The sequence below is a fragment of the Motilimonas cestriensis genome, assembly GCF_021295315.1.
Taxonomy (GTDB): domain Bacteria; phylum Pseudomonadota; class Gammaproteobacteria; order Enterobacterales; family CBDFNC01; genus Motilimonas; species Motilimonas cestriensis.
Genome location: NZ_JAIMJA010000007.1, coordinates 1 through 57,671 on the forward strand (window position 1 = coordinate 1; position 57,671 = coordinate 57,671).

53 protein-coding genes, 3 tRNA genes and 3 pseudogenes are annotated in these 57,671 nt (G+C 42.8%); 31 read left to right on the forward strand and 28 right to left on the reverse strand.

The features are described 5' to 3' along the window. Both K6Y31_RS08215 and K6Y31_RS08220 read left to right on the forward strand, forming a co-directional pair. Positions 1-206: hypothetical protein (locus tag K6Y31_RS08215; protein ID WP_233052484.1), on the forward strand; the 206-nt coding region annotated here is incomplete at its 5' end. A gap of 306 nt (positions 207-512) precedes the next feature. Further along, positions 513-839: pseudogene (locus tag K6Y31_RS08220) on the forward strand (transposase); the annotation flags it as partial. A gap of 15 nt (positions 840-854) precedes the next feature. On the opposite strand, the gene K6Y31_RS08225 reads toward K6Y31_RS08220, so the two are convergent. Both K6Y31_RS08225 and K6Y31_RS08230 read right to left on the reverse strand, forming a co-directional pair. Further along, a complete protein-coding gene (locus K6Y31_RS08225; RefSeq protein ID WP_233052318.1) occupies positions 855-1,481 on the reverse strand; it encodes a LysE family translocator in 627 nt (208 codons plus the stop codon). Between the two features lie 6 nt (positions 1,482-1,487). Then, positions 1,488-2,246, reverse strand: coding sequence for a 2OG-Fe dioxygenase family protein (locus K6Y31_RS08230; protein ID WP_233052319.1), 759 nt, complete (start codon positions 2,244-2,246; stop codon positions 1,488-1,490). A gap of 242 nt (positions 2,247-2,488) precedes the next feature. On the opposite strand from K6Y31_RS08230, the pseudogene K6Y31_RS08235 reads away from it, so the two are divergent. Next, positions 2,489-3,586 (forward strand): annotated as a pseudogene (locus K6Y31_RS08235) (ISAs1 family transposase). Next, on the forward strand, positions 3,580-4,377 hold the full coding sequence (locus tag K6Y31_RS08240; RefSeq protein ID WP_233052320.1) for a DUF4113 domain-containing protein: 798 nt from the start codon (positions 3,580-3,582) through the stop codon (positions 4,375-4,377). Before K6Y31_RS08235 ends, K6Y31_RS08240 begins: the two are co-directional and overlap by 7 nt. Here the strand turns inward: K6Y31_RS08240 and K6Y31_RS08245 are convergent. Beyond that, entirely contained in the window at positions 4,374-5,243 is an 870-nt protein-coding gene (locus tag K6Y31_RS08245) for a LysR family transcriptional regulator (RefSeq protein ID WP_233052321.1), read from the reverse strand. The two genes, K6Y31_RS08240 and K6Y31_RS08245, sit on opposite strands and share 4 nt — an antisense overlap. 141 nt (positions 5,244-5,384) lie before the next feature. On the opposite strand from K6Y31_RS08245, the gene K6Y31_RS08250 reads away from it, so the two are divergent. The 3 genes from K6Y31_RS08250 to K6Y31_RS08260 all read left to right on the forward strand — a co-directional run bounded on the left by K6Y31_RS08250 (position 5,385) and on the right by K6Y31_RS08260 (position 7,785). Then, complete coding sequence (locus K6Y31_RS08250) at positions 5,385-6,383, forward strand: glutathione S-transferase family protein (RefSeq protein ID WP_233052322.1); 999 nt, start codon at positions 5,385-5,387, stop codon at positions 6,381-6,383. Then, complete coding sequence (locus K6Y31_RS08255) at positions 6,373-7,146, forward strand: DODA-type extradiol aromatic ring-opening family dioxygenase (protein WP_233052323.1); 774 nt, start codon at positions 6,373-6,375, stop codon at positions 7,144-7,146. The genes K6Y31_RS08250 and K6Y31_RS08255 overlap by 11 nt, the downstream gene beginning before the upstream one ends. A gap of 84 nt (positions 7,147-7,230) precedes the next feature. Next, a complete protein-coding gene (locus K6Y31_RS08260; protein ID WP_233052324.1) occupies positions 7,231-7,785 on the forward strand; it encodes a DUF2058 domain-containing protein in 555 nt (184 codons plus the stop codon). A 55-nt stretch (positions 7,786-7,840) separates the two neighbouring features. On the opposite strand, the gene K6Y31_RS08265 is transcribed toward K6Y31_RS08260, so the two are convergent. Both K6Y31_RS08265 and K6Y31_RS08270 read right to left on the reverse strand, forming a co-directional pair. Then, positions 7,841-9,007, reverse strand: coding sequence for a PilT/PilU family type 4a pilus ATPase (locus tag K6Y31_RS08265; RefSeq protein ID WP_233052325.1), 1,167 nt, complete (start codon positions 9,005-9,007; stop codon positions 7,841-7,843). A 51-nt stretch (positions 9,008-9,058) separates the two neighbouring features. After that, on the reverse strand, positions 9,059-9,946 hold the full coding sequence (locus K6Y31_RS08270; protein WP_233052326.1) for a hypothetical protein: 888 nt from the start codon (positions 9,944-9,946) through the stop codon (positions 9,059-9,061). Positions 9,947-10,184: 238 nt separating this feature from the next. Here K6Y31_RS08270 and pdsR point away from each other — a divergent pair, with 238 nt between their 5' ends. The 4 genes from pdsR to K6Y31_RS08290 all read left to right on the forward strand — a co-directional run bounded on the left by pdsR (position 10,185) and on the right by K6Y31_RS08290 (position 15,177). Next, positions 10,185-10,883 carry a proteobacterial dedicated sortase system response regulator gene (gene pdsR, locus K6Y31_RS08275; RefSeq protein WP_233052327.1) on the forward strand — a complete coding sequence of 233 codons (699 nt, stop codon included), beginning with the start codon at positions 10,185-10,187 and terminating at the stop codon, positions 10,881-10,883. Further along, a complete protein-coding gene (locus K6Y31_RS22420) occupies positions 10,880-12,889 on the forward strand; it encodes an ATP-binding protein (RefSeq protein ID WP_233052328.1) in 2,010 nt (669 codons plus the stop codon). The genes pdsR and K6Y31_RS22420 overlap by 4 nt, the downstream gene beginning before the upstream one ends. 7 nt (positions 12,890-12,896) lie before the next feature. Beyond that, positions 12,897-13,541, forward strand: a complete 645-nt coding sequence (locus K6Y31_RS08285) for a DUF2982 domain-containing protein (protein ID WP_233052329.1) — start codon at positions 12,897-12,899, stop codon at positions 13,539-13,541. Positions 13,542-13,686: 145 nt separating this feature from the next. Then, positions 13,687-15,177, forward strand: a complete 1,491-nt coding sequence (locus K6Y31_RS08290; protein ID WP_233052330.1) for a sensor domain-containing diguanylate cyclase — start codon at positions 13,687-13,689, stop codon at positions 15,175-15,177. Here K6Y31_RS08290 and yjjG read toward each other — a convergent pair. The 5 genes from yjjG to K6Y31_RS08315 form a co-directional block, all read right to left on the reverse strand. Beyond that, positions 15,167-15,865, reverse strand: coding sequence for a pyrimidine 5'-nucleotidase (gene yjjG / locus K6Y31_RS08295; RefSeq protein ID WP_345790245.1), 699 nt, complete (start codon positions 15,863-15,865; stop codon positions 15,167-15,169). The two genes, K6Y31_RS08290 and yjjG, sit on opposite strands and share 11 nt — an antisense overlap. A 2-nt stretch (positions 15,866-15,867) precedes the next feature. Next, a complete protein-coding gene (gene yjjX / locus K6Y31_RS08300; RefSeq protein ID WP_232799532.1) occupies positions 15,868-16,410 on the reverse strand; it encodes an inosine/xanthosine triphosphatase in 543 nt (180 codons plus the stop codon). 130 nt (positions 16,411-16,540) lie between these two features. Continuing rightward, a complete protein-coding gene (sstT, locus tag K6Y31_RS08305; RefSeq protein ID WP_233052331.1) occupies positions 16,541-17,761 on the reverse strand; it encodes a serine/threonine transporter SstT in 1,221 nt (406 codons plus the stop codon). Positions 17,762-18,087: 326 nt separating this feature from the next. After that, the gene (locus K6Y31_RS08310) at positions 18,088-18,918 is read right to left on the reverse strand and encodes a DUF2797 domain-containing protein (protein WP_233052483.1); all 831 of its coding nucleotides are present in this window, start codon (positions 18,916-18,918) and stop codon (positions 18,088-18,090) included. Between the two features lie 148 nt (positions 18,919-19,066). After that, positions 19,067-20,656: an ABC-F family ATPase gene (locus tag K6Y31_RS08315; RefSeq protein WP_233052332.1), complete on the reverse strand. Its 1,590-nt coding sequence runs from the start codon at positions 20,654-20,656 to the stop codon at positions 19,067-19,069. Between the two features lie 263 nt (positions 20,657-20,919). Here K6Y31_RS08315 and K6Y31_RS08320 point away from each other — a divergent pair, with 263 nt between their 5' ends. From K6Y31_RS08320 to K6Y31_RS08330, 3 genes and pseudogenes are all read left to right on the forward strand, one after another. Next, positions 20,920-21,135: a TIGR02450 family Trp-rich protein gene (locus tag K6Y31_RS08320; protein WP_232799535.1), complete on the forward strand. Its 216-nt coding sequence runs from the start codon at positions 20,920-20,922 to the stop codon at positions 21,133-21,135. 57 nt (positions 21,136-21,192) lie between these two features. After that, positions 21,193-21,825, forward strand: coding sequence for a glutathione S-transferase (locus K6Y31_RS08325; protein WP_233052333.1), 633 nt, complete (start codon positions 21,193-21,195; stop codon positions 21,823-21,825). A 92-nt stretch (positions 21,826-21,917) separates the two neighbouring features. After that, a pseudogene (locus K6Y31_RS08330) lies at positions 21,918-22,115 on the forward strand (VF530 family protein); the annotation flags it as partial. Positions 22,116-22,332: 217 nt separating this feature from the next. Here K6Y31_RS08330 and K6Y31_RS08335 read toward each other — a convergent pair. The 3 genes from K6Y31_RS08335 to K6Y31_RS08345 all read right to left on the reverse strand — a co-directional run bounded on the left by K6Y31_RS08335 (position 22,333) and on the right by K6Y31_RS08345 (position 24,045). Continuing rightward, positions 22,333-23,088: a carbon-nitrogen hydrolase family protein gene (locus K6Y31_RS08335; RefSeq protein ID WP_232799537.1), complete on the reverse strand. Its 756-nt coding sequence runs from the start codon at positions 23,086-23,088 to the stop codon at positions 22,333-22,335. Between the two features lie 181 nt (positions 23,089-23,269). Next, entirely contained in the window at positions 23,270-23,467 is a 198-nt protein-coding gene (locus K6Y31_RS08340; protein WP_232799758.1) for a cysteine-rich CWC family protein, read from the reverse strand. A 191-nt stretch (positions 23,468-23,658) separates the two neighbouring features. Next, positions 23,659-24,045 carry a cupin domain-containing protein gene (locus K6Y31_RS08345; protein ID WP_233052334.1) on the reverse strand — a complete coding sequence of 129 codons (387 nt, stop codon included), beginning with the start codon at positions 24,043-24,045 and terminating at the stop codon, positions 23,659-23,661. A 413-nt stretch (positions 24,046-24,458) separates the two neighbouring features. On the opposite strand from K6Y31_RS08345, the gene K6Y31_RS08350 reads away from it, so the two are divergent. The 3 genes from K6Y31_RS08350 to K6Y31_RS08360 all read left to right on the forward strand — a co-directional run bounded on the left by K6Y31_RS08350 (position 24,459) and on the right by K6Y31_RS08360 (position 25,742). Further along, positions 24,459-24,824 carry a glutaredoxin family protein gene (locus K6Y31_RS08350; protein WP_233052335.1) on the forward strand — a complete coding sequence of 122 codons (366 nt, stop codon included), beginning with the start codon at positions 24,459-24,461 and terminating at the stop codon, positions 24,822-24,824. A gap of 107 nt (positions 24,825-24,931) precedes the next feature. Then, the gene (locus K6Y31_RS08355) at positions 24,932-25,327 is read left to right on the forward strand and encodes a DUF2750 domain-containing protein (RefSeq protein WP_233052336.1); all 396 of its coding nucleotides are present in this window, start codon (positions 24,932-24,934) and stop codon (positions 25,325-25,327) included. A gap of 58 nt (positions 25,328-25,385) precedes the next feature. Continuing rightward, positions 25,386-25,742, forward strand: a complete 357-nt coding sequence (locus tag K6Y31_RS08360) for a YibL family ribosome-associated protein (RefSeq protein WP_233052337.1) — start codon at positions 25,386-25,388, stop codon at positions 25,740-25,742. Between the two features lie 76 nt (positions 25,743-25,818). Here K6Y31_RS08360 and K6Y31_RS08365 read toward each other — a convergent pair whose 3' ends face one another. Continuing rightward, positions 25,819-26,979, reverse strand: a complete 1,161-nt coding sequence (locus K6Y31_RS08365; protein ID WP_233052338.1) for a benzoate/H(+) symporter BenE family transporter — start codon at positions 26,977-26,979, stop codon at positions 25,819-25,821. A gap of 88 nt (positions 26,980-27,067) precedes the next feature. Here K6Y31_RS08365 and K6Y31_RS08370 point away from each other — a divergent pair, with 88 nt between their 5' ends. Continuing rightward, entirely contained in the window at positions 27,068-27,631 is a 564-nt protein-coding gene (locus tag K6Y31_RS08370) for a helix-turn-helix domain-containing protein (protein ID WP_233052339.1), read from the forward strand. A gap of 37 nt (positions 27,632-27,668) precedes the next feature. Here the strand turns inward: K6Y31_RS08370 and K6Y31_RS08375 are convergent, their stop codons facing one another. The 5 genes from K6Y31_RS08375 to K6Y31_RS08395 form a co-directional block, all read right to left on the reverse strand. Next, positions 27,669-27,992 (reverse strand): DUF2834 domain-containing protein, encoded by a 324-nt coding sequence (locus tag K6Y31_RS08375; RefSeq protein ID WP_233052340.1) that lies wholly within the window; start codon positions 27,990-27,992, stop codon positions 27,669-27,671. A gap of 26 nt (positions 27,993-28,018) precedes the next feature. Beyond that, positions 28,019-28,255 carry a helix-hairpin-helix domain-containing protein gene (locus K6Y31_RS08380; protein WP_232799544.1) on the reverse strand — a complete coding sequence of 79 codons (237 nt, stop codon included), beginning with the start codon at positions 28,253-28,255 and terminating at the stop codon, positions 28,019-28,021. 272 nt (positions 28,256-28,527) lie between these two features. Continuing rightward, positions 28,528-30,420, reverse strand: a complete 1,893-nt coding sequence (locus K6Y31_RS08385) for a methyl-accepting chemotaxis protein (RefSeq protein WP_233052341.1) — start codon at positions 30,418-30,420, stop codon at positions 28,528-28,530. Positions 30,421-30,640: 220 nt separating this feature from the next. Further along, on the reverse strand, positions 30,641-31,729 hold the full coding sequence (locus K6Y31_RS08390) for an ABC transporter substrate-binding protein (RefSeq protein WP_233052342.1): 1,089 nt from the start codon (positions 31,727-31,729) through the stop codon (positions 30,641-30,643). Positions 31,730-31,953: 224 nt separating this feature from the next. Continuing rightward, positions 31,954-33,396, reverse strand: a complete 1,443-nt coding sequence (locus K6Y31_RS08395) for a DUF2867 domain-containing protein (RefSeq protein ID WP_233052343.1) — start codon at positions 33,394-33,396, stop codon at positions 31,954-31,956. A gap of 71 nt (positions 33,397-33,467) precedes the next feature. Between K6Y31_RS08395 and K6Y31_RS08400 the strand changes: the two genes are divergently transcribed. The 3 genes from K6Y31_RS08400 to K6Y31_RS08410 all read left to right on the forward strand — a co-directional run bounded on the left by K6Y31_RS08400 (position 33,468) and on the right by K6Y31_RS08410 (position 34,926). Further along, positions 33,468-33,647, forward strand: coding sequence for a DUF2986 domain-containing protein (locus tag K6Y31_RS08400; protein ID WP_233052344.1), 180 nt, complete (start codon positions 33,468-33,470; stop codon positions 33,645-33,647). A 240-nt stretch (positions 33,648-33,887) separates the two neighbouring features. After that, complete coding sequence (locus tag K6Y31_RS08405) at positions 33,888-34,364, forward strand: hypothetical protein (RefSeq protein ID WP_233052345.1); 477 nt, start codon at positions 33,888-33,890, stop codon at positions 34,362-34,364. Between the two features lie 100 nt (positions 34,365-34,464). After that, positions 34,465-34,926: a copper chaperone PCu(A)C gene (locus tag K6Y31_RS08410; RefSeq protein WP_233052346.1), complete on the forward strand. Its 462-nt coding sequence runs from the start codon at positions 34,465-34,467 to the stop codon at positions 34,924-34,926. Between the two features lie 77 nt (positions 34,927-35,003). On the opposite strand, the gene K6Y31_RS08415 is transcribed toward K6Y31_RS08410, so the two are convergent. Beyond that, positions 35,004-36,239 (reverse strand): outer membrane protein transport protein, encoded by a 1,236-nt coding sequence (locus K6Y31_RS08415; RefSeq protein ID WP_233052347.1) that lies wholly within the window; start codon positions 36,237-36,239, stop codon positions 35,004-35,006. Between the two features lie 569 nt (positions 36,240-36,808). Between K6Y31_RS08415 and K6Y31_RS08420 the strand changes: the two genes are divergently transcribed. Then, complete coding sequence (locus tag K6Y31_RS08420) at positions 36,809-39,034, forward strand: NADP-dependent isocitrate dehydrogenase (RefSeq protein ID WP_233052348.1); 2,226 nt, start codon at positions 36,809-36,811, stop codon at positions 39,032-39,034. Between the two features lie 143 nt (positions 39,035-39,177). Here the strand turns inward: K6Y31_RS08420 and K6Y31_RS08425 are convergent, their stop codons facing one another. Continuing rightward, the gene (locus tag K6Y31_RS08425; RefSeq protein WP_233052349.1) at positions 39,178-39,915 is read right to left on the reverse strand and encodes a substrate-binding periplasmic protein; all 738 of its coding nucleotides are present in this window, start codon (positions 39,913-39,915) and stop codon (positions 39,178-39,180) included. A 283-nt stretch (positions 39,916-40,198) separates the two neighbouring features. Between K6Y31_RS08425 and K6Y31_RS08430 the strand changes: the two genes are divergently transcribed. The 5 genes from K6Y31_RS08430 (at position 40,199) to K6Y31_RS08450 (ending at position 43,544) form a co-directional block, all read left to right on the forward strand. After that, a tRNA-Val gene (locus K6Y31_RS08430) sits at positions 40,199-40,274 on the forward strand. An 18-nt stretch (positions 40,275-40,292) separates the two neighbouring features. After that, positions 40,293-40,368 (forward strand) — tRNA-Val (locus K6Y31_RS08435). Positions 40,369-40,710: 342 nt separating this feature from the next. Continuing rightward, entirely contained in the window at positions 40,711-42,645 is a 1,935-nt protein-coding gene (locus tag K6Y31_RS08440; RefSeq protein WP_233052350.1) for a S8 family serine peptidase, read from the forward strand. 59 nt (positions 42,646-42,704) lie between these two features. After that, entirely contained in the window at positions 42,705-43,025 is a 321-nt protein-coding gene (locus K6Y31_RS08445) for a hypothetical protein (RefSeq protein WP_233052351.1), read from the forward strand. 78 nt (positions 43,026-43,103) lie between these two features. Continuing rightward, positions 43,104-43,544 (forward strand): dCMP deaminase family protein, encoded by a 441-nt coding sequence (locus tag K6Y31_RS08450; RefSeq protein ID WP_233052352.1) that lies wholly within the window; start codon positions 43,104-43,106, stop codon positions 43,542-43,544. On the opposite strand, the gene K6Y31_RS08455 is transcribed toward K6Y31_RS08450, so the two are convergent. The 4 genes from K6Y31_RS08455 to K6Y31_RS08470 all read right to left on the reverse strand — a co-directional run bounded on the left by K6Y31_RS08455 (position 43,545) and on the right by K6Y31_RS08470 (position 47,061). Then, a complete protein-coding gene (locus K6Y31_RS08455; protein WP_233052353.1) occupies positions 43,545-44,777 on the reverse strand; it encodes a DEAD/DEAH box helicase in 1,233 nt (410 codons plus the stop codon). Between the two features lie 150 nt (positions 44,778-44,927). Further along, positions 44,928-45,641 carry a pseudouridine synthase gene (locus K6Y31_RS08460; RefSeq protein WP_233052354.1) on the reverse strand — a complete coding sequence of 238 codons (714 nt, stop codon included), beginning with the start codon at positions 45,639-45,641 and terminating at the stop codon, positions 44,928-44,930. Between the two features lie 242 nt (positions 45,642-45,883). Continuing rightward, a tRNA-Ser gene (locus tag K6Y31_RS08465) sits at positions 45,884-45,973 on the reverse strand. Between the two features lie 125 nt (positions 45,974-46,098). Next, positions 46,099-47,061, reverse strand: coding sequence for a glucokinase (locus K6Y31_RS08470; protein WP_233052355.1), 963 nt, complete (start codon positions 47,059-47,061; stop codon positions 46,099-46,101). 289 nt (positions 47,062-47,350) lie between these two features. Between K6Y31_RS08470 and K6Y31_RS08475 the strand changes: the two genes are divergently transcribed. The 3 genes from K6Y31_RS08475 (at position 47,351) to K6Y31_RS08485 (ending at position 50,981) form a co-directional block, all read left to right on the forward strand. Beyond that, positions 47,351-48,289 carry a polyprenyl-phosphate transporter gene (locus tag K6Y31_RS08475; protein ID WP_233052356.1) on the forward strand — a complete coding sequence of 313 codons (939 nt, stop codon included), beginning with the start codon at positions 47,351-47,353 and terminating at the stop codon, positions 48,287-48,289. A 181-nt stretch (positions 48,290-48,470) separates the two neighbouring features. Next, positions 48,471-49,193 (forward strand): riboflavin synthase subunit alpha, encoded by a 723-nt coding sequence (locus tag K6Y31_RS08480; protein WP_233052357.1) that lies wholly within the window; start codon positions 48,471-48,473, stop codon positions 49,191-49,193. A 417-nt stretch (positions 49,194-49,610) separates the two neighbouring features. Next, positions 49,611-50,981: an MATE family efflux transporter gene (locus K6Y31_RS08485; RefSeq protein ID WP_233052358.1), complete on the forward strand. Its 1,371-nt coding sequence runs from the start codon at positions 49,611-49,613 to the stop codon at positions 50,979-50,981. A 67-nt stretch (positions 50,982-51,048) separates the two neighbouring features. On the opposite strand, the gene mltA is transcribed toward K6Y31_RS08485, so the two are convergent. Next, complete coding sequence (gene mltA / locus K6Y31_RS08490; protein WP_233052359.1) at positions 51,049-52,134, reverse strand: murein transglycosylase A; 1,086 nt, start codon at positions 52,132-52,134, stop codon at positions 51,049-51,051. A 222-nt stretch (positions 52,135-52,356) separates the two neighbouring features. Between mltA and K6Y31_RS08495 the strand changes: the two genes are divergently transcribed. Continuing rightward, on the forward strand, positions 52,357-53,319 hold the full coding sequence (locus K6Y31_RS08495; protein ID WP_233052360.1) for a substrate-binding domain-containing protein: 963 nt from the start codon (positions 52,357-52,359) through the stop codon (positions 53,317-53,319). Positions 53,320-53,344: 25 nt separating this feature from the next. On the opposite strand, the gene K6Y31_RS08500 is transcribed toward K6Y31_RS08495, so the two are convergent. Next, on the reverse strand, positions 53,345-53,809 hold the full coding sequence (locus K6Y31_RS08500; protein ID WP_233052361.1) for an RNA-binding S4 domain-containing protein: 465 nt from the start codon (positions 53,807-53,809) through the stop codon (positions 53,345-53,347). A 204-nt stretch (positions 53,810-54,013) separates the two neighbouring features. Then, positions 54,014-57,343, reverse strand: coding sequence for an ATP-binding protein (locus K6Y31_RS08505; protein WP_233052362.1), 3,330 nt, complete (start codon positions 57,341-57,343; stop codon positions 54,014-54,016). Between the last annotated feature and the right edge of the window lie 328 nt (positions 57,344-57,671).

The window sequence follows — 57,671 nt, forward strand, 5'->3', positions numbered from 1 at the left end:
TTAAGCAATTGAATAAATTGATGAGTAAGCCATTTGCTTGTGAGGAAGATGCCAATCTGGCCGTTGATGAATTCAAAAAGCAGTCTGAGTTGCTTGGTTTTGAACAAACCAGCATTAGCAAAGCGCCGAGATGTACGAATTATTTTATTCCTAAATTGGCTGCGGAATGTCGGTTAAATGACACATGTTGGAATTTTTCAAGGTAAATAAATTAGACGAAGATAAGAAAAATAGTTTCAGTTTTACTGTTGGTCAGGATATCTTGAAAAAGTAGATAGATGAATGCCCCCTCTGGCAGGATAGATAAGTTAACTTGTATATAGTTAGTTAATGGAGTCAGTTATGAAAAATACTATTGTGGACGTATCCTTTCGTTCATTGAAACCTGCAAAAACGCGGGATGGCATGCTACTCGACACTGAGACAGATAATCGATGCCGTGATCCGGAAACAGCCTCACCCTGATGTATTCGACCTAATGGATGAACGTCAATACTTCGCTGGTGAATAGTTACATTTCCGATGGTTTAGCCTACTTTCGGGGAGTAGAAAAAGCAGACGTTTTTCATCAAGCGATTGTCACGGGTGGTGGTGCAGATTGCGTCGAGCTACCTTACTTTCAATGGGTTAATACAGTGATTAGTAATGTAAAAAACTCAATGCATGGCACTTATCATGCCATCAACAGAAAACACTTACCGCGCTACCGTGGTGAGTTTTGTTTTAAGTTCAATAGGCGCTTTAACCTTGAGAAAATGCTCGAACAGCTTATTTTCTCAAGTATTCAAACAGCACCGATGCCAGCTAGGTTGCTCAAGCTAGCTGAGGTTCGGTGGTAATAAAATTTATCTATATCAACTCATGATTATTTTAGCCGCTAGTAAGCAAAGTATTGTTCCCATCACTCGTTCGATCCACACTTTAAACGTTTCTATCCGAGAAGTGATCGCTTGGGATGATAAAACAACAGCAACAATTATAAACCAGATTAAATGGGCAATACTTATAATGGCACCAAAAATTACTTGCATATAAATTGGTGTTTCAGGCGTTACTACTTGCGTAAAAATACTTAAAAAAAACAAGGTTGTTTTTGGGTTTAAGGCATTAGAAATAAAACCTGCTTTAAATGCTCTAGAATCAGATAGGGTTGCTTTAGATTCTTGATGGTCATTATTTTTTCCATTGCCTTTTTTATGCAACAATCCCTTAATACCTAAATATGCTAAATAGAATGCCCCAGCATATTTGATCAATGAATAAAGAAATTCGCTTTGGGATATGATTAATGCAATACCTGCTAATGAGTACATTACATGTAACCAAATAGCTACACTAATCCCAAAAGATCCAATAATCCCTGCTCTTCTTGAGTAAATTAAAGAATTTCTCGTAATCATAGCGAAGTCTTGGCCGGGACTTATAACCATTACAATAGCAATTGATGTGACAGTTATTATCGCTCCTAAATATTCATGCATTAATATTTACTCCATTTTTTTAAATGTTAAAACTAACATGTCTCGAATTCCATTTCGGTCATCTGTCACTGGAAATATTCCTGAAACACCATGGAACATTTTTGTATCATCAACGTAAGTAGCATCACCTACCTTCATCTCAAATTGGCATAGTTCTTTTTGGTGGTTATCATAAATGGTTGAAATTCCGCCTTTAATATTATCTTTGTGGATAGGCATCATGAATATATAAGAAACACCATCTTTATTAATTCCTTCTGGGGTAGGCTCTCCATGAAATTCATTATTTGCGATAATTCTAAATTGATGTGCTTCGATATACCAAGAAGACCAGTTTTCATCTAAGTTATTAATCTCACATAAATTGAAAACTTTTAGTGCATGTTCGATAATTTTACCGAAAGAATTGGAGCTGATTACATTATCGTCAATACATTTGTACCATCGCTCTATGTCCCCATTTAATGAGTTATAATCATAGCTTTGATAATGTGGGGTGTTGTGAATCTGGACAATATGATTTGTATATTTATCACTCTTTAAAACAGCATGTTTTCTATATCTATACTTACCACCATCCATCATGTATGTATCAAGTTCTAATTCATTCCATGATTCGGCGAATTTAAACCAATCACTTTCAATTGTATTGAATACGCTGTTATTCTTTGCACCCACAAAAAAACAGCCATTATTAACTATTTCATCAGTAATCTGATTGCAGCTAAATTTTATAACTTCGTTAGTTTCTACTTTTCCTTCCATTATACCTTCACGTTAACAAAATAAAACATTTAGAAAAAGTTTATAAATAATTGTGCAACGTCTATTTATTTCAGTCAAGTGAAATAAATAATATTAAAAACCTGGTTTTATTGTAGTTTTTTTGGTGGAGATTGAAGGTTAGGATGTTAGCAGGGTGCAGGGTGGGATCGCACTTTGAATTTACATTGAACTTTCCCTTAACATCATGATTATATAGGAAAATCAATCATCAGAATTACACTATGTCTCTTTTTCAGCATCTTTCAATGGTAAAAGAAAATCGTTCACACATTAATCAGCGCCACGACCTCGTTGATGTCCTCTTTTTGGTTCTGACCGCCGTCGCTTCAGGCAACGATGGCTGGGCTGAAATACAGCAATTTGGTGAGTTTAAGATTGACTGGCTAAGAAAGTTTCGCCCTTTTAAAAATGGCATCCCAAGACGCCATACTATCGCTCGCATCATGCAGGCCGTCAGTAATGACAGTCTGCAATTATGTCTATTTAGTTGGATTAATGAGATAAGAGTGCAAGCAGAACAATCAGTTATAGTGATTGATGGGAAAACACTTCGTGGTGCGTCTAAACGAGCAGAGCAGCGCCTACATTCAGTGGCTGCTTATGACATCGACAATGGCCTCGCGTTATTTCATGAAGTATGTCCCGGTAAAACCGGTGAAATCATAGCCGTTCAACAGCTCATCACGATGCTCAATATCGAAGGCGCATTACTTACATTTGCGCTTAATACCCAGCGAAAAACACTGACTGATATTACCGAGCGCAAAGGCGACTATGTTGCCCAAGTGAAGCTAAACCAACGGGCACTGCATGATTTTGTAGTGAAGACATTTGATGAAGCGTTTGAAGATGATGAAAGTTTGCCTCAATTTGAGAGCGTAAATAAAGGTCATGGCCGAGTAGAGAAGCGCATCACTTTTCATATTCCAGCTAACTTACCGCCTGAGTAGGAAGAGAAATGGCCTTCGGTCAAAACGTTTGTCGCAGTTGAGCGACATCGAAAAGACAAGAAATCCAATGTGCTCGATACCAGTTTCTTTGTGTCATCTTGCGAGATTGACGCAGAAAAAATGAGCAAAGTCATCCGAGGGCATTGGCAAATTGAAAATAGTTTGAATTGGGTTTTAGATGTTGTTTTTAAAGAAGATGCTTGCCGCGTTTATGAAGAGGAAAGCGCTAAAGCCCTGTCGAGCTTACGACGAATAGTTCTTAATATGGCGAAATTGGAAACCACTCAGACTCGCAGTATGAAGAGTAAAATTCATCGCGCATCCCTGAGTGATGAATACCGCGAATTATTGATTTTTGGCAAATGTTAAAAGCTGTTAACAAAGTACGCTCCGATCCTGCTATCCACACCATTCAGCAGCGCCAAACTATTTTAATGCAAATGCCGCCGCAAGATATTTGGGGTATCGGTAGGCGCATAGCAAAACGCTTACCATTACTTGCTGTGAACAATGCTTTTGAGCTCGCGCAAATGAAGCCACATTTTGCCCGTGCACATTTTAATACTGAAATGGCCAACACCGTGCAAGAGCTCAATGGCAAGGCCGTTAAAACATGGGATCAAGTTAGGGCAGATAAGCAGCAAATATTCTCGACGCGAAGTTTTGGTAAGCGCGTCACGGATGCACAGTCATTAAATCAAGCCTTAGTACAACACGGCGCCATTGCCGCAAAAAAGGCGCGCGAGCAAGGCAGCTTATGCCACACTATGATGGCCTTTGCAGCCTCATCACCATTTGATGACAAGCCAAAATCATTTAAATACTTTCATCATTTCCATGTTGCTACCAGTGATACCACAGTGATAGCTAACACCTTAACTGAAAACTTAAATAAACTATTCCAACAAGGCGTTCCCTACTACCGTGTTGGCGTCGGGTTACTTGAACTAGCGAATCAGCAGCATCAACAACTTGATATGTTCGACACGAATAAAAATAATCCCGCCCTGATGCAATGTATCGACACCATCAATGCCCGCTTTGGTCAAGGTGTTACCGTCGCAGGCGAAGGGATCAGTAAGCCTTGGTCAATGAAGCGCAATTTCTTATCGCCCCAGTACACCACACGCTGGCAACACATTCCTAAAATTCGCTGTTAACTCAGATGATCAAGTAACGCGCTGACTTTTTGGGTTAAGTAGTCACGATGTGGGTAGATTGCATAAACGCCCATAGACGGCAAGGTGTAATGAGGCAGAACAACGACTAAAGCCCCACTTTCTAGAAACGAAGCGGCGGCAAATTCAGGAAGCAAGGCGATACCAATACCAGCAGCAGCCGCCATGGCCGCAGCGGCTGCACTATTTACTTCTAACTTAGCACTAACACGAACATGTTCGGTTTGGCCATCTCTAACAAAAAGCCATTTAGCGCCTTCGCGACGATTAGTATCGACAACACACGGTAACTCAGCCAGCTGAGTAATAGCTTCAATTGGCGCGTGGCAAGCAATAAATGCCGGGCTCGCAACTAACATTTGCTGACATAGCCCTATTTTACGAGCAATCATATTAGAATCATCTAACTGACCAATGCGAAAAGCTAAATCAAAGCCGGCGGCGACCAGATCAACGTAGTGATCATTAAGTACTAATTCAATTTTAAGTTGTGGATGCAATTTCATAAAAGAAGGCAGCTTTGCCATTAACGTCGTTTCTGAAAAAGTATGAGGCGCGCTAATGCGTAATCGCCCTGTTAACGGATCACTCACGCTCGTGTTGAGTTGAAATAAGCTATCAACTTGTTCAATTATTGCCAAAGCATGCTGATAGACACTTGCGCCCTGTTCAGTAATATGAAGTGCTCGCGTGGTGCGGTTAAACAAACGCAGGTTGAGTAAAAGCTCAAGTTGAGCAACCTGCTTACTGACGATGGATTTGGTTTTCCCTACATGTCGCGCCGCCGCAGTAAAACTACCCCGCTCCACGACGGCAATAAATGTGCGAAACAGTCCTAGTTGATTCACTTTATTGTCTCCTTTTAGTAAACAATATTTCCATAATAACCAGTATTGTTTATAAAAGTTAGATGCAAAATACTGACATCAACAAATTGATGCAGTAATGAGCACTAAGGTTAAGCACGATGAGTGCTAAAAGGAGAACGTATGTTAGTTAATGGACGCTGGCAAGCCGCTTGGGATCCGTACCAAAAAGCAGACGACAAAGGCAACTTTACCCGAGAAACTGCCAGTTTTAGACATTGGATAACACCTGATGGCTCGGCAGGTCCAACGGGTAATAAAGGGTTTAAGGCTGAAGCAGGCCGGTATCATTTATATGTCGCATATATTTGCCCGTGGGCGTCACGCGTACTGGCATTACTGAAACTAAAGCAATTGGAACATGTTATTTCTATCAGCGTGGTCGAGCCATTTTTAACCGACTTTGGTTGGAGCTTTGCTGGTGTTGAGTCACGCCATGTTAGTGGTGCCACTGAAGACCATTTACACCAAAAACCATACTTATATCAACTCTATTTACTCGCTGAGCCTATGATGACGGGCCGTGCAACGGTGCCCGTATTATGGGATAAAAAACAAAACACCATTGTCAATAATGAGTCTGCTGACATTCTAGCAATGCTGGACCATGCCTTTGAATCATGGGCAAAAAAGAGAACGAATTTACGCCCTATCGAACAATTAGATCAACTAAACCAGCTCAATGAATACTTATATACAAAGTTAAATAACGGTGTTTACCGAGCAGGCTTTGCACAATCGCAGCAAGCGTATGAAGCAGCGGTTGAAGACGTGTTTGATGCCCTCGAAGCGCTAGAAAATAGGCTATCCGATGGTCGGCGATTTCTACTTGGGCTGCATTTAACAGAAGCTGATATACGGCTATTTGTCACGCTTATTCGCTTTGACTGTGTCTATTTCGACTTATTCAAATGCAATATTAAGCCAATCCGAGACTACAACTGGTTGAGTCAGTATTTGTTCCGCTTATTCTACGACCTTAAATTAGGCGAGACGGTTCATTTTGATCATATCAAGCAAGGCTATTATTCAGTTAAAGCACTAAACCCAAACGGTGTTGTTCCTAACGGACCCAACGCTGATATAACCATAAGTAATCAGGAAAAATACCATGACCACTGAAATAGCCCCCGTTCTTTTCCTCTCCCACGGCTCTCCCATGCGTGTAATTGAACAAAGTGCAGCAAATTTCTTTTTAAGGGAGCTAGGCCAGCACATAGCTAGACCTAAGGCGATTGTCATAGTGTCACCTCACTGGGAAACGCAAGGGGTAGCATTTACCCAGCAAAATCGCCTAGAGACAATCCATGACTTTTGGGGCTTTCCTCAGCCCTTAAATGAAATTAATTATCCTGCACAATCAGCCGATTGGTTACAAAATAGCCTTTCTAACTGCCTCACCGCGCAAAATATTAGCCACCGCGGTATCGCAAGAGGGCTCGATCACGGTGCATGGTCAGTTTTATACCTCATGTACCCAAAAGCTGACATTCCTACTGTGGGTCTAAGCCTGCCTAGAAACTTTAGTTTAAGTCAATTACATCAATTAGGAGGGGCATTAACACCCCTTCGTGAGCAAGGGATCATGATCGTCACAACAGGGATGGCAACACATAACTTGTCTGAATTTTCGTTAACAGGTGAGCCCTGTGAATGGGCAAAGCTATTTAGCCAATGGCTGAAACACAAGGTGGCGACCAATGACATGGCAAGTTTGCTGCAATATCGAAGCCAAGCACCGGCTGCGACGTTATCACATCCAACCGATGAACACTTGCGGCCACTGTTTATTGCTCTCGGCGCAGGTTCAGGGGGTAAAGCGTCATTAATTCATGAGTCGTGGGAGCTAAAAAATGGCAACAACGCCAGTTGGCAATGGCAATAATAGCGGTAAATAAGTTTCCGTTAGCCTTTCATCTAAAACGCGGTAAAATGCCATCAAGTTTTGTTTCATTGTGGATTTACTCTTATGTCATCATTAGCAGATCAGTTATTAAAATCAGGCCTAGTGTCCAAGCAAGCAGCGCGCAGTGCGCAAGCTGAAAAACGTAAGCAAAATAAACAAAAAAAGAAAAAAGGCACCATTGAAAAGACCGAAGTACAGCTTGAAGTTGAAAAAGCAGCGCAGGAGCAAAAGCTCAAAGACGAGGCGCTGAACGAGCAAAAAAGAGTCGCTGCAGCAGCAAAAGAGCAACAAGAGCGTGTTAAGCAGATTATTTTACGTAACGCCCTTAAAGACATCGAAGGTGAAATTGAATATAAATTTACCTTTGCCAACGTGATCAAAAAACTATGGGTAACACCTAAGTTACAACAAGATTTAGTGAAGGGCCTGTTAGCCGTTGTAACGGTAGATGACCGCTTCTATATCGTATTGGACCAAGTGGCGCAGCGTCTTAATACCATTGATGAAACCGCTGTAGTATTGCTGCACGAGAAAAGTGAGGCTACCCAAGCGCAGATTGATGAAGAAGTGGATGACCCTTATGCGGGTTATGAAATTCCAGATGATCTAATGTGGTAATAAATAACAATATCACCGATGAGTCCGAGATAATCCCGGACTCATCGCAAAGAGCCTACAAATCAGGGTCTTCCGGATCATCCATTGGCTCTAAACTCAGTGATAAACCAGACGACGTCGTCATGGTTTCACCATCTGACGTATTTTCTTCTTCACCTTGACCTTTGTGGTATAACTTAAAGCGCAAGCGTAAGTTATTTGGTGAATCTGAGTATTTGATCGCTTCTTCTTCAGTAATACGCCCTTCAATCGTCAACTCAAACAAAGCCATATCAAAAGTTCTCATGCCGAGCTCTTTCGATTTTTCCATGATCTCTTTGAGTAGGCCAAAATCTCCTCGGCGCACCATGTCTCGTACTGTCGGGCTGCCTAACATCACTTCAACTGCCGCGCAGCGTTTACCATCAACAGTGGGGACTAAGCGTTGTGATACAAACGCACGCAAGTTATTGCCTAAATCATTAAGTAGTTGTGGACGGCGCTCTTCGGGGAAGAAGTTAATAATACGATCGAGTGCTTGGTTGGCGTTATTAGCGTGAAGTGTCGAAATAGCCAAATGGCCGGTTTCGGCAAATGCCAAGGCGTGCTCCATGGTTTCGCGATCGCGGATCTCACCAATAAGTATGACATCAGGCGCTTGGCGTAAAGTGTTTTTTAAAGCCGCATGAAAGCTTCGCGTATCTACCCCTACTTCACGTTGATTAATAATACTTTTTTTGTGCTGGTGAACATACTCAATGGGGTCTTCAATGGTAATAATATGACCACCTTGAGTGTTATTACGGTGATCAATTAATGCAGCCAGGGATGTCGACTTACCCGAGCCTGTACCACCCACAAATAAGACTAAGCCGGTTTTGGTTAAGATAACCTCTTTGAGCACTTCCGGCAGTTTAAGATCCTCAAACTTGGGAATGTCCATTTTGATGTTACGGGCAACAATGGAAATTTCATTACGCTGCTTGAAGATATTGACACGAAAGCGCCCAACACCATGGATCGACAAAGCCAAGTTCATTTCTAGCTCTTGGTCAAAAATAGCTTTTTGCTCACTGTCCATTATGGAATGAGCAATCGCTTCTATTTTACCTGGCTCAAAACGCGCTTTATCAATGGGTTTAAGTACACCTTGGAACTTACCACAAGCGGGCGCGCCGGTAGATAAATAGAGATCAGAGCCATCGTTACTTGCTAAGATCTTTAGCATTTGTTCAAACTGCATTGTTTACTCCAAGCCCAACAACTAAATGGGCCAAAATGATTAAATAATAGATTATCGAGCTTGCCCAGCAGCTTTGATCAAGGGATCAAACTGGGCCTTAAATTGCAACATAGCCTGCTCCGTAGCCTGAGTGAGTTGCGGGTTTTTTAACTCAATCAGATTCCGCTCGGTTAAGTTTAATTTGGCTAGTGATGAACCAAATTGAGCTTCAAACATTTTATGGTAATCCCCTGAATCATAAACTCTTTGCAAACCTAATGACAATCGTTCGGCGAGCAGTGGATTGGCTTTATTAACAAAATAAAATAATGGAAATGGATAATAAAGCACAATGTTATTTTCAATCACGAGACCTTTACTTGGATGGCTGGCTAATTCCTGAACAATTTCATTGGCACCACGTGAAAAACAATCAAATCTGCCAACACTCAATTGATCAAATAAGATAGCGTATTTGGTACTTTTCCAAAGCGTTAAACCGTTCGCTTCCATTATTGACGTATCAGGCCAATCTTGATGCTGGCCAATCACCAGATGAGAATCAATTAGCTGCCTTAAGGTGGCCAAACCATTAAAGCGAGACTGTTTTCCATTTTGAATCAGGCAAACGCGATAGCCTAATAGCGTCCCAGTAACGGGAAAACGCACCGGCAGCGCAATACTTTCACGGAACTTGTTTGGCCCAAACACAGCAATATCAATGGTGGGTTGCTGGGCTAAATGGCGAATCACTCGTCCTTGCTCCATTGGATCGGTGGGCACCAATTCATAATCGCCATACTCATTTTTGGTTACATCTAACGCTTTAATCAACAGCTCTGGTACGATGCTGTTAGGGTGCGAAAGTAATTGCTCCCACACCACAATTTTTTCTTTCTCAGCCCACGCACTAGCGCTAAAGATACAGGCTAAGAGTAAACAACTTCTTAATAAAACCATATACTTGCCTTAATTCATTACGAATAAATTCTATCTGCCAGAATGGATCATCGTTACCGACAATAGTGTCTTTATTAAATAATATTAGAACGAACCGACCGAAGTAACCTTAATAACAATTGATTAACGTGATCTTGCTGGCAAACTAACGGGATAAAATGTGGCTATTTTATTATCAAGCAAAGCTGCTAACATACCTGCTGTAAATCACTGATTAATAGTAAGTAGGAAAGATTGAATGAAACGCCAAATAGCGTTAGTTGAAGATGAGGCGGCCATTGCAGCCAATTATCAGGCGGCCTTTGAGCGCTTGGGGTTTAACGTTAATATTTATACCACACGTGCTCAAGCCTTAGATGAGTTTGCCTGTAACGGCTTGCCCGATTTAGCCATTATTGATGTTGGGCTAGCCGACGAGTATGAAGGCGGTTTTGATCTTTGTCGTCAGCTACGGGAACAATCAGCCACCCTGCCGATTATATTCCTCACCGCCAGAGACAGTGAACTGGATGAAGTATCTGGCTTGCGCTTAGGGGCAGATGATTATTTAACCAAAGATATTAGCTTGCCACAGATGATCGCGCGCGTAAAAGCGCTACTGCGCCGCGTTGATGCGCTAAACAGTCAAATAAACTCACCGAGTGATTCATTAACGCGCGGAGCAATGGTAATCGACAATTTAACCATGACCATCAGCTGGCAAGGCCAACCGGTGGAGTTAACGCTGACCGAGTTTTGGATCGTACACGCCCTGGCGAAATATCCCGGCCAAGTAAAATCAAGACAACAGCTTATGGACGCCGCTAATGTGGTACAAGATGACAACACCATCACCACACACATTAAGCGGATCAGACAAAAATTCAAATCACTTGATCAGTCCTTTGATCACATCCGCACCGCTTATGGTATGGGTTATCGCTGGAGCGCGGAGTGAAATTAAAAAAACAGCTGCTATTTATTTCTATCTTAATGCTAGGGCTACCTTGGGCAGGCTGCCAGAGTATGCAGGAAATAACCCAAGTATTGGCGCGCAGCCAAGAAAACCTGTTAGAAAATACCCTCAGTGCAGCCAGTTTAGTGTTAAGCAATCAAAATGAGACCATCACATCGCGCCATCATCACACCTTAGGCCCGGCCATCTACGCGGTGCCGGCGCAAGATCAAATACAACTTGATGGTTATCAAAATGATTGGCAGCAACCCATTCCACCGCACTATAAATTGGAGCAGGGCCAACGCGAGCTCGACATCGCCGCCCAGTATAGAGATGACTATCTGTACCTGTGGATCGCCACCCGCACCGACCATAATCGCTTTGCTCGCCCGGGCAGTAGTGAATGGGAACAATTTACACTTAAAGGGCTTTCTAATCAGGCACAAATTAGCGAATACACGTTAACAACATCCGGGTCTGGGCAGTTTTATTTATCTAGCACAGCAGGCAGTGACCATACCCGTTATCGCCATCTTGGCTATTGGCGTGAGACGGAACAAGGCGCACAAATAGAGCTAAAACTTCCCCTAAAACAATTTAATCAAGGGCTAAGTCTAGACTGGCAAATATACCAAAACAATAAACAAGCATTTAACCTTGGCACCCAAAATACGTTTAGACCTCTACTGCATCAAGACGATCAAATAACGCAAATGCTTGCGCCAGTGATCCAACAAGGCATTGAAGTATACTTAGTGGATCAACAAGGCTGGCTACTGAGCCAAGTAACCGGAAAGCGCATAAAAAATGACACGCCGGGCTTTTGGCTAATGGAAAAAATCTATGCTTGGCTGCTCGACACTAGCGCCCTACCAGAATGGCGACCATTGTTTGAACGTAGCCAGCTGGTTTATCCGCAATTTATCAGCCAGTTTCAACAAGCAACTTGGTTTAGAGAAGGTTATCGCAGCCATTTGTTAATGGTTCAGCCATTGCAAATTGATCCGACGACGACCCATTATTTATTAGCGACTCAACGTGGCGAGGTACTCATCCGCTTGGCAGGCTCAGCCTTTAACCGATTGTTTTTTATTAGCCTATTTGCATTTGTCATTACCGCCGGCGGATTGTTTGCATATGCCAGTTGGCTAACATGGCGAATCAATAAACTGAGCGCCAGTGCACTGCAACAATTACAGCAAGAGACAGAATTTTCCGGTGAACTACCATTGAACGCAAGTAAAGATGAACTGGGCAGTTTATCCCGTAGTTTTAGCCAGCTGTTAGCCTTGAAGCAACAGCAAACCGACTATCTGAGCAGTTTAGCCGCTAAACTGTCTCATGAAATTAGAACGCCATTAGCCGTGATCCGCTCCTCCATCGACAACCTTACCCAAGGCCAACATTTGGATGAAGAGCAAACCACGTATATTCAACGGGCTAGCAATGGATGTATTCGTTTGAGTCAAATGATCACCGCCATGAGTGAAGCTAAGCGGCTTGAACAAAGTCTTAACGACTTTGAGTTAGATACCGTATCACTCAATGACATGCTGCAAGAATTAAGCACCGCCTATCAGCATACTTGGCCATCACAATCATTTGTATTTATAGACCAAACTAATCGACAGATAATAGCAGAGATCTATCCCGAGTTACTGGTTCAGGCATTGGATAAGTTGATCGACAATGCCATTGACTTTGCTGAGCCAAACAGCAAGATAGAATTGATCTTGTCTGACAATGAACTAGATTGGCAAATAGACGTATATAATCAAGGTAGTTCAATACCAGAAAAGATGACGCGCACTATCTTCGATTCACTGGTTTCAGTGCGTAGTACACCAACAGAGAAAGCCCATTTAGGCTTAGGTTTATTTATTGTCAGCATGATAATGAAGCATCATAAAGGCACTTTTAGCGCGAAGAACACACGACAAGGCGTGGCTTTTTCACTTAACTTCGCCCATTTTAGTCGCCTTATCCCGAAACGTTTAGATAAATAGTGGGCATATGGTCAAAATTAAACCCGATACAAAGCGTAATGCCTATACCTTAACTTTTGGCAGTATTATCGCGTTAATGTTATTACTGACGGCCATGCTGTCATGGCCGGCTTACTCCCTTAACTTGTTGTTGCTGTTTCTGGCGGCATTTATTGCAGTGATACTAGGTGTCGCCAAAATACTCGAGCCAGAAACCAGTTTAGAGCTCGATGAAACAGGTTTAACATTTTTTCATGTCAAAGGCCGCTTTCATTTAGCTTGGCAAGACATACAGCGCTTTGATATTCCTACCATTGGCACAAGAGAGCCGCTGCACTATTTAGGCATTAAATTGCGCCACCCTGAAGCCTTATTAAATTCTATCTCACCCCGCTTGACCAGCCATTTTATTGTTGAGCAGCGGGCATTACTCGTGCTGGCGATGCGCTACAACTCTGACTGCCCGAGCTGCGCCAGTGACCATATGTTTGATGTGCGCGATTATTTAAGTCCTAACAAAACCCGTTACAGTGGATTAAATGCCATGCTGGGTCATCGTATGGCTCTACTCAATGAATTACTTGGCTACCACATTTACATCAGCGCCAGTTCATTAGATCGTCCCCTTGAAGATTTTCTACCTTTGATTAGAGAAATGCATCAGCATCACTAACCCGCCAGCCAAACTTGCTTTTAATTGAATAAGAGGCGATACATTAATTAACAAAAAACGATTTATTCGCTACCTATGGCCACTATCAGAGAACCCAAGCTGCATTAAATGAACTAGAAACTGCGAATATGACGAGGGAGCTAATATGCTAACGCAGCGTAAATCGATGAAAGTAATTGCGATTACACTATCTTTTATTGCTTTTCTAATGGCTTCCTTTTACACCCTGTTTAACAATATACAAACCGCACAAACCACTTGGAAAAACTACATACACCTTGAAATGGACAAGTCTCACTATCTCAATCAAGCTATTATCATTTCAGGATACGGTGGGTTTATTCATAATTTTAAAAATGCAGTGATCCGGCGTGACTACAGCTATTTAGAAAAAGCGGAGCCACAAATACAAGATACCATCAACGCCCTCGACCGCTACTTATCACTGACCCCTGAGCATATAAATCCAGTACTCGATATTCAGTATGTGATCAGCGAATATCAAGCCAAGTTACCGGTCCTCAAACAAATGATCGCCAGTGGCGCTTCGGTGGCAGAGATAGATAAAAGCGTACGAGTTGATGACACACGAGCGATAGCGGCATTTAGAGAAATCTTACACAGTTCAAAAGAGCACCCGTTGGCAATGCTACAAAAAACCGAGCAATCCTACAGCTCAACCACTTCCAAGCTAGTAGTTATATTAAATTTTCTGATCATTGTGAGCAGCATAGCGATCGCTTTCATTTACTACCTATACAAAAAATTAGCCATTAAGATGACAGAGCGAGAATTAATCATTAAATGTGCCCCTAACGCCATTTTGTCAGCCAATGAAAATGGCATCATCACTACGGCAAACCATGAGGCCATGAAACTGTTTGGTTTTAATGAAACAGGTATAAATAAAATTAGTGTGGATGATCTCGTGCCATCAAATGTGAAGTCAAAACATCAAGCCTTGCGTAATGAATTTCAACAGTCAGATCGAATCAAACCTATGTCACAACGTAATGCTATCTTCCATGGTAAAAAATTAAGCGGCGATCTATTTCCAGCTAAAATTGCCATTGCAACCTATTCCATCGATAACAAAAAACACAGCATCGTAATCATTAATGATCTCACAGAAGAGCTTAAGCATAAAAATGAGGCAACCATCGATCCTCTGACTCAATTGGCTAACCGTAGAGCAATAAATCAACATATGGGCCAAGCCTTAGCTCAAGTGAAACGTCATCATATTGCCCTGTCCATTTGTCTGTTTGACATTGATCACTTCAAAAGTGTAAATGATCAACACGGCCACCTTGCTGGCGATGAAGTTTTGCAACAAGTAGCACGAGTAATGCAAGAGAATATTCGCGAAGTGGATTTTATTGGTCGTTGGGGAGGTGAAGAGTTTATCGCCATATTAACTGGCACTGGCAAACAAGGAGCACTAGAGTTTGCCGAAAAAATCCGCAACGAAATTAAACTGCAATCACAAACGAAACGCTTCCCTGTCGCCATCACAATCAGTGCAGGCGTGACCTTATGTGATGGCAATCAGGATATAAAAACAGCCCTCAACAATGCCGATAAGGCATTGTATCGCTCTAAACATAATGGCCGTAACCGAGTATCTATGGTTTAGTAACACCGCCAGATTGATGAAGTAACACTTCTAACTCCGCTAAATTAAACACTTGATGATCGGGTGTAATATTTTTTGCCGGCGCTGCTTGATGATGATTTAACCAGCAGGTTTTAATCCCAGCATTTTGTCCACCTAAAATATCCGAATGTAGATTGTCTCCGACCATTAATACGCGTGATTTATCAGGCTCTCCCATCAGCGTTAAAGCATGGTGGAAAATAGTGGCATCAGGCTTCGCGGTTCCCACTTGCTCAGAAATCACAACAGGCTCGAAAATGCCCTGTAACTGATTATGCTCCAGCCGGGCTTGCTGCATCGCAGTAAAACCGTTCGTGATAATACCCAATTTTACCTTGCCATGAAGTGAATTGATGAGGTTACGCGCCCCCGGCAACAAGGTACAAATACGGGTCATAATAGCAATAAATTCATCATTAAGTTGCTTTGCCGAGACCGATAGCCGATTTGCCCACCCTTCGAATCTTCGTGTTTGCAGCTCAAACGCATTAATCTCACCATTCTGGTAAGCCGTCCACAGTGGCAAGTTAGTGGCTTGGTAGCAATTAAAGTCCGCCTGCTCAAACTCATGACCATACTGACCAAATAAGGTTTTTAGTCCTAAAAAGGCATCAAAATGGAACAGCGTGTCGTCAGCATCAAACAAAATCCAATCGTATTGCATCATCGTTATCCTTGGTACAGCGGCGCATTGATAAAAGGTGCCATGGCCAACAAACAGCCTTGTTCATAAATACTGCCACGGCTGGCTTGATGCTGTGTTAACAGTGCAATGGCGCCGCCTTTTTGCTTAATATTGTCAGTATTGAATAGACGATCCATCACGTGCCCTAGTTCTTCGCCAGCGACTAAAGCTTGATAGATCATATTTGGTAACGGTAATTGCGCCGTGCGACCGACAGACTGAAGTCCGCGATGCGCTATCACTATGTAAGCAAATGTCGCTGGGCCGTCAACAAAGTTGTCTACACCGCCTTCAATTGCCACATAAAAGTCAGCATCATGGTTGGTCTGACAATACTCAACTCGATTCACCGCGCCCAAACGTGTTTCTGCATCGGTCATGGGTTGGTCAGCCACGAGCGAGGGCGCATCAATCCCTTCACATACGACATCATGATCAGGATACAAACGCTGAATTGACACTTGCGCCGCATTTACTTTCACTGGGTTCTTTGACCCAACGACTACCGTCAGTTTAGATTTACTCATTTCACTCAAACCTATAAAATTTTCTCTATTATACTCAAATTGCCTTTTAACACGCCGCCTTCAGCAAAATAGACACAAATAAAAAGGGCTCTTATGAGCCCTTATGTATTAGCAAATTTATACTGGTCAATTACGCTGACTTATTGGCGTCCGCTTCACACGCAGCCGCCGTGAAAATGACGTCAGTAGAACTGTTTAACGCCGTTTCAGCAGAGTCTTGCACCACACCAATAATAAATCCAACCGCAACCACCTGCATGGCTACTTCATTACTAATACCAAATAAGCTACACGCTAATGGAATAAGCAGTAATGAACCGCCAGCAACACCTGACGCACCGCAAGCAGACACTGCAGCGAGCACACTTAACAATAATGCCGTCATCAGGTCAACTTGAATGCCTAGGGTATTCACCGCCGCAAGGGTTAATACAGTGATGGTGATCGCCGCACCGCCCATGTTAATAGTGGCACCCAGTGGAATAGAAACTGAATAAGTGTCTTCATGAAGCTTCAGACGGTTACACAATGCCATATTCACAGGAATATTCGCAGCACTTGAGCGAGTGAAGAAAGCCGTTACGCCACTTTCACGTAAACATTTCAAGACCAGCGGATATGGGTTGCGCTTGATTTTAACATAAACAATTAATGGGTTAACCACTAATGCAATAAATAGCATTGCGCCTAGTAGCACCGCCAACAGCTGTGCATAACCCGCAATGGCAGCAAAGCCGGTTTGTGCAAAGGTGCCAGCCACTAAACCGAAGATACCAAATGGTGCTAAGCGAATGATGAAGCGCACGATACTTGAAACGCCGTGGCTGACATCTAAAAAGACTTGTTTTGTTGCCGTTGTTGCGTGGTGAAGTGCTAAGCCTAAGCCCACACCCCAAGCTAAAATACCGATGTAGTTACCGGTTAAAAGCGCATTCACAGGGTTATCCACCAATTTGAATAGCAAGGTATGTAACACTTCACCTATACCTTGTGGTGGATTACTTCCTTCAACGCCACCCGCTAACACGAGGGTGGTTGGAAAAGCGAAGCTAAACAATACTGCCGTCAGCGCAGCCGCTAAAGTACCCAATAAATACAGCATAATGATTGGCTTCATGCTGGTGTGCGCGTTTTTCTTTTGGTTGGCAATAGAAGCCGCCACCAAAACAAACACCAGCACAGGTGCCACCGCTTTCAAGGCGCCGACAAATAAATCGCCTAAAAATGCCACATCCATCGCCGCGCTTTTTGAATAACTTGCAACGGCCACCCCCGCTAAAATCCCTATAATTATTTGCAGCACTAAACTGCCATTTGCCAGCTTGGCAAACAGTGATGTTTGTTGATTCATGCTCTCGCCTATTATGTTTATTTTTTATTCAACCACCTAAGCAGTCGTTAGTTTTATATATTGCACTTGCAATGGTGTTTTTAACCAATGACAGTACAAATGGCAAGAATTAGAAAAAAACATAGTTGATAAACATGACCCATGCCCACACAGGCAACCATATATTTTGATTTAACGCATAGAATTAAACGAAAAAACTAAATACATAAAAACAACTGATATTATTTTTATGTTCTTGGCACTGGATAAATGGTGCGCGAAGTAAAAGACACCAGTGAAGAATAAGGCATTTCTCACTGATGCCTATTGCCGATTAGACTGAGAGATTAAGCTGGATCAATACAAAGCTCGTAGCTACCGTACTTACGCATATTAATCACGCCAGTATCAAAAATAAGGTATTGGCCTTTAATGCCCTGCAGTACCCCACTCACTTCAGGCACCTTATCAAGATTGAAACTAGTGATTTTAGTTGGGTATTCAGTCACCGGGAAGTGAATGTCTTGCAATGGCAAATCAACGCGGCTGATCGCGTCATCACCGTATTGCGCGGTTAACGCAGCAAGGTGAGCTTCAATTTGCGGCAGTAATATCTGCGCTTGTGCCACTAAATCTAAGTTTTCAGCCTCACCCTTGAGCAATGCCCGCCAATTAGTTTTATCCGCCACCAGCTTGGCTAGCTCTACTTCAACTAAGCCAGACAACAACCGGTTTTTCACCCTTAAGATAGCAAGGGCTTGTTTTGCACCTTGGTCAATCCAACGTGTTGGTATTTGGCTATGGCGGGTGATCCCTACTTTTAAGCCAGAAGTGTTAGATAAATAAACAAAATGATCGGTCATGCAAAACTGCTCAGCCCACTGCGGCTCGCGGCAAGTACCTTGAGCAAAGTGGCAGGTTTCGGGCTTCATAATACACATGTCGCAACTGGCCAGCTTTTTCATGCAAACAAAGCAATGCCCTTGCGAGTAACTTTTCTTGGTTTTTTTGCCGCAACTACTGCAGTAAATATTACCGGTATAGCTAAAAGCAAATGGCTTGCCAATCAGTGGATTAAGGTGGATTTCTTGCTCACCTATCGGCAAATAATACTGCACAGCTTTATCAGCTTGTGGGTCGCCCAGCTCGGCGCGCATTTTCTTCAACGTGCCTGTGATGATGGTCATGGTCATTGCTCACTATTACTAACTTGCCTAGGGATAAATCATCAAAGAAACCATCTAAGCAATAAAATGAAAAAGCCCCTGATTGGCGATATACCAAGTAGGGGCTCAAAATTGGTTTACGCTTTATTCACAACAAGGTTTATTGTGCACCTTGGCTGCGAAGGTAATCGTCATAGCTGCCGTGGAAATCAACTATGCCTGTTGGCGTTATTTCAATAATACGGGTAGCCAACGATGATACAAACTCACGGTCATGAGAAACAAACATCAAAGTACCTGGGTAGTTCTCAAGTGCTAAGTTCAAGGCTTCAATGGTTTCCATGTCCATGTGGTTGGTTGGCTCATCCATCAGCAGAATGTTTGGTTTTTGCATAATCAATTTACCAAACAACATACGGCCTTGCTCACCACCCGACAGCACTTTAACCGATTTTTTAATGTCATCTTGTGAAAACAACATACGACCTAAAATACTGCGCAAGCTTTGTTCATCGTCGCCCGGTGATGACCATTGGCTGACCCAGTCAAGTAACAACATGTCTTCGCTAAAGTCTTCTGAGTGATCTTGCGCGTAATAGCCAATTTGCGCATTTTCAGACCATTTAATAGTACCCGCCGTTGGCGTTAATTCTCCCACTAAACACTTAAGTAGCGTGGTTTTACCAATACCGTTTGGACCAATAATGGCAATGCGCTCACCCACTTCAACCATCAAATCTAAGCCAGAGAAAAGCTCTTCATCAAATTGATGACCAAGGCCTTTTACCTCTAGTGCTTGACGGTGCAGCTTCTTCTCTTGCTCAAAACGAATAAACGGACTTTGACGGCTAGAAGGCTTTACTTCGTCTAATTGAATTTTATCAATTTGCTTAGCACGAGACGTGGCTTGTTTAGATTTAGATGCATTGGCAGAGAAGCGGCTAACAAAGGTTTTAAGCTCAGCAATTTGCGCTTTCTTCTTTGCGTTATCAGACAACAGACGCTCACGCGCTTGCGTAGACGCCGTCATGTATTCATCGTAGTTACCGTGATACAGACGCACTTCACCGTAGTCTAAATCCGCCATATGGGTACACACACTGTTTAAAAAGTGGCGGTCATGAGAAATGATGATCATGGTGCAGTTGCGCTCTTTCAGCACATCTTCTAACCAACGAATAGTGTTGATATCCAAGTTGTTGGTAGGCTCATCGAGTAACATGATATCCGGGTCGGAAAACAATACTTGCGCCAATAACACACGCAGTTTTAACCCCGGTGGAATTTCACTCATTAAGCCGTAATGAGATTCAACCGGAATACCTACGCCAATTAAGATTTCACCGGCGCGAGATTCAGCAGTGTAACCGTCCATTTCAGCGTATTCCGCTTCAAGGTCACCGGCGCGAATACCGTCTTCATCGGTCATTTCAGCTTTTGCATAAATCGCGTCACGCTCAGACTGCACCGCCCAAAGCTCGGTGTGGCCCATGATCACAGTGTTGATCACGCTAAATTCTTCATAAGCAAATTGGTCTTGCTTTAGCTTACCAATACGCTCATTCGGCTCTTTGGATACGTTACCTGAAGACGGCTCTAAATCACCGCCTAAAATTTTCATTAAAGTTGACTTACCACAGCCATTGGCCCCAATTAAGCCGTAGCGGTTGCCTTCGCCAAATTTAACATTGACGTTTTCAAACAGTGGCTTTGCGCCAAATTGTATGGTCAGATTTGCAGTTGTAAGCACGTTAATTTCCGATTATCTAAGGTAAATGTAGCCAGATTAGCCCGCGAAAGTGACAGTTCAATCAAGCTATGTAAAATAGCGGCGCATTATGTCATACATAGGGGGCGGGTTGCATCCTGTTACCAAGAAATATCCCTAAGGTGTCAGAGCAAATACTGTTAAATGGCAGGCATTGAACCATCACAGCCAAAATAGCGTAACTAAGAGTATAAAGTGGGGAGTATAAAGTGGGCCTCCTAAATTGCACTGGATGGAAAAAAACAATGAACCAAGTACTGGCGAAAAAACTGTTACACAGTAAATGGACAAAAGTGACACCTGAAAATAAAGAAAAACACTTTGCCATTACCGAAGTGGCATACGATGAAGACGGCAAGGTTATCCATTGCGTGACCCAAGCGGTTTACAGCGCTAATGAATATCCGATCAACTGGCGCGAGTTAAAAGACTCATCAATATGGCGCGTTGGCTGGGTATAAAACCAACGCAAAAGTTATGATAAGCTACCTACCTGTTTGACCAAAAAATCAAAGATAATGACCGCTATTTTATATTCCTTTCGACGTTGCCCTTACGCCATGCGAGCGCGTCTTGCTATTGCGGCAAGTGGCCAGTCTGTTTCTTTACGTGAAATTGAACTAAAACATAAACCTGAGCAAATGTTAGCTATTTCACCTAAGGGCACGGTGCCGGTACTGCTACTGGAAAATGGTGATGTGCTTGAAGAAAGCATCGATATTATGCACTGGGCACTTAATTTGTCTGATCCCCTTAAGCTACTGCCATCTTCACCCGCACTAATGCAAGGGTGGATCAAACGCAATGATCTCGAGTTTAAAGGCTGGCTCGATAAGTATAAGTACGCCGATCGCTATCCCGAACATGATGAAGCTTACTATCGAGAGCAAGCTTGTCTGTTCATTGCAGAACTTGAACAGCAGCTAAGTCAAACCCACTACATACTCGGTCAACAACTCACCATGACTGATTTAGCCATCGCCCCCTTTATACGTCAGTTTTCAATGGTGGATGCGAAATGGTTTGCCAATGCGCCTTACCCTCACCTGCGCAGTTGGCTTGAACAGTTCATCAACTCTCGTTTGTTTTTAAGTGTGATGAAAAAGTACCCTACTTGGCTTAATAGCCAAGAAAGTTTCAGTTTCCCATAGCACCCATAAAATTAAACTAAACACGCCGTTTATGCATTTCAACGCGCTTGGGTATATAATACCTCCTTTTTTTACCACACTGGGCCTTATACATGACTCAAGCGAACAATCCGCTGCACGGCGTCACCTTAGAAACACTGCTTACCGAAATGGTTGATTACTATGGCTGGGAAGAGCTAGGCGCTAGGATCAACATTCGCTGTTTTACCCACGACCCAAGTATTAAATCAAGCCTTAAATTTTTGCGCAAAACCCCTTGGGCCCGCGCCAAAGTAGAAGCATTGTACCTTGTGATGATTGAAAGACCTTGGTAAGCAATTGTTACCTCGCATCTCATTGTAAACTTCATTGTTCAATAAGCGCAGTTTAATGAAAATACGTAAACTGCGTCCGTGTTATCTTGCTGATGCTTCAATGCACAGGCGCGGCAAATACATGCTTTCCCTCACAGCTGGTGTGTCACTGATTTGTTTAATATGTGACTCACTCAAACTTGTGCCTATCGCCTTAATGCATTTCACTGACTGCTCCAGTCATACTGCCATTAGCCAAAGTACATAAAACAAGACATCGCTGCTTATGCTCAGAGCTGACAATTAGCTCTCCATCAGCATTCCAAGCGGCACTATGGCCACAAGCTAACCACCCCCCTGTTTGAGAGATATGATTCGATAGCAAAACGGGCATTTTATGCTTAACGGCAATACCAGCTAAAACTCGGGCATCCATTTCATAACCTGATTCGGATATAAGCGCGCTGGTAATGTAAATGTCAGCGTGATTATTTGCCGCATTCTCTGAGTGTTCAGGCGTCAAAAAATCAGCACAAATAGCCAGAGCAATTCGATACCCAGCAACCGAAAAACAGTAATCAGTTGCACCAAAACTACAATAGCTATGCTCGCCTTGATGAAGAAATTGTTTTGAATAAAATTCTACTTTTCCAGTTGGGAAGCAAATCACTGCGCCGATTGTGGGGTGACTATTATATTTTGCTAATGGGCAGCCAGCGATGATAGTAATGTTATGCTCCCTAGCTGCGTTAGACAACACACTAAAATCACTTGGATCTTGTCGAAACGTTAAGCTTTGTGCGTCACTTAACTCATATCCGGTAAGTGATAGTTCTGGAAACACAACGACGTCAGCGCCTAATGTTGACGACGCAGCGATATAGTTAAGATGAATCGTCAGATTAGCCGCAATATCTTTAGCCACTACAGGCGCTTGTACCAAGCTAATAGTTATCGGATTTTTACCCATATAAAGTCCTAACAAATACCGAGCTTATACTCAAAAGGTTTCATCGTTGTTTGGCGCTGGTGTAACTTAGCTTTGGTGGTAGTCACTTCGCACTAAGCAATTTTTTTGACAAATAAACCAACATTATTTGAACAACTTATTGCCGAGCCCCACAGAGCCCCATATTGTTACCGCACGATGTTCACTTAACTTGTTTATTTTCTTGATGTTTTAATGCGCACGAACGACAAACGCAAGCCTTGCGTCGTTGCGCAAGCGGGATCTGAGCTAACAAATCTTCGGGAAAGGTAATCGATGGGTCATTACACCAGCATGATCGGCTTACGTCTTTATTACCAAGATTTACACATGCATTCCCTTCACCGCAAATCGGACACACCAAAGGATCAGGGTTTTTATTCGTTTTGTTCAAAATCGCACTCTCAACTTAGCTAAGGTTTAGCTAACAATATCACCTTTAACACTATGATTAGAACAATGAGTAGCACCTGCGGCTGGTGCTGAGCGGATATTTCATGGACAAATGGAGTTCACAGGCATGCTACAACCTGTGAATGGATTAAGCAGCTGTTATCCTTTTACTTTATCAATCATATGATTGATAACATGACTGTGCTGTTGCTGAGGACTAAACATCACTATCTCAGCATCCTCGCTTACTTTGACATTGTGGCCGGGCGGCCAATAAAAAAGGTCACTCGTGTTAACTACCTCTTCTTTGCCATTGGCATCCGTGGTTGTTAATTGCCCGCGCAAAACATAACCCCAGTGAGGACACTGACACTGGTTGCCATCCAGCCCTTGGAAAAGCGGAGCTGTATCAACACCAGCCGCTAAACTGAAATACTCACCACTTATTTTCCCTAACCCCGTCGCATCCCCAAAATCCATTTGTTGACGGATCACCGCGCCAGGGATCGCCATCTTGATAACTATGTCTTCTTTGGCTATATGCATGTTTTTTACCCTTGCTTTGTGGGTGCATAAAGATAAATTGAATACCTCCTTACATCCGGTACAACTACTCTTAGTTAGCTCACAGATATCATCAAACAATCAATTTGATGCATCTAAACTAAGGCGGATTAAATGGTGAAAGCGGAGCACCTGGCACCCTATTGGTGGCTGCCCACTTGATCACACAGCCTAAACCATTTCATAAAGTATGGCATGCCTCGCTCTTTAGCAGCATATTATTCCGCTATATTTTTTAACCTCAGCGCTGTCTGTCTCTTCATTGGCCCTTTAATCAGCTAGGACTAATAGGTACTCATTTTCATTAATCTAAGCTTCATTGGCTAATGCGTTTATTCTTATTTGTGGTACTATCGCGCGCTCTCAATTCTCAACAGTAATTAGGATGTAGATTGATGAAAATTGTCCGTTGGATTTTAGGTCGCATAATCTTGCTTTTAAACGCTATTTTTACGCCAAAAGGCGTTAAACGTAGCCCGATAGCGCAAACAGAAATTGATAGTCGCACGGCCAAGCTGTCTTTGTATCAATTTAATGCCTGCCCATTTTGCGTGAAAGTGCGTCGTCAAATGAAACGTTTATCGGTAAATATTGAATGCCGTGATGCGCAAAACGATCCACAACACAAAGCCGACCTATTGGCTGGCGGCGGCCGTGTTAAAGTGCCCTGCCTGCGCATTGAGAGCAAAGGTGAAACGCAATGGCTGTATGAATCATCAGATATTGTTGCTTACCTAAACAAAGAGTTTGCGACAAAATAAGCCCAAAATGGTTTAAATCAGGTTATAATCTGCCCTCAATAACACCTCAGTTTATTCGAAAGCAAAATGCCATGGTTTTTGCTTTTATACCAACACAGGAATTCTGTATGTCTTTAGATCCAACCCAATTAGCTAATATCGAAGCCTACGACGTAGAAAGACGTTTTCAATATCTCGTCAAAGAAGCGGTCAAGCAAGAGGAGATTTGGATCTTAACTGACGAGCACGGTTGTGTCATGCTTAACACCGATGACGAAGACTGTGTGCCAGTGTGGCCTAATAAAGAGTTTGCAGAGGCTTGGGCGACCGGTGATTGGGCCCATTGTAAGGCAGAGGCGATCCCCCTAAAAACTTGGCAGTCTCGCTGGACACCCGGCTTAGAAGACGATCAACTTGCGGTGGTTATATTCCCTAAAACCGAAGAAGATGGTTTGGTGATCACGCCAGACGAACTTGACTTTGAGCTGAGCCAGCAACAGCAGAAATTACGCAAAAAGCGCTAAGTTGACACTAAAAATAGTCACTCTCGCTTTTCGCTCTATATGATAATCAGGTAACAAAATGAATTTTACAAAACAGATACAAGACTTCAACAACAAGTTAGACAAGTTTAAGCGTAAGTTAAGCGCCGCCTATGAGCGAAAAGACGAAGCAATGATCAAACACTTCAACCAAGAAATTGCCAAGGTTGAAAAGTTATTGAAAGCGGCAAAAGGCAAGCAGACCTATGAGATAGGCAATCAAGGCTCAGCTGTGCTTAAAATGCCTTTTAAGCGTGTGTTAACGAAACAAGAGCAAGCCGATATGGGCGCACTTAAAAAGTCGGTTAAAGGCTTGATTGTGGTACATCCGATGACTGCATTAGGACGTGATTTAGGCGTTAAAGAAGTCACAGGTTACGCACCTAAGCCTTTCTAAAAAATGCGTTTAATTCTTTTTAATAAGGAGCATTTATTGCTCCTTATTAATATTATCCTGTTGCCTCTGATTTTGATTATGCGACAGCCATACTTTTTTGTTGCAACCAGTAGCAAATCATCCCTAGCAATAATCCCCAAAATGCACTGGCAATCCCCAATAAATTAATGCCAGACGCCGTTAATAAAAACGCCATTAATGCTGGCTCTTTATCAGTGGAATCCACCAGCGCATTCATTAAACAGCGGCACAAAGTTGGCATTAAAGCTAAACCTGCTAAGGTCATGACCACCGCACTCGGAACAAGCGTAAACAGCGATACAAAGCTGGCTGCAAATACCCCGGCTAACAAATAAAATACGCCCATTGCGATAGCAGCTAAATAGCGTAATTTGGGGTCTTTATCTGCATTGTCACTCATACAAATCGCCCCTGTGAGTGCTGCTAGATTAAATGCAAACCCACCTAAAGGAGCCAGTATTAAACCAGTTAGTCCGGTTACAGTGATAATACGCGATGCATTAACCTGATATCCATTGGCCTTTAATACCGCAAACCCTGGCAAATTTTGCGATGCCATGGTAACAATGAATAAAGGGATGCCAACACTAACTAGAGTGAGCCATTGAAAGTCAGGGCTGATAAACGTTGGCGTTGATAGGCCAAATTCCATCATTGAAGTATCTAATTTACCCGTTAGCGCACTGAGCAAAATTGCAATTACCAAGATCCCAGGGATCAAATAATGCCCCCAGTGAACCTTTGCGATGATATAAACCGCAAGCATGACTACCACTAGCAGCCATTCATCGAGTAACGCTGTAAATATCCCCAGCCCAAATTGCAACAACACTCCAGCTAACATGGCCGATGCGATGGCGGTTGGGATCTGCGATAAAAGTTTATCAAACCAGCCTAACACGCCTACCAAAGTGATCAATGCCGAGCAAAGCATAAAAGCCGCCACCGCTTGCCCAACTGTCACATCTTGTAATGAGGTCACTAATAGCGCGGCCCCGGGTGTTGACCAAGCAGTAACAATTGGCTGTTTAAAATGCCATGACAAACTAATAGTCGATACGCCCATACCAATGCCTAAGGCCCAAAACCATGAAGTGATCTGCTCCTGGGAGGCGCCAGCACTGGTTGCTGCTTGGAAAATAATGGCTGCTGCACTGGCATAACCAATAAAAACGGCAATAAATCCGGTACTAATGTGTGAAAATTTAATCTTCATCCTTTCTCCATTACTATTTGTGCGTTATAACATACAAACAACATAACACTTGTGCGCTATAGCGCACAAGAAAAGATTAAGGAATAATATGCAACCGGATAAATCAGTTGGGGAAAACCTACGACAATTACGAAAAGAAAAAGGCTGGAGTCTAGACGTTGCAGCGAAAGCGACAGGCGTCAGTAAAGCGATGTTAGGTCAAATTGAACGGGGAGAATCGAGCCCCACTGTGGCTAAGCTTTGGCAAATCGCATCAGGTTTTAATACGTCTTTTTCTCGCTTTATTGCCCCGCCAGGCAGAGAAATACTTGAGAGTATGTTTAGAGATGCCGCCGAGTTGCGCCAAGAAAGCTTAAATCAGGGATTCTTTGTCAGCCTATTATTTCCTTTTGAACAAACCCTTGGCTTTGAAATTTTTGAAATTAGTTTGGCACCTCATTATCAGCACCAATCTGAACCTCATAATTTAGGCGTAACAGAACACATACTTTGCATTAGTGGTGAGATGGCTGTTCTCTTTGCTGATCAGTGGCACCCATTAAAACCGGGTCAAGCCGTGCGTTTTAATGCTCATCAACCTCATGGCTATAAAAATTTGGGGACAGAGCAAGCCGTGTTTCATAATGTTATCCACTACCCTAGCAACCCATGATGTAGGCTACGAGCAAGGCCTTTACCCAGTACATAATCTAGCATCGTACGCTGGTTTTTTGCTGTTTTTCCTTTAAATATAAATACAAAGGTAAACCACAAGAGACGCCAACGGTTAGGGTTGCAACAATGGCGACCTGGTAATATTTGATTCGATTGCGAGTACCATCAACAACAATGAAAACCAGTGAAACGATCGCCGATACCAACACATCTAACCATGCAAAAGTACTGATAGCGTTTACTGTCGCTTGCTCAGCAAATAAAACAATGTCGACACCATTTGCGAACAACCAAGGTACAAAAGCGCCATAGGGCAGCACCGTACCGAGTATGGCTAATACTAAATAAAGTTTTGTCATAAACAATTCATGTGATTTCAGGCTGTTTAGAGGCCTTGTTTAGCCCGAGCAATAGCGGCCTCAATGGCCGACTTGGCTTGGGGACTGTTTTTCCAGCAGGTTGTGCGCAACATTGAAGCAACCATCTCTGCGATATCATCAGCTCGATATTTTGCTAAATCTGAAAACGTCTCTATGCCTATCTCTTCAAATCTTTTCAGCACCGTAGGCCCGACCCCTTTAAGCGCCAATAGCGCTTCGCGCTCTGAATCAGAAAATGCCACGTTATCTCCAAAATAACCATTAAAACAGTAACGCAAAAAGTTGTACAACAAACTATTTCATTATGATTTTATACATTATCGGTTTGTTGAGCAATATTCTTGATCATGCCATTGGCTAACTACGGTGCTATGGGTTTCATGCCAAATTCATTGCCATTAAGCGCTTTGGATTACACTAAATAACGTTAATTAATTGTTACTACATTTGAGCATCGCGCTGACATGGTCAGCTAGCGATGCTTGCGAGAAAATATACTGTAACTGAATCAACACTATTGCTGACTAATTTGATATAAACGCTGTGCTTGGCTATTTGAATCTTTACTGACGCTGCGGAATTCTTCAGCATCACTGGCATTTTGCACAGAGATCTCCCGAATTCGTTCAGCTAAGTTTTTCACGTTTTCGGTTACCTGTGATTGCTCTTCAGTTGCTACGGCAATACTTGAAGAACGCTCTTTAATATCGTTAAATGCGCTGACAATAGATTCATACTGTGCGCGCGTTGTTGCTGAGCGCTCGTTCACTACTTCAGAATATTCACGGCATTGCTGAATAACGTTAACCCCTTTGCTAGCGGCTTCCTGTAATTGGCTGATCATGGTATCAATCTCGCCAGCGGATTTCTGAGTACGATGTGCCAACGTTCTCACTTCATCAGCCACTACCGCGAAACCACGCCCTGATTCACCGGCTCGAGCAGCCTCTATGGCGGCATTAAGCGCCAGTAAGTTAGTTTGTTCGGAAATATTCATGATCACATCAAGCACAGAGCCCACTTGTTTTGAATCTTGTGCAATTTGTGAAATAGCATCGGATGATTCTGTTAATTTATCAAATAATAACTGGATTGATTCGGCATTCTTCTCTATTACATCAAAACCAGAATTCACTAAATCAGCTGATTGCGTTGTGATATCGGCAACACTCAATACATCTTGTGAGGCGGATGAGGCAGCTATCGACATTTCGTTAATTGCCAGCGCTAACATGTTATTTTCTTCCATTAACTCTTGTGTACGTATTTGGCTGTTATTACTCAAATTATCCATCGCTTCCGCGTTATTTTTAACCGCAGCGGCTTCTGTTTGAATCAGCTTTAATATTTTAATCAGATGATCGCCATAATCATTAATCGCCACGCATAACTGGCTCATTTCATCACTGCCACGCACGACTAGTTTTGAGTTAGTGCGCCCTTGCACTAACGTTCTAACTTGCTCTGTAGTGGTGTTAATTTGCTGCACCAGGCGATTACCAAAAATCAATAGAACGGATACAAAAGCGAGAATAAGGACAGTAAATGAACTGTATAAGTAATATGTGAGGGTGTTAACAGTTTTCTTAGCAATTGCCGCAGGAATAATCACCCCTGAGCGCCAATTTTGCTCTGCCAATGAGTAAGTGACTAAAATAGATTCGTCATTATTAACCACACCACTGGCAAATTCAGTAACGGCTGTATTACCGTTTTGCAAGGCGCTAACCAAAGGCTTTAAACTACTGTCTTTGCTGGCAACCTGTGTAAGGCTCAACATGGCTAAGTTAGTATCTCGTATCGATGGAATTGACACCAGTTGCTCGGCGCTATCCAAAATAAAGCTATAAGTGCCTGTGGCATTGTTTTCTGCGATCAATGAGCGTTCGATAGATGCCAGATCAACGTCTAAGGTAGCAACGCCCCAAAATTCATTGTCGCGCATTATTTTTACAGAGCAGGTAACCATCGGTACATTCGATACCGTGTCGACATAAGCTTCTGACCAAACGCACTCACCACGCTTAGCAATGATGGCATTTTTATACCAGGTTTCTTGTTGATATGGGCTGCTATCAGGTTGGTTGTAATCATCTAAAAGTTGATATTGGCTATTGCCTGTTTTTGCCCAGAAAAGAGACGCTTTTTCTGCCGAGGGCAGCATTTTATTCGGCTCTGGCCAAATACCACCACCAGCAATACCGATACCACTTGCGATTAAAGGAGCTATATTTTCAATAAAAGCCGATTGCTGAAGAGGCAAGGTTTCTGCTACCACTGCTAAGCTTTGCGTTAAGGAGGCACTTTTAGCTAGGTCTTTCGCTAATGATTCACCGATGACTTTTGCTTGTAGTTTTGCGCTGGATATAGCGTCATTTTTAATGATTGGTGTGACAACTAACTGCATTATTGCTGACAGAATGATCAAAGCAAATAACAGCAGGAGGGAACTCCCTAGGTACATTCTTTTTTGTATCAACATCCTATTTTTACCTCAATAACTTCAGTAGTAAAGAATAGCTATTCAGCTTAGAGTATAGGGACTGTTGTGTATTTAGCGAGGAGAGACATTCACTTTATTAAAGGCTAATTTAGGTGAGTGTTAAGTTATTTTTGAATTATTCTCGTTATTTATTCTGCTTCCCCATCGCAACATTTGAAATACGGCGCATTACATTATCCGCTTTTTTCCCCCATGGCGGCCAAAAAAAGCCCTCTTTAAAAAAATCGGGGTCGGCACTCAAAAGTGGATTACTAACATCCAAAGAAGCACTAACCATCCCAAGCTCATTAACCACTCTATTTTGTACTTTAGGCCCCAGCCAGTAATTGATAAAAACCTCTGCCGCTTCAAGCTTCCTGCCACTAACATTTTTATGGATATTGATAGTATCCAGCCAGACGGTATTACCTTCTTTTAATGCCAGCAGCTTCCAATTACCGCCTTGTCTATTTTCAGCTGAGGTGCCAACCCCGTAAGAAGATACCAGCACAATTTCTTTTCTACTGAAGTCCGGCCCCTCATTCCAAAAGTAGCCTACGTTAGCATAAAGCTGATTGGTCTTTATCTGAATTTCACTGTTCGGAGCCGTTGCCGCCTGTAGCTCTTCTCTTTTCATCTCATTCAAGTAAAAAGGTGTTTTGCCAAGTGCCATCATGACAAGAGAGAGATTAGGCTGAATTTGTCCTTCTGTTAATGACAATCTACCCTTCCATTCAGGACGCCAGAGGTCTTTCACCGAAACGGGCAGCTCTTTTTCTGTTAGAACACTCATATTGGCCCAAATACCGTATGCACCTCCGCCCCATGGAACATATAGGTGCTTGCCTTCGTACATGCCACTCGGAATATCTTTTAAAACGGGAATAAGTCTTTTGTAATTTGGCAGACGCGGTGAATCAACATTAATTGGTTGAAGAATTTTTCCTATTCTCCGGTTCTGCATATTAATATAATTGAGCGTAAGAAAGGATATATCTGCTTCTCCATTTCTCAATATTTCAAACATCTGCTCCGGCCCTTCGGCCCACGGCTGAATCACTTCAATTTTATAATCGTAACCTTTTTGGCGTAAAATTAGGTTAATTTCGTGGACTTCCTGAGCTTTGACATACCCTTCCCAGGTCAATACTCGAATCGTGTTATCTTTCGCCAATACAGAGTTGGACATCAAAAATACTGTCATAAATATAAAAAAATATTTCCATCGTTTCATGACAGGACCTCATTAATTGTCGATCACAACGACTAAATAGTAATTAGATTATAGTTTAATTTTGGCTAGCCTCGGGGTCGGAGTTACGAATTCAACTTTAATAACAGTATTTTATGTAGCATATCATGTAGGCGATTAGCGCTATCAGACAATAAAAAATATAATCAATCATAATCATTAACTTAACGTTAAATTCTATGCCGTACCCAGCCACGAAAAGCGTGCTATCCCAGATCATCGTCTGCTAAGTGCTGTTTCGCTAATTTGGCTATCTTGTTGGCCATACCATTGAGTAACAATCGATGCCATGGGGCAAAGAAGTACCAATACCCTAAACCCCAAAAACCCGCTGGATGCCACAATAAATCGATTTGTAGTGCGCAGCTGTCTTCACTGATAGGTGTTAGCCTAATTTGCATCCCGCCACCACCGGGGGCTTTCATACCAAACTTCATCACTAGCAAGCGCTCTGGGATCACACTTAAGATCCGCCACGAGTCAACACGCTCGCCCTCAATTAATTGATCTTTACTGTCGCGGCCATGGTTGCGACCTTGACCACCGCACAAATGATCAATCCATTCGCGCATCGCCCACAAAAAATCACCGTAAAAATAACGATGCTCGCTGCCTAATAGATTAAGCACTTGCCACACCGCCGTACAACTTGCGTTGATCTCAAGGCGATGACTGGCCTTTTTGGCATAAAAGCCATGTAGTGAAGAGAAATTACGAAACTCCGGTACGCCATCTTGCCACTCCTTGGGATAAGTGGTGATGCTCTCCGTTTGTAACACTTCATCAATGGCTTGTTTAAAGCTTAATAAAGGTTGGGGGATCAACGTTTGCAGCGGTTTACCGTTGCCTTGTAGCGGCTCATCTAACCCAGCAAGCAAGGCTTGGGCTAATGATTTGGGCACAGAAGTAATAATCCCTAATACAAGTTGCGTCCAACTGATGGGTAACCCGGGGATCGCAATGATATAACATGGTTTGCCTAATCCCTTCGCCAGTTGCTGCATCATTTGCTGATAACTCAGCCATTCGGGCCCAGTGGCGTCGTATATTTTCCCTGCCGTTTCTGGCAGTTTGGCTAAAGCTGCCAGATAAAACACCACGTTTTTAATCGCGATCGGTGGGGCTAAGGTTTTAATAGACTGAGGTGCAAAAAATACTGGAATATGCCCCACCACATCCCGCATAACTTCAAAGGCCGCCGAGCCCGGGGCCACAATAATGCCCGCTCTCAATTCGGTCACAGGAATGGTTGAACTGGCTAGAATATGCCCAGTGGCAACACGGGATTTCATGTGCTCAGAATGAGGATTGCCAGAAACTAGGCTACCTAAGTAAATAATGCGCGTTACCTGTGTGCCCTGCACTGCGGCCACTAAGTTACGAGCGGCTTGTTGTTCTACCTCACTGTATAATTCACCATCGCTCATGCCATGCATCATGTAATAGATAAGCTCGATACCATCAAGGGCTTTACTGATGGAATAAACATCGAGTAAATCCAAAGTGAATCTTGAACAAGACAAATTTGGCCAAGGACTTGGCTTATCAGGATTGCGCGAACTGATACTCACCTGATGCCCTTGTGCAACTAGCTGTGGTACTAAATGTCGCCCGATGGTCCCTAACGCGCCTATCACTAATATATTCATCCAGCAGTCCTTATGCTCGGGGTTATTCTTCGCTATAATAGCCGTTACTTTAGCTTAATCGTTTAACCATCATGAATCGAAAAAAGAAAATCAATCAAGAATTGAAAAAGCGTCAGAAACAAGCCAACGCAAAAGTTCACCACAGTAACAAACCTAAGTATATTTCCAAAGCTGAGCGTGAAAAAATGGCGCTAGAACAACAGCAGCTACAAACTCCAGCGGATGAACTAAGCCCGACTGCTGATTCGTAAATCCAGTATGCTCAGCGACATCAGCTGAGCTTTTTATAGCAGTCCCAAACATCTGCCATTTCCACGCTGATACCAGCACTCCATAACCGACCAAACAAATCTATCATTCAATAACCGCGCAAGTATCGATTACAAGCTTGTTACATTTCGGATTTATTTTTGCTAACATCCGCGCGGCTTTATTTTGCACAGCGCACAGCCACTTGATGCAATAGCAGTAGGTTTACACAAAGTTAATACATGGACAGATTAACCCCGCAATTTAAAAAACAACAACGTATGGCTTACTTTGTCATCGTTGCTTTGCTATTCCAAATTTTTATCTCTGCCACTGTGTTGCTAAATCCTGCACTCGTCACCCAATCAAATTGGCTAAACTCAGCCCTTGGCGATAACGTGCTGCTATGTACATCAACTGGCTTTAAATGGGTCGATATCAACGAGCTGGTTGAGACAAACCAAGTTAATGCTAGTCAAAGCTCACCGGTTACATCCACTGCAACAAATACTGAGCATGACAGTGTGAATTTCACCTGTCCTTTGCTTAAGGCGTGTCAGTATTACGCCTTATTATCCGCGCTGTTAATTTTAGTACTCAGTGCTTGGCTAACACGTAGCAAAATAGCCCTACCTCATTACGTTTATCTCTGTTCATTGCAAAAGGTATATTTGCTCCACGCACCTAAAACCTCTCCGCCCGCTCTATTTACAGCCTAACTCTGCCTAAAAAGCAAGCACCAAGCCAAGAGCATGCCTTTTGGTTGATTTATCAAGCTAACTTAACTTAGTAATGACCTTTCATATCTAGGAGAATACAATGAACAAATTATTAATTAACGCCCTTGCTGCAGCCGCTTTGTTCGCATCAATACCTGCCCAATCACATGATTATGGTGCCAATAGCATCAAAATAGATCATCCGTGGAGCCGTGAAGCGCCGCCAAATGCGAAGGTGATTGCTGGTTTTTTTCAGCTAAAAAATAAAGGCACTGAAGATGACTTTCTAATTTCAGCGAGTTCACCGGTAGCCGATCGCGTTGAGCTCCATACTCATGTTATGGAAGATGACATGATGAAAATGCGCCAAGTGGACAGCGTGCGGATCGGCGCGATGAAAACCGTCATGTTTAAGCCAGGTGGTTTCCATTTAATGATTTTTGATCCAAAACAGTCATTTAAGAAAGGCGAGCGCTTTCCAATGACACTAACGTTTAAAAACGCTGGCACAATAGAGATTGAAGTGGCGATTGAGGAGAATGCTCATAAGCACGAGCATTAAGCTCAGTTATATTCCTGAGACAATAAATCCCCCTTAATGGGGGATTTTTAATCAATGCTATTAACTACCTATAACCCTTAAAAACTGCGGTTATATTGCAGCCCGACTAACATTGCGTTGGCATGGGTTGTACCTGTTAAGTTTGAAAAGCTCGATGTTTCAGTTACTTGAACATCCTTACCAAGTAAATAAGTTGCGCCAAAGTCAATACTTGAAACCGTACTCATGTGGTAGCTAAAGCCAGCTGAAAACCAGTTACGATCAGAGTCTGGTACTGAAATAGACGTCACTTTATCTTGTGCACTGGTGTCATGCATGTAACCGGCGCGCAACGTCCAATCTTGATTCAAATAATAAGTACCACCAATGGCGTAGTGCATGCCATTTTGCCACTCATAATCATTAATGGTGCCATGACCTTTTGATTTTAATACATCAAACGATGACCAACCAATCCACTGCACACTGTAATGAACAGCCCACTGCGGGCTGAGTAAGTGATAGCCAGAAAACTCAATCATATCTGGCAGTGGCATGTACAGCGTATCGTTTGAGATTGACGGGTTAGTAGTATTTCCCGCGAATAAAATGTCCCCTTTCGCTTCTAGTTTAGGGCTATAGCGGTAAGATAAACCGTAACGATTAGCCTTGTTAACCTCGTAAACTAACCCAAGGTTAAAACCAAGGGCAAAACCATCGGCGTCAATATCTAAAATAGTGCGTTTACCCGCAGGCGTAGTGGCGGAGCGTTTCATTTCGCCCTTGCCGTAAATCACATCAATACCACCACCGATGCTCCATTGTGAGTTGACGCGATACGCTAAGCTAGTACCGATATTAAAGCTTTTAACGTCCGTTAAATCACCAAATTCTGAAGCGGTAAAACTAGAATCAAACTCAGTTTTAGTACCAAAATTTGAGTAAATATTAGCGCCCCAAGTGAACTGTTCGTTAAGCGGCACTATTACATGTAAATTAGGTGCCACGGAAGTATCGCCGGCACTGTCGTAATTTGAAGGAAAGCTTTGCCCTGGCGCAAAGGCAGAAGTGTAAGAGGCATTTTTAACACTGATATCAGTATCAAGTACCACAAAACCAAGAGACATTGTTGTTTTATCAAATAACGCCATGGCCGCCGCATTACGAGCCATGACTGATGCATTATCAGCAATAACCGCATCACCAGCAAAAGCACGACCTAAGCCAGTAGCTGATTGAGCATTAAGCTGAAAACCTGCTGCCCACGTCTGAGTGGCCAATAGTGCCATTGAACCCGCAGCGAAGCGCATGCCAAGCTTGTGTGTGTTTATCATATCATTCCCTATTTTGCTGCCTGCACGAGGATGCTTATTTTTAAGGGCGGCGATTCTACAGGCTTAATGAAAAATAACAAATCACCCTTATCTCAAATTCACCACTAACTACTGACCCGTGACACATTAATAGCAGCGAAAACAACTTAAATATTTAACATAGATTTAACATTAGCTAATTATTGCTATAGATAAAGGGGATAAGCATGAAATATTGGAAGAAAGAGGGATGAGTTGTGTTTTTAAATGTAACGAAAACGCATTTTGGTCACTTTTCGCTTTCTTTTTTGATGAATTTCATTAACATCCCTTTGGAATTTTTTACCTTACTTTGGGTAGGATTGGCCGTAAAGTATCTATCCCCATTGGGAAATGAATTACAAGTGGCCCCGTCAGTGCTAGACTGCACTGACTTTTTTGCAACATTTAAAGCTATTTAGCGTATGCCCCCACTATGCCAAGGCAATTGGTTTACTAAATAACCAAACCGACAGGCAGTAAAAACAATAAAGTACGCTTTAGATTGTCTTTTCTTGACTTACAGCTCGACTGAAAAACGAAGGAATATCATGACCAAACCAACTTCAAAAATCATTTACACTATCACTGACGAAGCGCCAGCACTGGCGACCTACTCTTTTCTTCCTATCGTGAAGGCATTCACTGAAGCTGGTAAGATAGCAGTAGAAACAAAAGATATTTCCCTTGCAGGCCGTATCATTGCCAACTTCCCTGAAAATTTAACCGAGGCACAGCGCCAATCAGACGCGCTGACGGAATTAGGCGAGCTTGCTAAAACGCCTGAAGCAAACATGATCAAGCTACCAAACATCAGCGCTTCAGTGCCACAACTTGTAGCCGCAATTAAAGAGCTGCAAGCACACGGTTATGATTTACCTGATTACCCCGCTAACCCAGCTGACGATGCAGAAAAAGAAATTGCAACGCGTTACGCAAAAATTCTTGGTAGTGCAGTAAACCCTGTATTGCGTGAAGGTAACTCAGATCGCCGCGTAGCCGCGCCAGTAAAAGTTTACGCACAAAAAAATCCTCACTCTATGGGTGTATGGAGCAAAGAATCAAAATCACACGTAGCCCACATGCAAGGCGATGACTTCTTCGGTAGCGAGCAATCTGTGATTGTTGAGCAAGCTGACGACGTTAAAATTGAACTTGTTGCTAAAGATGGCACAGTGTCAGTATTAAAAGCGTCAACACCACTTAAAGCGGGTGAAGTCATCGACTCTTCTCGCATGAGTGTTAAAGCACTGCGCGCTTTCTTTGAACAAGAAATCCAAGCAGCGAAAGACTCTGGCGTGTTACTTTCTCTACACTTGAAAGCCACCATGATGAAAGTATCTGACCCAATCATGTTTGGTCACGCTGTAACGGTTTACTTTAAAGATGTATTTGAAAAACACGCAGAGCTATTTAAAGAACTGAAAGTTAATACTAAGAACGGTTTCGGCGACGTTATCGCTAAAATTGCTACCCTGCCTGCTGACAAGAAAGCTGAAATCGAAGCGGATATCGCTGCGGTTTACGCGAAACAGCCACCACTAGCGATGGTTGATTCAGACAAAGGCATCACTAACCTTCACGTACCAAGTGACGTGATCATTGATGCATCTATGCCTGCAGCCATTCGCTCTTCTGGTCAAATGTGGGGCCCTGATGGCAAGCTAGCGGATACTAAAGCGATGATCCCTGATCGCTGTTACGCCGGTATCTACCAAGAAACAATCCAGTTCTGTAAAGAGAATGGCGCGTTTGACCCAACCACCATGGGTAACGTAGCTAACGTAGGCCTAATGGCACAGAAAGCAGAGGAATACGGCTCACACGATAAAACGTTCGAAGTGCCAACAGACGGTACCATCCGCGTTGTTAACCAAGCGGGTGAAACCCTAATGGAGCATGCGATTGAAGAAGGTGATATCTGGAGAATGTGTCAGGCGAAAGATGAGCCAATCAAAGATTGGGTTAAGCTTGCGGTTAACCGCGCTCGCGCCACTGGCTCGCCAGCTATCTTCTGGTTAAACGAAGCGCGTGCACACGATGCTAACCTAATCAAGAAGGTTAATACTTACCTAGCCGATCACGATACTGCAGGTCTAGAAATCAAGATCTTATCTCCTGAAGATGCGATCAAATACACGTTAGATCGCGTTAAAGCGGGCCAAGATACGATTTCAGTAACCGGTAACGTGCTACGTGATTACCTAACGGATTTATTCCCAATTCTAGAGCTAGGTACCAGTGCGAAAATGCTTTCTATCGTACCGCTGCTAGCGGGCGGTGGTTTATACGAAACCGGTGCGGGTGGCTCTGCGCCTAAACACGTACAGCAATTCGAGCAAGAATCTCACCTACGTTGGGATTCATTGGGTGAGTTCCTCGCCTTAGCGGTGTCTATTGAAGACCTAGGGCATAAGAACAACAATGCACAAGCGCTAATCATTGCTGACGCATTAAACCAAGCGACCAGTAAGCTACTAGACACCAACAAGTCGCCAATGCGTAAAGCTGGTCAACTAGACAACCGTGGTAGCCACTTCTACCTAGCAATGTACTGGGCGCAAACACTTGCTGCGCAAACGCAAGATGCTGAGCTACAAGCGCATTTTGCGCCAATTGCAAAAGCATTGGCAGAGAACGAAACCACTATCCTAGCTGAAATTGCAGCCACGCAAGGCAAACCTTCAGATTTAGGCGGTTACTTCCAACCTGATTTTGCTAAAGCATCTGCGGCGATGCGCCCAAGTGCAACGTTTAATAGCATCTTAGGTCAATAAGCTAGCCTAGTATGAAAAAAGCAGGCGAATGCCTGCTTTTTTTTTAAGTATCCTCTGGCCACGAAAAGTCTCCCCACCGTCTCCTAATCACCATCCCTGCCGTCAATACTGATAACAAACAACCATTGTTCATTCGTCATTCGTCATTCGTCATTCGTAAGATAACTATCTAATATTTGCTGGTATACACCTGTTTGTTTTATATGCGCAAGACCAGCATTAAAATCCTGCATTAATCGTTCATTATTAAAAACCACTTTATATGCCACACTGTCAAAAATAGGATGTATTTTCATTTTAGCGTGATAATCAATCCCTTGTTTAACGGCATAGTATTTAAATATATTTTCATCTAGCACTATCACCTCTGCTCGATGAGATACCAACATTTTGATTTGTAGATCTTGCCTTGATTTTTCATTGTAACGAGGGTTATTTTTCACAGCATCAGCATAGTCTGAAGAAAGATAAGTCTTCGCATTTTGAAATGCGACTATTGAACAATTTGCCAATGCATTAACACTGCTAATATCAAGCCCAGAAGAGACCAGTGTGACTGCAATGTTCTTATAGGTTATGTGCGGGTTTGAATAATAGCCGACTTGATAACCAGAAGCCTCATTAGCAGGGGCTGCAGCATCGGCAAATCCGGAGGCAAGAGAAGGAATAACTCTAGCAAAAGGAACAAATAAAGCGGTTAAAGTATGGCCTCGATACGATAACGCTTGTTTGATAATTTCTAGTTCCATGCCAGACTGCTCTTCAGATAAATAGTATGGCGGTAATGCTAACCCTACTGCCAAACGTATATCTTCTGCCTTACCTATCATTGGAACCATCACTAATCCAAAGCACATTAGACTAGAAACTGAATATTTCATACCCACGTATCAGTCACCTTTATTTTATTTGTTATGAAATTGAGTATAGATAGCCCGTCGCTAGGCACTTGGCTTTTCTTTTTAAACAAGACTTTGAAACGTTAATGACAGATATATTTCAATATAAACAGAGAAAAAGTTGCGCAGTGCTGCAGAAAACAGCACAAGATGAACAAACAATGACCAACCAGATCATTTTCAAGAAAAAAGCCTTGCCAGAGTGAATCCCTTTGGTAATATACCGCTCGTTCTCCGGTCGCGAGAACAATACAGAAAAAGAAATGCTCGCTTAACTCAGTTGGTAGAGTGCCGCCATGACATGGCGTAGGTCACTGGTTCGAGTCCAGTAGCGAGCACCATTTCTTGACTATTCTGTTGCTCGCTTAACTCAGTTGGTAGAGTGCCGCCATGACATGGCGTAGGTCACTGGTTCGAGTCCAGTAGCGAGCACCATTTTCCTTGACCAATCCCCTATTATCTTATCCCCTGTAACAACACCATTTTACTATAACCCTAGTTTTAATATACCTTGTTACGATTGTTGCAAAAATGTTAATTAAATTCACTCCCTCTAAAAATTAGATACATATGTGGATGTAACTTACGATTTCAGACTATTTCACTAGCTAAACCAGAGTAAGGTGGCAATAAATATACGACAAGGATCTATCTTTTTTAACATAAAGCTTATGTATGTTTGATTTAGACTTTACTCAGTGAGAGCATTATTTAGTTAATGTTGCACATCCGCATCATTACGTATTTTGACTAAATTAACTGCAAGGAAAGCAATTAATGAATCAACACAAAAAAACCACTTTGTGTCTGGCCGTCAGCGCCGCACTAATCTCATTTACAGCCAGTGCCGATAATGTACAAACTGGTTTTGATGATAACTACCCACAAACAAACCGTATCATTGTTAAATATAAGCAGCCGAGCTTTGGTGTGATGCGTGCAGCGGTATCACAAGTACGCCGAATGGAGGTCAAAGAAGCACTGACAGCCAACACCGGCTTTAACGCCGACTATAAACGTACAACCTTAACGGGCGAAGAAGTATACGAGTTAGATCAGTGGCAAGACAACCAGTCTCTTGAACACGTTTTACGTGATTTAGAGAATAACCCTGATGTTGAATACGCAGAGCCTGACCAACTGATGTTCCCAATGGCAACAACGAATGATCCTAGTTTTGACAAACTATGGGGCTTAACCAATGTTGCCGGTGGTATGAACTTTGTGGATGCTTGGCCAATTGCTACCGGTAAAGGTGTTAATGTAGCCGTCGTTGATACTGGCTATGCCAAACACAGTGATCTAGAAGCCAACATTCTTGCAGGTTATGACTTTATCAGTGAAGCCTCTATGGGTAACGACGGAGATGGTCGAGATGCCGATCCAAGTGACGCCGGTGACTGGATGAAAGCAGGTGAATGTGGCAACAACTATCCTAGACGTGACGCTGATTCATCGTGGCACGGAACCCATGTAGCAGGTACGATTGCAGCAGTTGCGAACAATGGTAAAGGAATAGTTGGCGGTGCTTATGACGCCAAAATTTTGCCTGTTCGTGTATTAGGTAAGTGTGGTGGCTATAGCTCCGACATTGCAGATGGCGTGTTATGGGCAGCTGGTGCTCGCGTACCTGGTGTTCCGGTTAACCCAAATCCAGCCAAAGTTATCAACTTATCACTGGGTGGCCAAGGCTCCTGTGCCCGTGTATCACAACAAGCGTTTAATACTGCTAGAAGCTTAGGCACGACTATTGTTGTTGCTGCGGGTAATAGTAATAAAAATGCCGCGAACTTTACCCCAGCCAGTTGTCAGGGCGTGATCACCGTGGCCGCCCTTGATCAATATGCTAATAAAGCGAGTTATTCTAACTTCGGTAAAAATGTCGATATCGCAGCCCCTGGTGGTGAAACCCGCTATGGCGCAGCAGGTGGTATCTACTCTACCCTTAATGCGGGTAAAACGGTACAAGCTGGCGAAAGCTATGCCGCATATCAAGGCACCAGTATGGCTGCACCTCACGTGGCAGCGCTCGCTGCATTGATGTATGAAGCTAAGCCTGATATCACTCCTGATGAAGTTGAACGTGTCATTAAGCAAACAGCTAAGCCCTTTGCTGATCCAAACCGATGCATTGACTGTGGCAGTGGTGTGGCAGATGCAAAAGCAGCGCTAACCTTGTTAGCGACGGGTGTAGTTCCTACTGTCGAGCCTACTGTTGCACCAACGCCTACGCCAACACTCGAGCCAGTACCTGCTGGACATTGGGACCCGGCGAAAGTTTATGTTAAAGGTAACGAGGTTATTCATAACAACGTTAAGTGGCGTAGCAAGTGGTGGAACCAAGGTGTTGAACCTGGCTCGACTCAATGGGGCCCATGGGAGAAATTAGGCTCAGCAGGCACGCCGACTCCGGCGCCGACTGCAGCACCTACTCCAGCTCCAACTCCAAAACCAACTGTTGCGCCGACACCACAACCAACAGTGGCACCAACACCACAACCAACAGTGGCACCAACGCCACGACCAACGGTTGCACCAACACCAGTGCCAAGTGTTGATCCAACCCCTGCTGATAGCTGGAAAAACAATCTAGTTTATGTTGCAGGTGACGTTGTAGTTCATAACAATAAGGTTTACCAAAGTAAATGGTGGAACCGAAACAGTGAACCAGGTACCGAGCAATGGGGACCATGGCGTTTAATCACTAAATAACAGTGTTTTAATCCAAGCAGCATTAGGGCTAAAGCCCTAATGCCTTTTAGGGAGGAACTATGCGAAAACTTTTTATTGCTGCCACATTATGCTGTGCGTCTGCGGCTTACGCAGAAAATGAAACTCGCTTACTGTTACAATATAAAGCTGATGATACGACATTGAAACAAGATGTCACCAGTATGATTGAGCAATTTGGCTGCCCCATTAGCGCAACCAAAGCACGCAGTGATAACCAAGCCATCATCACTTTGGCATGTGAGTTACCAGCAACAACAAAAACGCAATTACTCGAACGGTTAACGCAAAGCCAAATGCTAATTTACGCTGAATTTGATCAAATCATGACCCACCAGAGCACCGCCTCTGAAGTAAAATAGGTAAGTATTACTTCATGTTAACCTCTAAATTGATTTATCATCTTGTTACTTAATTTTAATTCAATATAGGAATCCGACATGATAAGTAAATGGGCAACTCGCTTTTTTCAAATGGCCCAACTCGTTGGATCGTGGAGTAAAGATCCATCCACCCAAGTAGGTGCAGTAATTACGGAGAACAACCGTATCGTTTCTGTCGGCTTTAATGGCTACCCCCACGGTATTTCAGACAGTGCCGAAACTGATAGCCGTGACATGAAATTACTCAAAACCTTACATGCTGAAGAGAATGCCATTCTATTTGCCAAACGCGATCTTTCTGGTTGCGAGATTTGGGTAACACACTTTCCCTGCCCTAACTGCGCCGCTAAAATCATCCAAACGGGTATTGCCACCGTCCATTGTCCCGAGCAAACGGACGATTTTTTGTCTCGCTGGGGTGATAAAATCCAAGTTAGCCAAGATATGTTCGAACAAGCAGGTGTAACAGTCGACTGGCTGCCTTTAAGCGACTTCTAATCACTTATTTGGTTTAGCTTTACCCTTAAATCCTTTAATAGAACGCTTATTCAAGCTTCTTCTATTAGCTTTTTTGTCCCGTGGTGCACGTTTCGGTGTTGCGCCACTCGGCTTATCTGTAACAGTAAAACCAGCTAATTCTTGCGTTACTAAAGCTCGCCCTGTTAATTGGCGGATTGCGGCTAAGTATGTCGACTCGCCATGACAAACTAGCGAAATAGCCATCCCTGATGTCCCTGCCCGCGCCGTACGTCCAATCCGATGCACATAAGTTTCGGCGTGGCTAGGCAGATCAAGATTGATCACTATTGGTAATGCTATTAGGTCGATGCCTCTTGCTAATAGGTCTGTTGCTACCAGTACCTGCAGCTGGCCGGTTTTAAAATCCGATAAGGTGTTAGTCCGTACCTCTTGCTCTTTGTCACCGTGTAGAGGGGCTGCATTAATACCTGCTTTTACTAATTTTTTGGTGACAGCATCAACACTGTCTTTCACACTAATAAAAACCAGCGCTTGCTTATTGAGGTGCGCCTTTAACAAAGCAATCAGCGCTTGCGCTTTACTGCCTTTGTTAACCAAAAACAGTTGCTCGGTTATTTTTGGCTCATGACCTTCTTCCCTATCAAGGCTTAAGCGTTTTGGCTCAGTTAATATACTTTGCGCTAATGCTTCAAGTGGCGCAGGCATGGTGGCAGAAAACAGCAACGTCTGTCGCGTGCTTGGCATGGCTTGAACCAATTGTTTCAGTTTCGGCCAAAAGCCCATATCCAGTAACCGATCAGCTTCATCTAATACCAGCATTTTTAGCTGCAAAAAATTAATATGCTGTTGATGGTATAAATCATCTAAGCGGCCAACAGTGGCGATGATTAACTGTGGCGTATGAATTAGCGCCTCGATTTGCCCTTGTAGTGATTCTCCGCCACAAAGAGTTTGTATGCGTAACGAAAGTGCATTAGCAATAGGGTTAAGCTGCTGAGCAATCTGCTGCGCTAATTCACGAGTGGGGGCAATGATAAGCCCTTGCACAGCCGCTAGCTTAGGATCGATAGTATTTAATAAAGGCAAACCAAAAGCGAACGTTTTACCACTGCCTGTTGGCGCAATAGCCAGTAGATCATTGCCTGATAGTGCGGCAGGAATAGTAAGTTGTTGAATGGGAGAAGCGTGGACCAAATGGTCAGGCAAAGCTGAGACCAACTTAGCGCCTAACTTGAAATTTGAAAACGTCATTGCTCTATACCCATTAAAAATTAAGGCAGCAGTCTAACGAGCAAATCGCTATTAGTAAATTGATTAAGCTAAGCCGCACTCAGGGTTAGCACAAATTGTCTATTCTTGCTGCCAAACTGCAGTGAATACATTGCTATGCGCTTTGCGTGTTCATTCCTGAATACCAAGCTCACTGGCAGAAGCAAAAAGACTCACTTCCTCATTAGTTAGGTCACGCCATTGACCAACAGGCACATCCAAACTTATGCCGCCAATTTGCTCGCGGTGTAAACTGACTACGCGATTACCGACAGCCGCGAACATGCGCTTAACCTGATGAAATTTACCTTCAGTAATCGAAATCTTAACTTCAGTGGAGCTGAGTAACTCAATTTTAGCGGGTAAGGTTAAATCAGCTACGCCTTGAAGTTGCACTCCATCAGTCAGCCGACCAGCAGCAACTTTAGTAAGAGGTTGCGATAAACCAACGCGATAAACTTTGTAACATTGCTGTGTCGGTCTGGTGATATTAAATGACCAACGGCCGTCATCGGTTGCCAGTACTAAGCCTGTGGTATCGGCATCGAGGCGACCAGCAATGTGCAGCTCACTGCTATTAGTTAAGTTTATTTGAGAAAATATAGATGGGTAGCGCTCATCAAGATTCGAGCAAATCGAGCCCGCAGGCTTATGCAACATGAGGTAACGAAAAGGTCGCGGCTGTAACAACTGTCCATTTAATAAAATGTCATTATCTTCATGAACTTGAGCATTTGGCTGAATGACCTGACTGCCATTAACCTTGACTTGCCCAGCAACAATAACTTGAGTGGCTTCCTCTCTACTCAGCGCTGTACTTTTGCAAACAAATTTATCAAGACGCATGGGTAACATGACCTTTTCGAGCATGGATGCTATTGCTGTTCATTGGCCCAGTATCCCTATACGCTTTGCGTTTTCATCCCTAAAAACGAAATTTGCCGGAAAAGTTTACTTTATTCTGCTATTGAAACTTAAGCAGAACAGAGGTTAGTTAAGTTTTATTTCTCGGGAGGCTGGGGTTTGAAAAATAACAAAGTATACTGAACAAAAAAGGGTTTCAGAATAATTCTGAAACCCTTTTAATATGGCGGTGAGCGAGAGATTCGAACTCTCGTTAGGGGTTAACCTAAACACACTTTCCAGGCGTGCGCCTTCAGCCACTCAGCCAGCTCACCAAATTTTTTTAGTCTTTCAGGCTACCCCTTAAGACAACGGCGGCAAGAATAAGGAAAACGACTTAATCCGTCAACTGTTTAAGGGTATTTTTAAACTGTTTGCCTAAAAAGCCGCCAAGTTAGCTTTAGATCACTTTCAACTCTTGTCTTAAGTACACGCCTGCACCAAATAAACCGGGATCGGGATGTAACACGACAAACGTCGCAATACCGGCATTGTAAGCACTAAAGCGACCTTTACTTTCAAACGCGCCGCGAAAACTTGAATTTTTCACATAGTCAATAAATCGAGGCACGATCCCGCCTGCGATATACACCCCGCCCTCACAAGCTAGGTTCAGTGCAAGGTTCCCGGCAAATCCGCCCAAGCCTTCACAGAATATTTCAAGGGTAAGCTGCGCCTGTTGGCACTCTTGCGCTAAACCAGCACGAGTAATGTCCGCCGCTACGCTAAATTTTGCAGGTTGCTGGGCAATACTGCAAAGGGCTTGATAAATGTTTTCAAGACCTTGACCCGAGAGTAACCGTTCAGCACTCACATGGCCCATTTTTTCGGCTAAAACATTAAGCACTTGGCGTGATGTATCACCCGTGGGGGCAAATGAAGTGTGCCCCCCTTCGCCATCTAAACTGATCCATTTATCATTTATGTTGATCAGGTGGCCAACGCCTAAACCCGTTCCCGGCCCACAAATACCAATGGGTTTTTTATCTTTTACTTCACCACCGCCAATTTGCACTTTCTCTTCATCGGCTAAAAATGGCACCGCAAGAGAAATAGCGGTGTAATCATTGATCACATATAGCTTGTCTAGTCCAAGGGCTTTTTTCAGCGCCTGCTGTGAAAAAGACCAAGTATGGTTGGTCATTTCTATTAAATCATCATCCACCGGACAGGCAATCGCGATACATAGCTGCTTTACCAAGCCGTCTAATTCAGAGAAGTACTCTTTTACCACATCAGCAATGGTCGGAAATTCAGCACACAAGTACTTTTTTATTTGACTTAGCTCACCAGTTTTCTCATCAATTGAGGCTAATCGAATATTAGTTCCGCCAACATCGGCGACGACATAATGGGTGTTCATTGCTGCTCCAAATAGTGTGTTATGGCCATAATTGTTTGTTATTTTAAGGGCGATGACAACTACTGTTATGATCTAGAAGCAGGTTTCACTGTATTTTTACAGCTGCTATCACAATTGTGTTGTTATAAATCTTGCTATTGTCATTTTAATTCCCTTTTAAGCACTCATAATTCCCTTATTTATCGTCATATTTCATAGGTATCAGCGTGATAAACAGGTAAAATCCAGCCTTTATCAAGTTACTTCGTTCAGATCGCGATGTTATGTTTACAAGGAGCGCGTCACCCTCATGTCTAATAAATATTCCACAAAAGATTGGTTATTGTTGTTTTTTAAGGGAGCGGGGATGGGCGCTGCCGATGTCGTGCCGGGAGTTTCGGGTGGCACCATTGCGTTTGTTACCGGTATTTATGAGCGCTTATTGAATGCAATTAAATCCGTGGATCTTAAAGCCGCTAATATTCTATTCAAAAATGGCGTTAAGGCTTTTTGGCAGCATATTGATGGCACCTTTTTATTAGTGTTGTTTTCCGGATTACTCCTAAGTATTGCTTCCCTTGCGAAGCTTATTACTTACTTATTAGCGTATCATCCTCTATTAGTCTGGTCGTTCTTTTTTGGTTTGATTATTGCCTCTGTTATCCATATAGCGAAGCAAATCACCGTTTGGGGCGCTGTCAATATAACCAGTTTAATAGCAGGCAGCGTGATCGCATTTGTGATCACCAGTATCTCACCAAGCAGCGTTGACCCTGCACCATGGTTTTTCTTTGTTTCTGGCGCCATTGCGATTTGTGCGATGATTTTACCGGGTATTTCTGGCAGCTTTATCTTATTGTTAATGGGCATGTACGGCCACGTGTTAGCTGCAGTCAATGATCGTGACTTTATCTTGTTAGGGTTATTTTTACTGGGTTGTATCGTTGGCCTAATGTGTTTTTCACGGTTTTTATCATGGTTGTTGAGCCGTTTTCATGAAGCCACGTTTGCCTTATTAGCCGGATTTTTAGTCGGCTCGTTAAATGTGCTTTGGCCATGGAAACAAGTGACCAGTACTTATTTAAGCTCAAAAGGTATAGAAAAGCCCCTTACCACGGTCAATCTGTGGCCACATGATTTTGCTGTGGCGACAGGCCAAGACGCGCAAACGTTAGTGTGTATAGCTCTTATGGTGGTGGGATTAGGCTTGATACTCACCATTGAAAAGCTATCGGCGCCAAAGCCATAGGCAATTACCTTCACCACAAGTGAAATTCATCAACGGGCCAGCAGGCCCGTTTTATTTTTTCAATATTTCAATCCAGCCAGTCAGCGTAACCGTAGATTGCAACAGAGTTATTAAGGGCAATCATCCCCATTTACAGTTTATTCTGTGATATTCTCATCCCGTAATTTTCAGGAGACCCATTATGTTTACAGGTATAATTCAGTCAGTTGCTTTAATTTCTTCTATCACTGACAAAAATGGTATCAGAACCTTTGAAATTGAATTTGATTCAGGCTTTTGTCAAGATTTAGAAATTGGTGCCAGCGTAGCGGTTGATGGCGTTTGCTTAACCGTTACCAAGATCCTGTCACCAACCCGAGTTACATTTGATATTATGTTGAAAAGCTTAGAGATCACAACTCTGAGCGAATATGAACAGGGTCAAAGTATCAACGTTGAACGCGCTGCAAAAGACGGGGCTGAGATTGGCGGTCACCCATTATCAGGCCACATTGACTTCAAAACTAACGTCCTTGACGTCCAACAGATTGATGACAATTACCGGGTTCGTATCGCCATCAGTGATGATTGGGCAAAGTATATTTTTGCCAAGGGTTATATTGCGTTAAATGGCGCGAGCTTGACGGTCTCTGACGTCAATAAACAACAAGGCTGGTTTGATGTCTGGCTGATCCCTGAAACACGTCGAATGACCACGTTTGAAAGCAAAAATAGTGGTTCAAGTATCAATGTTGAAATAGAACGAGGCACCCAAGTCGTCGTTGATACCGTGCGTGACGCGATCAATGAAAAAATGGGGCCCCTTATGCCTTTATTTGAAAAATTCTTAGCCGACAATAATGCAGACCTTGATGTGATTGGCCAAGCGGCGCAAGCGGCACTATCGGATTCGAGTAAAAAATAACATTCATCTTACCGACTCTATTGGCTAGTTTTAAGCGTAACTAGCCAATAGGCAATGTTTGCTTACATTCACGTTTCTATTAATCCTCATCAAAGCAGAAAAACAACCCGGCTGCCCAGTATGTACCCAATCAACTTGAAGATGCATTAATTCAAGCATCTCCAGGTTGATTGGGTATAAATATCAGTGAGTCAGCTTGAGGCCAATGTTTCTTCCATTTAATCATAATAAGCACTATTATCCTGCTGTTTATCACGGTTAAATAGGTTCATTAAGGGTTAGATTTTTTCCTTTTTCACCTTACCAATATACTGTGTAAATAAAAAACCAAGTAAGAATTAGTACGGCTTATAATCGCCCCTACCACCACCTTACAATTCCAGTAAAATTTCTTCACCTTATGTATTTGGAGATACCTTGATCGACTACAAACAGGAATTAAAGACCCTAATCAAACTCAGCTGGCCTATCCTCATTGCTCAAATAGCCATGACCACGATGGGCTTCATCGATACTGTGATGGCAGGAAACGTAAGTGCAACTGACATGGCAGCCGTAGCAGTGGCATCTAGTTTTTGGATCCCGGCGATCTTATTGCTACAAGGCTTAACCATGGCGGTCACACCCATCATTTCGCATTTAAACGGTGGGAAAAAACGCAGCCAAATCCCCTTTTCTGTTATTCAAGCCCTTTGGCTGGCCATGGGATTAACGGCTCTTTTGATGGTATTGCTTTACTTAAGCCCTTGGGTATTAGTGTGGATGGACGTAGAGCCAGAGCTTGCCCGACTAACTAAAGGCTATTTACACGCTGTAATCTGGGGCATGCCACCCTTTGCGGTGTATTTGGTACTACGCAGCTTGTGCGATGGGCTGTCGCGCACGGTACCTTCAATGATGATAGGATTTGTCGGCTTAGCAGTGAATATACCTGCTAACTATATCTTCATATTCGGTAAATTTGGTATGCCAGCATTAGGCGGTATTGGTTGCGGCGTTGCAACAGCCTTAGTCTATCTTGCTATGGGTTTAGCTATGTTACTTTATGTATTATTAGACGGTGAATTAAAACGGCTTAACCCTTTTAAACGCTTTATTGCTCCCAATATAAAACAGATCAAACGTATTTTTGCCTTGGGCTTTCCCATTGCTGCTGCAACCTTTTTTGAAGTGACTTTGTTTACTATTGTGGCATTGCTGCTTGCTCCTATGGGCGCAGAAGTCGTCTCCAGCCATCAGGTTGCAATTAACTATTCATCGATGATTTTTATGATCCCTCTCAGTATCGGGATCGCAGCCAGTATTCGCGTCGGTCATAACCTTGGTGAAAAAAAGCCAGAAAAAGCGATGATAGCCGCGAATACCGCTATTTTACTGGGGCTTGCCATTGCTGTGGTGACGGCAGTATTTAGTTTGGCATTACGGCACGAGATAGCGGCATTTTATACCGATGATTTGGAGGTGATTTCTTTAGCGGCCAGTTTATTAGTTCTCGCTGCGGTCTATCAATTTTCTGACACGATTCAGGTGATTGTCGCCGGAATATTACGCGGCTATAAAGACACACAAATTATTTTCTATATTACTTTAGTGTCGTTTTGGTTAGTGGGACTACCAATAGGCTATATCTTGGCTGCGACCAATTGGCTCATCGAACCAATCGGTCCACATGGCTACTGGGTAGGCTTTATTTCTGGTTTAACCTGCGCTGCTGTCTTACTTAGTTTCCGATTAGCGTATAACTATAAACAAAGCGCAAAAATAAAGCTGGCAGCCGCGGGAATATGACGTGAAGCCCCTGATATAAAGGGGCTTATGGATCAGAAACGGGTTATTGCTCAAATAAAATTGAACGCTACTGACCCGTTGTCAGTAACCAAACACGACCAAAATGTTTGTAGTAGCCAGCGTTTCTCCCCGCTTGAACACCTAAACCATGGTATAAATCTAGGTGGTTTTTCTTAACCGCACCGCCAGTATCTAACACCATTAATAATTTAAGCACATGATGACCAGTCCAAATACCCTTTGCATCTAGCTGTGGTACTTCCGCTAAAATCACACTGCCCATTGGCAAGTACGCTCTATCAGCTGCAACCGCTGCGCCGCCTTGCAGTGGAATACCGGCGGCGCCGATTACGTCGAGCTCAGTGTTGGCCTTAAAAAATACAAACGAAGGGTTTTGTTCAAGTAGCTCACGCAACGTGCTCTCGTCTTGTTTTGCCGCCCAGTTTTTAATCGCCTCAAGGGACATGTCTTGTTTCGCTACTTCACCACGTTCAATAAGTACCTTGCCAATACTTGTATAGCCATGGCCATTTTTCCCAGCATAAGCAAAGTATTGTTTGTCACCACCATCTTCAAAATAGACAAAACCACTGCCCTGCACTTCTAACATAAAGTTATCCAACAGAGACTTACTATAGCCAATCTCTAACCCTTGATTAGCCAGGGCTCCAGCGTATATTTGTGCGCGACTTGGGCAATGCTGTTGGCAGTTTGGCATCCCATAAAGTGGGTATTTATAAACTGAATCCGCTTGGTGGCGAATTTTCATTACCGGTGAAAAGTAACCAGTAAATAAAACATTTCCTTGGCCATCACCGCCACCCATTTGCGCCGCCTGAATACCAAATTGACTCAGGCTTGCTGGATCGCCATTTTGTTCAGCCCAATTTTCAACCTGTTGATATAGCCCATTATAACGCCGAACCAGGTTTGGCGACTTTTCCTTTACCTTGTTCATTTGCAACGAAAACAAGCTGTAATCACGGGGTTTATCTGAAACAACCTTAGGGACAGGGTTTAGCACCTTGGTAAACAATTGGTTCGATTCTTGTTTTCCAAACTTAAGCTCAACTGGCTCTTGTGGTTTTGGTGCAGTAGCACAAGCACTTAGGAATATAATGGGGGCTGAAATAGATACGATTAGTTTACGCAACGCAATGACTCAGTTGAAAATTTTGCTTAGGTTGTCAAAGTTCCGGTTAAGACACAAGAGATATCGACCTAAACCGTGCCCTATTTCCACTAGTTTAATTAAAATCGGTTTTCTATTGTGTTAAGTGATAGATTTAAAATTAACCTTACCATCAAGATGATAATTTTATATTTTAGTAAGTCACTTATACTAGAATTACACAAAATACCAGTGAGATAGTCGATGCGAATCTTTAATGTCGTTCTTTTTTTAGCCGCTCTTATTGCTTCTTTTTATTCTATTGCGGCAAGTATTAACAACGCCAAAATTTTAGTTGTGCCCAAAGGCATGAGCACTACATTTTGGCAATCGGTACAAGCTGGCGCAAATGCAGCAAGTGCTGAACACAGCCAAAAAATCATATGGCGGGGCCCATATAATGATACAGACTTAGAGGCACAAATAGCGATTATAAGAAATTACCTTGATTCTGAGATAGAAGTGCTGGTGATAGCCCCAATAGATGCGCACTTACTGGCCCCTTTCGTATTACAATATCAACGCAGAGGTAAGAAGGTTGTTGTATTTGATTCCGCACTGATTGGTGCCGATATTGCCAGTTTTGTTGCCACCGATAACTTTACCGCCGGCGTACAACTTGTAGAAACGTTATACCCCAAATTTCCTGATGAGCCGGAAGTTTTAATCGTACAAAATGTAGCAGGTCATGCGTCAACCGAAGACCGAGTGGCGGGGTTTAATGAATCACTGAAAAAATATGGCGTGCAAAAGCTGCATTTTATTGAGGGCGGTGCAACCAAAGGCAGTGCCTTGCATGCTACACGCCTCGCGCTAGCCAAACATGAAAAAATTAATGTTATTTTGACGCCTAATGAAGCGACCACTGAAGGAGCAGCATTAGCCATCAGGAAGTTAGGGCATAAAGATATACTAATGGGAGGCTTTGACATCAATGCCGTTATTTATAGCCACCTTCAACTTGGCGTCATCGACAGTTTAGTATTACAAGACCCCTATAAAATTGGTTACATGGCCATTGAACAAGGGGTCAAGCTATTAGAAAAGCAAGTGCCAATGAAAGAAATTTTCACACCGATTATCATCATTAATCGCCAGTCTATCATTCAACCAGATAAGTATGAATTTATCCGTCAATTCTTAGTTGAGCCGGGTCCAGCCAGATAAAACCATAGCCAAGAGCCTTTACCGTTTAAAATTTAATCTCGCGGCGACCAGTATGCTCATCTATCTGTGCTGGTTTAGGCACTGCTTTGGATTTTCCTTTAGTTGAGCGACCTTTTGCATTGGTTTGGCTTGCAGCTGGCTTTTTGTTGCTCGTTTTACCTTGAGGTGGATCTTCTTGCGCAATGTGCCCAGTTGTTTGATGCGTTTTACTTGCACTTACTGATTTTACTCTCGGTGTTTCATCAACCGGCGCGTCACATAGCACTAAATAGAACTCACCGTTAAACTGGATCACATCACCATCATATATCTTACAACGTTTGCGCGTTTCAACATCACCATTAACCGCGACATAACCTTCAGTAATCGCCATTTTCGCTTCACCGCCACCACTAACAGCATTGGCAATTTTTAATACCTTGTATAATTCAATAGGTTGACAGGATACTTCAACTCCTAGGGCTTCTATTTCGTACTCTTCTTCAGACACGTTGGTTTACTTATTTTAGTTAGCAAAAACCTAGTGTAACTGAAAATGGGCTGTCTTCGCTAGATTTACAGTTATGCCCAAGTTAGCCAAGATGCATGTTCAGCGAGAACCTTGTATCCACTCGTATTAGCCTTAAGCAACACTTTGCTTAGTCATTTAACACCGACTCGGCAACATCTAGAGTGTGAAGCCAACGTTCAGTAATCATTTGTCAGCGAGATATTGCTTAACTTTTTGACAAAGTAATGAAATTTCAGCGACCTCTGGACCATTAGTTTTATTCTCGCAATGGTGTATAACAAATGTTGCAGTGCGTAATACATCACGCCAACGTGGCTGTTTCGGCAAAGTTTGTAACAATAAATATTTATCTAAGGTTCGCGTTTGCGCTGATGACCGATCAAGATAAACACTCCAGATACGACTTTCCTCGGCTAAATTCACCTTACTTTTAGCAGTGCAATCTTGCCATAATGCCAAAGAATGATTCATTATTTGCACTAAGGTGGAACGGTATTCTAATTCCGCAAGTTGCTCATCACCTTGTTGAATCGTCGGCTGTAATTGGGCATTTTGTGTTTGATGTAAAACAATACTGATATCACCAAGATCAGCTTCTTTATTACTCATTACTCTAGATATAAAAGCCTGCGAGCGAATTTTTTTATTGTTGGCACTTGCTATATCGAGCTGCACTTCAAAACGCATGTGCTTTTTTACCCCCTTCGCAATGGCTTCAAGATCAGTTTGGCTGATTAACGCCCCAACATCGCTGCCAATCATTTGATGAGCAGAATAGCCCAGTAACCGCTGTGCAGCCTGATTAAAAAAGACAATTTGGTTGAATGGATTAACACTTAAGATTGCGTCTTCAACGGTTTCCAGCATTTGGGTCATCCGCGCTTGGCTGGTTTGCAGCGCTTGTTCTGTTTCAATCCTTCTGGCCACTTCTCGTTTGAGCATTTTGTTTTCTTGCGAAAACTGGCTTACCTGCTTAACCTCTAATAAATTATGAACACGGGCCAATAGTTCGTCTTGCATAAACGGCTTCATCAGATAATCATTCGCGCCAGAATGGAAACCCGTCATAATATCTTTTACCCGTGTTTTAGCGGTTAGCATTAAAATGGGTAAGCTGGCCATATCTCTACTTTTACGTATTTCACTGGCCACAGTAAAACCGCTAATATGCGGAAGCATCACATCCAGAATAACTAAGTCCACTTCTTGCTGCTTAATAAAATCAATAGCTTGTTGACCGTCACTTAACAATTTACATTCATAACCAGCAAAACTGAGGTGATTCTTTAATACCTGCAAGTTCATCCATTCGTCGTCAACCACTAAAATACGCTTACCGGGTTGGGTAAATTCATCATCTTGCTCTAAGGTCGTTTGCTCGCTGTTGACCATTAAGTTGGCGTTATAAACAACGCTTGTTGCTGCCATCGGCATCACAGGATCACAATAGCTAAGACTGAAACTGAAACAGCTCCCTTTATCTATCTCGCTGTTGAGCCAAAGCTTACCTTGCATCAACTCAATCAGCTGTTTCGAAATCGCCAACCCTAAACCACTGCCGCCTTGGGTGCGGGTGAGGCTGCCATCAACTTGTTTAAAAGGCTCAAATATTTGACTTTGATCTTGCTTGGCAATTCCCATCCCAGTATCTTCAACGGATATGATCACCTGCTGCTGTTGTCGCCTAACGCTAACGGTAATAGCGCCTTCATCAGTATATTTGATTGCGTTAGTCACTAGGTTAAATAAAACTTGCTCAAGGCGAATAGGATCCGCTTCAACAAATAATATATCCTCAGGTAAACGCCCCAATAGTTTTAAAGGCTTACCTGAAACCAAATGTTGCGACAACGCAAGAACACCATTTACGGTTGCGTTTACTTGCACTGCTGTCATGTTTACCCGTAAGCGGTTGTTCTTTACTTTATGAAAATCAAGTAAGTCGTCAACTAGATGTGCAAGCCGTCTAGCGCCATTTAAAGCCAAGGTAAGTTGCTGATGTTGCTGCTCGGAACAAGGCCCAGCAACCCCATTGAGCACCGATTCCGTGATCCCAATCACCCCCGTCAAAGGAGTTCGTAGTTCATGAGAGGTATTAGTTAGGAATTCATCTTTAATTTTATCGGCTTGAATCAACGCAATATTTTGCTCATTGATTACCGCTACCTTTTCTTCTAACTGTAAATTGGTGTCATTAATAACATTAATCTGATTAGCAATAGCTTGCTGCATCTCGTCAAATCGACTAGCTAAACGGCCTATTTCATCAGTACGACCGCGACCAAGAATATGCCGGTCCCACTCCCCTTGCGTTACCGCTTCAGTCGCTCGCATCAATGAGTTCAAAGGTCGCGTCAATGAACGGGATAAGACATAAACAATTGCGATAATAATGGCAATTGATATACAGCCAATAAATACAATCAAATTACGAAAGCGGACACTGGTTGCTTGGATCTCACTATTGGCTTGTTCAGCAATGATCACCCAGTCATAGCCCATTAAATTCAAATTTGTAAAAGCAGCTAAAGTCGGCTTTCCTTCATAGTTATGAGTGGCTAAAGTACCTGTTGCTGAGCGTTTAGCTTGGTGTAACACTTCCAACCACATGGGTGTTTCACTCTGGTAAATAGCCATTAAATTTAATGCTGGGTCTTGCGATAATAAATCCGAAATGGGGTAACCCGCTTCATTAACCGTATAAGTTTCACCGGTTTCCCCTAGTCCTTGCCGACTCGCCATTATTTTATTCAAAGGCGAAGTGGGTAATACATATGCGATATAACCGGTAATACGTCCGTGATTATTTATAGGAATCAGTAAATAACTCACAATTTCTTGGTTGACTGGATCAAGAGAATAATCCTGAAACACCACTGGCTTAGTGGTTGTCACATCCGACTCTGTAGCCAGCCTTTCATCTAGCTTGCTAAAGGCCATGCCTAGAGGGGTATGTCGGTGGGCTTGGTCAACGAGGTTAGCGGTAAAATAGCCTGCTTTACGGGTGCTGTATACCACTTGCCCTTTTAGGTCGATTAGGATGATGTCAATAAAATCCGATACCGCCAAATATTCTTCAAAGCCTTCATGGAAACGATCATGAACATGCGCATAGCTGCCTACAGTCATGCCTAATTTAGAGGGAAGATCTTTAAAGTCACCTTGCTTATTAAAAGTATCTTTCAGTAAGACAGCAGAGCGTTGTGCATCATCTGAAATAAGGTTAAACGCATAAGAAAAACCATAAAACCGACTCATGGCATAACGCACAAAATCGGTATTACTGTAATGTAAAGCTTGCTGACGTAATCCCAACATATGCTGGTTTAAGGTATTCTCCTTATTAAGGGCAATGGAGTATAAAGTATCAGCTACTTGCTTTTCGTTGTTGTTCACAAATGAAACATGGAATATCACCGCGATCAGAGCCATTGGCGTGATTGAAAGCAGTAAAAATGCCATTCCTAATTTTGCCCGAAAGCTCATATTTTTTATTTGTTTTAACAACGCCAATGCGCTCCTTTGAGTCAATACATAATGATTCATTGATAGTGTCATTAGTTAAAGGGAGCGATAAAGCAATAATGTATTTGTCACTATCGAAGCATGATCCAGATCTCAGCTCATCAATTTTTCAAAAGCCAGCTAACCCACTGACTTAAATTGATATTCACTTATTTTTTATGATTTATTGTGTTAACTTTTCATTTGCTATCACACAAAACTATTCATTTTGTGATCTTGTTCGTGCTTTTACTACCCTAGCACCACTAACCAAAAACCTTTTTAAACAATGAGTTAACATCTCAATTTTACGTTACTGATGCTGTGTTGACGAGTT

Excerpts from the sequence above, each read along its gene's own strand:
- K6Y31_RS08350 (WP_233052335.1), top strand. The coding sequence starts at position 24,459 with ATGAAAATTGTCCGTTGGATTTTAGGTCGCATAATCTTGCTTTTAAAC.
- K6Y31_RS08460 (WP_233052354.1), bottom strand. The coding sequence starts at position 45,641 with ATGCGTCTTGATAAATTTGTTTGCAAAAGTACAGCGCTGAGTAGAGAG.
- K6Y31_RS08260 (WP_233052324.1), top strand. The coding sequence starts at position 7,231 with ATGTCATCATTAGCAGATCAGTTATTAAAATCAGGCCTAGTGTCCAAG.
- K6Y31_RS08495 (WP_233052360.1), top strand. The coding sequence starts at position 52,357 with ATGCGAATCTTTAATGTCGTTCTTTTTTTAGCCGCTCTTATTGCTTCT.
- pdsR (WP_233052327.1), top strand. The coding sequence starts at position 10,185 with ATGAAACGCCAAATAGCGTTAGTTGAAGATGAGGCGGCCATTGCAGCC.
- K6Y31_RS08250 (WP_233052322.1), top strand. The coding sequence starts at position 5,385 with ATGTTAGTTAATGGACGCTGGCAAGCCGCTTGGGATCCGTACCAAAAA.
- K6Y31_RS08325 (WP_233052333.1), top strand. The coding sequence starts at position 21,193 with ATGACCGCTATTTTATATTCCTTTCGACGTTGCCCTTACGCCATGCGA.
- K6Y31_RS08370 (WP_233052339.1), top strand. The coding sequence starts at position 27,068 with ATGCAACCGGATAAATCAGTTGGGGAAAACCTACGACAATTACGAAAA.
- K6Y31_RS08265 (WP_233052325.1), bottom strand. The coding sequence starts at position 9,007 with ATGCAGTTTGAACAAATGCTAAAGATCTTAGCAAGTAACGATGGCTCT.
- K6Y31_RS08450 (WP_233052352.1), top strand. The coding sequence starts at position 43,104 with ATGATAAGTAAATGGGCAACTCGCTTTTTTCAAATGGCCCAACTCGTT.
- K6Y31_RS08270 (WP_233052326.1), bottom strand. The coding sequence starts at position 9,946 with ATGGTTTTATTAAGAAGTTGTTTACTCTTAGCCTGTATCTTTAGCGCT.
- K6Y31_RS08470 (WP_233052355.1), bottom strand. The coding sequence starts at position 47,061 with ATGAACACCCATTATGTCGTCGCCGATGTTGGCGGAACTAATATTCGA.
- K6Y31_RS08395 (WP_233052343.1), bottom strand. The coding sequence starts at position 33,396 with ATGAATATATTAGTGATAGGCGCGTTAGGGACCATCGGGCGACATTTA.
- K6Y31_RS08480 (WP_233052357.1), top strand. The coding sequence starts at position 48,471 with ATGTTTACAGGTATAATTCAGTCAGTTGCTTTAATTTCTTCTATCACT.
- K6Y31_RS08375 (WP_233052340.1), bottom strand. The coding sequence starts at position 27,992 with ATGACAAAACTTTATTTAGTATTAGCCATACTCGGTACGGTGCTGCCC.
- K6Y31_RS08385 (WP_233052341.1), bottom strand. The coding sequence starts at position 30,420 with ATGCAGTTAGTTGTCACACCAATCATTAAAAATGACGCTATATCCAGC.
- K6Y31_RS08390 (WP_233052342.1), bottom strand. The coding sequence starts at position 31,729 with ATGAAACGATGGAAATATTTTTTTATATTTATGACAGTATTTTTGATG.
- K6Y31_RS08285 (WP_233052329.1), top strand. The coding sequence starts at position 12,897 with ATGGTCAAAATTAAACCCGATACAAAGCGTAATGCCTATACCTTAACT.
- K6Y31_RS08420 (WP_233052348.1), top strand. The coding sequence starts at position 36,809 with ATGACCAAACCAACTTCAAAAATCATTTACACTATCACTGACGAAGCG.
- K6Y31_RS08255 (WP_233052323.1), top strand. The coding sequence starts at position 6,373 with ATGACCACTGAAATAGCCCCCGTTCTTTTCCTCTCCCACGGCTCTCCC.
- K6Y31_RS08475 (WP_233052356.1), top strand. The coding sequence starts at position 47,351 with ATGTCTAATAAATATTCCACAAAAGATTGGTTATTGTTGTTTTTTAAG.
- K6Y31_RS08440 (WP_233052350.1), top strand. The coding sequence starts at position 40,711 with ATGAATCAACACAAAAAAACCACTTTGTGTCTGGCCGTCAGCGCCGCA.
- K6Y31_RS08400 (WP_233052344.1), top strand. The coding sequence starts at position 33,468 with ATGAATCGAAAAAAGAAAATCAATCAAGAATTGAAAAAGCGTCAGAAA.
- yjjX (WP_232799532.1), bottom strand. The coding sequence starts at position 16,410 with ATGAGTAAATCTAAACTGACGGTAGTCGTTGGGTCAAAGAACCCAGTG.
- K6Y31_RS08355 (WP_233052336.1), top strand. The coding sequence starts at position 24,932 with ATGTCTTTAGATCCAACCCAATTAGCTAATATCGAAGCCTACGACGTA.
- K6Y31_RS08425 (WP_233052349.1), bottom strand. The coding sequence starts at position 39,915 with ATGAAATATTCAGTTTCTAGTCTAATGTGCTTTGGATTAGTGATGGTT.
- K6Y31_RS08410 (WP_233052346.1), top strand. The coding sequence starts at position 34,465 with ATGAACAAATTATTAATTAACGCCCTTGCTGCAGCCGCTTTGTTCGCA.
- K6Y31_RS08290 (WP_233052330.1), top strand. The coding sequence starts at position 13,687 with ATGCTAACGCAGCGTAAATCGATGAAAGTAATTGCGATTACACTATCT.
- K6Y31_RS08345 (WP_233052334.1), bottom strand. The coding sequence starts at position 24,045 with ATGCATATAGCCAAAGAAGACATAGTTATCAAGATGGCGATCCCTGGC.
- K6Y31_RS08240 (WP_233052320.1), top strand. The coding sequence starts at position 3,580 with ATGTTAAAAGCTGTTAACAAAGTACGCTCCGATCCTGCTATCCACACC.
- yjjG (WP_345790245.1), bottom strand. The coding sequence starts at position 15,865 with ATGATGCAATACGATTGGATTTTGTTTGATGCTGACGACACGCTGTTC.
- sstT (WP_233052331.1), bottom strand. The coding sequence starts at position 17,761 with ATGAATCAACAAACATCACTGTTTGCCAAGCTGGCAAATGGCAGTTTA.
- K6Y31_RS08365 (WP_233052338.1), bottom strand. The coding sequence starts at position 26,979 with ATGAAGATTAAATTTTCACACATTAGTACCGGATTTATTGCCGTTTTT.
- K6Y31_RS08405 (WP_233052345.1), top strand. The coding sequence starts at position 33,888 with ATGGACAGATTAACCCCGCAATTTAAAAAACAACAACGTATGGCTTAC.
- K6Y31_RS08455 (WP_233052353.1), bottom strand. The coding sequence starts at position 44,777 with ATGACGTTTTCAAATTTCAAGTTAGGCGCTAAGTTGGTCTCAGCTTTG.
- K6Y31_RS08225 (WP_233052318.1), bottom strand. The coding sequence starts at position 1,481 with ATGCATGAATATTTAGGAGCGATAATAACTGTCACATCAATTGCTATT.
- K6Y31_RS08230 (WP_233052319.1), bottom strand. The coding sequence starts at position 2,246 with ATGGAAGGAAAAGTAGAAACTAACGAAGTTATAAAATTTAGCTGCAAT.
- K6Y31_RS08320 (WP_232799535.1), top strand. The coding sequence starts at position 20,920 with ATGAACCAAGTACTGGCGAAAAAACTGTTACACAGTAAATGGACAAAA.
- K6Y31_RS08415 (WP_233052347.1), bottom strand. The coding sequence starts at position 36,239 with ATGATAAACACACACAAGCTTGGCATGCGCTTCGCTGCGGGTTCAATG.
- K6Y31_RS08360 (WP_233052337.1), top strand. The coding sequence starts at position 25,386 with ATGAATTTTACAAAACAGATACAAGACTTCAACAACAAGTTAGACAAG.
- K6Y31_RS08445 (WP_233052351.1), top strand. The coding sequence starts at position 42,705 with ATGCGAAAACTTTTTATTGCTGCCACATTATGCTGTGCGTCTGCGGCT.
- K6Y31_RS08335 (WP_232799537.1), bottom strand. The coding sequence starts at position 23,088 with ATGGGTAAAAATCCGATAACTATTAGCTTGGTACAAGCGCCTGTAGTG.